The organism is Streptomyces sp. Q2 (assembly GCF_056820935.1).
On the sequence record NZ_JBXEJE010000045.1, the window covers coordinates 21,532 to 77,488 of the forward strand.

At 68.7% G+C, this 55,957-nt stretch carries 53 protein-coding genes and 6 pseudogenes (1 of these 59 cut by a window edge); 23 read left to right on the forward strand and 36 right to left on the reverse strand.

Going from position 1 to position 55,957, the window contains the following annotated elements:
* Positions 1–379: 379 nt before the first annotated feature.
* From ACWBNA_RS38130 to ACWBNA_RS38140, 3 genes are all read right to left on the reverse strand, one after another.
* Positions 380–1,492, reverse strand: a complete 1,113-nt coding sequence (locus ACWBNA_RS38130) for a sensor histidine kinase (protein WP_482709125.1) — start codon at positions 1,490–1,492, stop codon at positions 380–382.
* Positions 1,489–2,184, reverse strand: a complete 696-nt coding sequence (locus ACWBNA_RS38135; RefSeq protein ID WP_030043109.1) for a response regulator — start codon at positions 2,182–2,184, stop codon at positions 1,489–1,491. Before ACWBNA_RS38135 ends, ACWBNA_RS38130 begins: the two co-directional genes overlap by 4 nt.
* A gap of 193 nt (positions 2,185–2,377) precedes the next feature.
* Positions 2,378–2,569 (reverse strand): hypothetical protein, encoded by a 192-nt coding sequence (locus tag ACWBNA_RS38140; protein WP_482709126.1) that lies wholly within the window; start codon positions 2,567–2,569, stop codon positions 2,378–2,380.
* A 33-nt stretch (positions 2,570–2,602) separates the two neighbouring features.
* On the opposite strand from ACWBNA_RS38140, the pseudogene ACWBNA_RS38145 reads away from it, so the two are divergent.
* The 4 genes and pseudogenes from ACWBNA_RS38145 to ACWBNA_RS38160 all read left to right on the forward strand — a co-directional run.
* A pseudogene (locus tag ACWBNA_RS38145) lies at positions 2,603–3,094 on the forward strand (cation:proton antiporter domain-containing protein); the annotation flags it as partial.
* 342 nt (positions 3,095–3,436) lie between these two features.
* Positions 3,437–3,718 carry a hypothetical protein gene (locus ACWBNA_RS38150; RefSeq protein ID WP_482709171.1) on the forward strand — a complete coding sequence of 94 codons (282 nt, stop codon included), beginning with the start codon at positions 3,437–3,439 and terminating at the stop codon, positions 3,716–3,718.
* A gap of 164 nt (positions 3,719–3,882) precedes the next feature.
* On the forward strand, positions 3,883–4,038 hold the full coding sequence (locus tag ACWBNA_RS38155; RefSeq protein WP_482709127.1) for a hypothetical protein: 156 nt from the start codon (positions 3,883–3,885) through the stop codon (positions 4,036–4,038).
* Positions 4,039–4,437: 399 nt separating this feature from the next.
* On the forward strand, positions 4,438–5,358 hold the full coding sequence (locus tag ACWBNA_RS38160) for an LPXTG cell wall anchor domain-containing protein (protein WP_482709128.1): 921 nt from the start codon (positions 4,438–4,440) through the stop codon (positions 5,356–5,358).
* 636 nt (positions 5,359–5,994) lie between these two features.
* Here ACWBNA_RS38160 and ACWBNA_RS38165 read toward each other — a convergent pair.
* The 14 genes from ACWBNA_RS38165 to ACWBNA_RS38230 all read right to left on the reverse strand — a co-directional run bounded on the left by ACWBNA_RS38165 (position 5,995) and on the right by ACWBNA_RS38230 (position 21,180).
* Positions 5,995–7,035, reverse strand: coding sequence for a LacI family DNA-binding transcriptional regulator (locus ACWBNA_RS38165; RefSeq protein WP_482709129.1), 1,041 nt, complete (start codon positions 7,033–7,035; stop codon positions 5,995–5,997).
* Positions 7,036–7,209: 174 nt separating this feature from the next.
* Positions 7,210–8,253 (reverse strand): Gfo/Idh/MocA family oxidoreductase, encoded by a 1,044-nt coding sequence (locus tag ACWBNA_RS38170; protein ID WP_482709130.1) that lies wholly within the window; start codon positions 8,251–8,253, stop codon positions 7,210–7,212.
* Positions 8,254–8,349: 96 nt separating this feature from the next.
* Positions 8,350–9,132 (reverse strand): TIM barrel protein, encoded by a 783-nt coding sequence (locus ACWBNA_RS38175; RefSeq protein WP_482709131.1) that lies wholly within the window; start codon positions 9,130–9,132, stop codon positions 8,350–8,352.
* Positions 9,133–9,358: 226 nt separating this feature from the next.
* Complete coding sequence (locus ACWBNA_RS38180; protein WP_482709132.1) at positions 9,359–10,342, reverse strand: TIM barrel protein; 984 nt, start codon at positions 10,340–10,342, stop codon at positions 9,359–9,361.
* A gap of 30 nt (positions 10,343–10,372) precedes the next feature.
* Entirely contained in the window at positions 10,373–11,875 is a 1,503-nt protein-coding gene (locus ACWBNA_RS38185; RefSeq protein WP_482709133.1) for a CoA-acylating methylmalonate-semialdehyde dehydrogenase, read from the reverse strand.
* A gap of 29 nt (positions 11,876–11,904) precedes the next feature.
* Positions 11,905–13,788, reverse strand: a complete 1,884-nt coding sequence (gene iolD, locus ACWBNA_RS38190) for a 3D-(3,5/4)-trihydroxycyclohexane-1,2-dione acylhydrolase (decyclizing) (RefSeq protein ID WP_482709134.1) — start codon at positions 13,786–13,788, stop codon at positions 11,905–11,907.
* Positions 13,788–14,696, reverse strand: a complete 909-nt coding sequence (iolB, locus tag ACWBNA_RS38195) for a 5-deoxy-glucuronate isomerase (protein WP_482709135.1) — start codon at positions 14,694–14,696, stop codon at positions 13,788–13,790. Before iolB ends, iolD begins: the two co-directional genes overlap by 1 nt.
* Complete coding sequence (locus ACWBNA_RS38200) at positions 14,693–15,565, reverse strand: Cgl0159 family (beta/alpha)8-fold protein (RefSeq protein ID WP_482709136.1); 873 nt, start codon at positions 15,563–15,565, stop codon at positions 14,693–14,695. The genes iolB and ACWBNA_RS38200 overlap by 4 nt, the downstream gene beginning before the upstream one ends.
* Positions 15,566–15,569: 4 nt before the next feature.
* The gene (gene iolC, locus ACWBNA_RS38205; protein WP_482709137.1) at positions 15,570–16,547 is read right to left on the reverse strand and encodes a 5-dehydro-2-deoxygluconokinase; all 978 of its coding nucleotides are present in this window, start codon (positions 16,545–16,547) and stop codon (positions 15,570–15,572) included.
* Between the two features lie 116 nt (positions 16,548–16,663).
* Positions 16,664–17,575 (reverse strand): ATP-binding cassette domain-containing protein, encoded by a 912-nt coding sequence (locus ACWBNA_RS38210; protein WP_482709138.1) that lies wholly within the window; start codon positions 17,573–17,575, stop codon positions 16,664–16,666.
* A 5-nt stretch (positions 17,576–17,580) separates the two neighbouring features.
* On the reverse strand, positions 17,581–18,651 hold the full coding sequence (locus tag ACWBNA_RS38215) for an ABC transporter permease (protein WP_482709172.1): 1,071 nt from the start codon (positions 18,649–18,651) through the stop codon (positions 17,581–17,583).
* A gap of 5 nt (positions 18,652–18,656) precedes the next feature.
* On the reverse strand, positions 18,657–19,661 hold the full coding sequence (locus ACWBNA_RS38220) for a substrate-binding domain-containing protein (protein WP_482709139.1): 1,005 nt from the start codon (positions 19,659–19,661) through the stop codon (positions 18,657–18,659).
* A gap of 688 nt (positions 19,662–20,349) precedes the next feature.
* Positions 20,350–20,589, reverse strand: a complete 240-nt coding sequence (locus ACWBNA_RS38225; protein WP_482709140.1) for a 2-dehydropantoate 2-reductase N-terminal domain-containing protein — start codon at positions 20,587–20,589, stop codon at positions 20,350–20,352.
* Between the two features lie 24 nt (positions 20,590–20,613).
* Positions 20,614–21,180, reverse strand: a complete 567-nt coding sequence (locus ACWBNA_RS38230) for a zinc-binding dehydrogenase (RefSeq protein WP_482709141.1) — start codon at positions 21,178–21,180, stop codon at positions 20,614–20,616.
* A 77-nt stretch (positions 21,181–21,257) separates the two neighbouring features.
* On the opposite strand from ACWBNA_RS38230, the gene ACWBNA_RS38235 reads away from it, so the two are divergent.
* Entirely contained in the window at positions 21,258–21,569 is a 312-nt protein-coding gene (locus ACWBNA_RS38235) for a hypothetical protein (protein WP_482709142.1), read from the forward strand.
* Positions 21,570–21,598: 29 nt separating this feature from the next.
* Here ACWBNA_RS38235 and ACWBNA_RS38240 read toward each other — a convergent pair whose 3' ends face one another.
* From ACWBNA_RS38240 to ACWBNA_RS38250, 3 genes and pseudogenes are all read right to left on the reverse strand, one after another.
* Positions 21,599–22,327: a helicase associated domain-containing protein gene (locus ACWBNA_RS38240; RefSeq protein ID WP_482709143.1), complete on the reverse strand. Its 729-nt coding sequence runs from the start codon at positions 22,325–22,327 to the stop codon at positions 21,599–21,601.
* Positions 22,328–22,352: 25 nt separating this feature from the next.
* Positions 22,353–22,808 (reverse strand): annotated as a pseudogene (locus tag ACWBNA_RS38245) (TniB family NTP-binding protein); the annotation flags it as partial.
* A 696-nt stretch (positions 22,809–23,504) separates the two neighbouring features.
* Complete coding sequence (locus ACWBNA_RS38250; protein ID WP_482709144.1) at positions 23,505–24,344, reverse strand: alpha/beta fold hydrolase; 840 nt, start codon at positions 24,342–24,344, stop codon at positions 23,505–23,507.
* A gap of 68 nt (positions 24,345–24,412) precedes the next feature.
* Between ACWBNA_RS38250 and ACWBNA_RS38255 the strand changes: the two genes are divergently transcribed.
* Positions 24,413–25,084, forward strand: a complete 672-nt coding sequence (locus tag ACWBNA_RS38255; protein ID WP_482709145.1) for a TetR/AcrR family transcriptional regulator — start codon at positions 24,413–24,415, stop codon at positions 25,082–25,084.
* 84 nt (positions 25,085–25,168) lie between these two features.
* Here ACWBNA_RS38255 and ACWBNA_RS38260 read toward each other — a convergent pair.
* Positions 25,169–25,497, reverse strand: a pseudogene (locus ACWBNA_RS38260) (helix-turn-helix domain-containing protein); the annotation flags it as partial.
* 11 nt (positions 25,498–25,508) lie between these two features.
* On the opposite strand from ACWBNA_RS38260, the gene ACWBNA_RS38265 reads away from it, so the two are divergent.
* Positions 25,509–25,673, forward strand: coding sequence for a hypothetical protein (locus tag ACWBNA_RS38265; RefSeq protein WP_482709176.1), 165 nt, complete (start codon positions 25,509–25,511; stop codon positions 25,671–25,673).
* A gap of 215 nt (positions 25,674–25,888) precedes the next feature.
* On the opposite strand, the gene ACWBNA_RS38270 is transcribed toward ACWBNA_RS38265, so the two are convergent.
* A complete protein-coding gene (locus ACWBNA_RS38270; protein ID WP_482709146.1) occupies positions 25,889–26,476 on the reverse strand; it encodes a TetR/AcrR family transcriptional regulator in 588 nt (195 codons plus the stop codon).
* Positions 26,477–26,642: 166 nt separating this feature from the next.
* Between ACWBNA_RS38270 and ACWBNA_RS38275 the strand changes: the two genes are divergently transcribed.
* Positions 26,643–27,356, forward strand: coding sequence for an SDR family oxidoreductase (locus ACWBNA_RS38275; RefSeq protein WP_482709147.1), 714 nt, complete (start codon positions 26,643–26,645; stop codon positions 27,354–27,356).
* A gap of 251 nt (positions 27,357–27,607) precedes the next feature.
* Here ACWBNA_RS38275 and ACWBNA_RS38280 read toward each other — a convergent pair whose 3' ends face one another.
* From ACWBNA_RS38280 to ACWBNA_RS38295, 4 genes are all read right to left on the reverse strand, one after another.
* Entirely contained in the window at positions 27,608–28,441 is an 834-nt protein-coding gene (locus tag ACWBNA_RS38280; RefSeq protein ID WP_482709148.1) for an enoyl-CoA hydratase/isomerase family protein, read from the reverse strand.
* Between the two features lie 123 nt (positions 28,442–28,564).
* A complete protein-coding gene (locus ACWBNA_RS38285) occupies positions 28,565–29,371 on the reverse strand; it encodes a strictosidine synthase (RefSeq protein WP_482709149.1) in 807 nt (268 codons plus the stop codon).
* A gap of 32 nt (positions 29,372–29,403) precedes the next feature.
* Positions 29,404–30,270 carry an alpha/beta fold hydrolase gene (locus ACWBNA_RS38290; RefSeq protein WP_482709150.1) on the reverse strand — a complete coding sequence of 289 codons (867 nt, stop codon included), beginning with the start codon at positions 30,268–30,270 and terminating at the stop codon, positions 29,404–29,406.
* A gap of 66 nt (positions 30,271–30,336) precedes the next feature.
* Positions 30,337–31,332, reverse strand: a complete 996-nt coding sequence (locus ACWBNA_RS38295; protein ID WP_482709151.1) for an NADP-dependent oxidoreductase — start codon at positions 31,330–31,332, stop codon at positions 30,337–30,339.
* A gap of 148 nt (positions 31,333–31,480) precedes the next feature.
* On the opposite strand from ACWBNA_RS38295, the gene ACWBNA_RS38300 reads away from it, so the two are divergent.
* From ACWBNA_RS38300 to ACWBNA_RS38310, 3 genes are all read left to right on the forward strand, one after another.
* Positions 31,481–32,104: a TetR/AcrR family transcriptional regulator gene (locus tag ACWBNA_RS38300; protein WP_482709152.1), complete on the forward strand. Its 624-nt coding sequence runs from the start codon at positions 31,481–31,483 to the stop codon at positions 32,102–32,104.
* Positions 32,105–32,277: 173 nt separating this feature from the next.
* On the forward strand, positions 32,278–32,571 hold the full coding sequence (locus ACWBNA_RS38305) for a recombinase family protein (RefSeq protein WP_482709177.1): 294 nt from the start codon (positions 32,278–32,280) through the stop codon (positions 32,569–32,571).
* A gap of 11 nt (positions 32,572–32,582) precedes the next feature.
* Positions 32,583–32,777 (forward strand): recombinase family protein, encoded by a 195-nt coding sequence (locus ACWBNA_RS38310; protein WP_482709173.1) that lies wholly within the window; start codon positions 32,583–32,585, stop codon positions 32,775–32,777.
* A gap of 198 nt (positions 32,778–32,975) precedes the next feature.
* On the opposite strand, the gene ACWBNA_RS38315 is transcribed toward ACWBNA_RS38310, so the two are convergent.
* Positions 32,976–33,455, reverse strand: coding sequence for a hypothetical protein (locus ACWBNA_RS38315; protein WP_482709153.1), 480 nt, complete (start codon positions 33,453–33,455; stop codon positions 32,976–32,978).
* A 444-nt stretch (positions 33,456–33,899) separates the two neighbouring features.
* Between ACWBNA_RS38315 and ACWBNA_RS38320 the strand changes: the two genes are divergently transcribed.
* Positions 33,900–34,343 carry a hypothetical protein gene (locus ACWBNA_RS38320; protein WP_482709154.1) on the forward strand — a complete coding sequence of 148 codons (444 nt, stop codon included), beginning with the start codon at positions 33,900–33,902 and terminating at the stop codon, positions 34,341–34,343.
* A gap of 313 nt (positions 34,344–34,656) precedes the next feature.
* On the opposite strand, the gene ACWBNA_RS38325 is transcribed toward ACWBNA_RS38320, so the two are convergent.
* A complete protein-coding gene (locus tag ACWBNA_RS38325; RefSeq protein ID WP_482709155.1) occupies positions 34,657–34,872 on the reverse strand; it encodes a hypothetical protein in 216 nt (71 codons plus the stop codon).
* A gap of 400 nt (positions 34,873–35,272) precedes the next feature.
* Between ACWBNA_RS38325 and ACWBNA_RS38330 the strand changes: the two genes are divergently transcribed.
* Complete coding sequence (locus ACWBNA_RS38330) at positions 35,273–36,151, forward strand: GNAT family N-acetyltransferase (RefSeq protein ID WP_482709156.1); 879 nt, start codon at positions 35,273–35,275, stop codon at positions 36,149–36,151.
* Between the two features lie 69 nt (positions 36,152–36,220).
* Here ACWBNA_RS38330 and ACWBNA_RS38335 read toward each other — a convergent pair whose 3' ends face one another.
* The 3 genes and pseudogenes from ACWBNA_RS38335 to ACWBNA_RS38345 all read right to left on the reverse strand — a co-directional run bounded on the left by ACWBNA_RS38335 (position 36,221) and on the right by ACWBNA_RS38345 (position 40,182).
* Positions 36,221–36,763: a transposase gene (locus tag ACWBNA_RS38335; protein WP_482709174.1), complete on the reverse strand. Its 543-nt coding sequence runs from the start codon at positions 36,761–36,763 to the stop codon at positions 36,221–36,223.
* A 408-nt stretch (positions 36,764–37,171) separates the two neighbouring features.
* Positions 37,172–37,255, reverse strand: a pseudogene (locus tag ACWBNA_RS38340) (helix-turn-helix domain-containing protein); the annotation flags it as partial.
* Positions 37,256–37,434: 179 nt separating this feature from the next.
* The gene (locus ACWBNA_RS38345; RefSeq protein ID WP_482709157.1) at positions 37,435–40,182 is read right to left on the reverse strand and encodes an FG-GAP repeat domain-containing protein; all 2,748 of its coding nucleotides are present in this window, start codon (positions 40,180–40,182) and stop codon (positions 37,435–37,437) included.
* A 574-nt stretch (positions 40,183–40,756) separates the two neighbouring features.
* Here ACWBNA_RS38345 and ACWBNA_RS38350 point away from each other — a divergent pair.
* Both ACWBNA_RS38350 and ACWBNA_RS38355 read left to right on the forward strand, forming a co-directional pair.
* The gene (locus ACWBNA_RS38350) at positions 40,757–41,020 is read left to right on the forward strand and encodes a hypothetical protein (RefSeq protein ID WP_482709158.1); all 264 of its coding nucleotides are present in this window, start codon (positions 40,757–40,759) and stop codon (positions 41,018–41,020) included.
* A 51-nt stretch (positions 41,021–41,071) separates the two neighbouring features.
* Positions 41,072–41,797: a hypothetical protein gene (locus ACWBNA_RS38355; RefSeq protein WP_482709159.1), complete on the forward strand. Its 726-nt coding sequence runs from the start codon at positions 41,072–41,074 to the stop codon at positions 41,795–41,797.
* Between the two features lie 59 nt (positions 41,798–41,856).
* Here ACWBNA_RS38355 and ACWBNA_RS38360 read toward each other — a convergent pair.
* Together ACWBNA_RS38360 and ACWBNA_RS38365 are read right to left on the reverse strand one after the other, a co-directional pair.
* Positions 41,857–42,003: pseudogene (locus tag ACWBNA_RS38360) on the reverse strand (IS481 family transposase); the annotation flags it as partial.
* 365 nt (positions 42,004–42,368) lie between these two features.
* Complete coding sequence (locus tag ACWBNA_RS38365; RefSeq protein WP_482709160.1) at positions 42,369–42,818, reverse strand: DUF2690 domain-containing protein; 450 nt, start codon at positions 42,816–42,818, stop codon at positions 42,369–42,371.
* Between the two features lie 264 nt (positions 42,819–43,082).
* On the opposite strand from ACWBNA_RS38365, the gene ACWBNA_RS38370 reads away from it, so the two are divergent.
* The 3 genes from ACWBNA_RS38370 (at position 43,083) to ACWBNA_RS38380 (ending at position 47,803) form a co-directional block, all read left to right on the forward strand.
* Entirely contained in the window at positions 43,083–46,208 is a 3,126-nt protein-coding gene (locus ACWBNA_RS38370) for an AfsR/SARP family transcriptional regulator (protein WP_482709161.1), read from the forward strand.
* Between the two features lie 97 nt (positions 46,209–46,305).
* The gene (locus tag ACWBNA_RS38375) at positions 46,306–46,659 is read left to right on the forward strand and encodes a hypothetical protein (protein WP_482709162.1); all 354 of its coding nucleotides are present in this window, start codon (positions 46,306–46,308) and stop codon (positions 46,657–46,659) included.
* A gap of 544 nt (positions 46,660–47,203) precedes the next feature.
* The gene (locus ACWBNA_RS38380; RefSeq protein WP_482709163.1) at positions 47,204–47,803 is read left to right on the forward strand and encodes a lytic transglycosylase domain-containing protein; all 600 of its coding nucleotides are present in this window, start codon (positions 47,204–47,206) and stop codon (positions 47,801–47,803) included.
* Between the two features lie 287 nt (positions 47,804–48,090).
* On the opposite strand, the gene ACWBNA_RS38385 is transcribed toward ACWBNA_RS38380, so the two are convergent.
* Positions 48,091–48,582, reverse strand: a complete 492-nt coding sequence (locus ACWBNA_RS38385) for a helicase associated domain-containing protein (RefSeq protein WP_482709164.1) — start codon at positions 48,580–48,582, stop codon at positions 48,091–48,093.
* Between the two features lie 53 nt (positions 48,583–48,635).
* Between ACWBNA_RS38385 and ACWBNA_RS38390 the strand changes: the two genes are divergently transcribed.
* From ACWBNA_RS38390 to ACWBNA_RS38410, 5 genes are all read left to right on the forward strand, one after another.
* Positions 48,636–48,944: a hypothetical protein gene (locus ACWBNA_RS38390; RefSeq protein WP_482709165.1), complete on the forward strand. Its 309-nt coding sequence runs from the start codon at positions 48,636–48,638 to the stop codon at positions 48,942–48,944.
* A 182-nt stretch (positions 48,945–49,126) separates the two neighbouring features.
* The gene (locus ACWBNA_RS38395) at positions 49,127–49,471 is read left to right on the forward strand and encodes a hypothetical protein (protein WP_482709166.1); all 345 of its coding nucleotides are present in this window, start codon (positions 49,127–49,129) and stop codon (positions 49,469–49,471) included.
* 513 nt (positions 49,472–49,984) lie between these two features.
* The gene (locus ACWBNA_RS38400; RefSeq protein WP_482709167.1) at positions 49,985–50,704 is read left to right on the forward strand and encodes an IS6 family transposase; all 720 of its coding nucleotides are present in this window, start codon (positions 49,985–49,987) and stop codon (positions 50,702–50,704) included.
* A gap of 188 nt (positions 50,705–50,892) precedes the next feature.
* Complete coding sequence (locus ACWBNA_RS38405) at positions 50,893–51,114, forward strand: hypothetical protein (RefSeq protein WP_482709168.1); 222 nt, start codon at positions 50,893–50,895, stop codon at positions 51,112–51,114.
* A gap of 395 nt (positions 51,115–51,509) precedes the next feature.
* The gene (locus ACWBNA_RS38410) at positions 51,510–53,102 is read left to right on the forward strand and encodes a peptide-N4-asparagine amidase (RefSeq protein ID WP_384309028.1); all 1,593 of its coding nucleotides are present in this window, start codon (positions 51,510–51,512) and stop codon (positions 53,100–53,102) included.
* Between the two features lie 18 nt (positions 53,103–53,120).
* Here the strand turns inward: ACWBNA_RS38410 and ACWBNA_RS38415 are convergent.
* Positions 53,121–53,492: pseudogene (locus ACWBNA_RS38415) on the reverse strand (helix-turn-helix domain-containing protein); the annotation flags it as partial.
* A 1,032-nt stretch (positions 53,493–54,524) separates the two neighbouring features.
* On the reverse strand, positions 54,525–55,957 hold the 3' portion of the coding sequence (locus tag ACWBNA_RS38420) for a cellulase family glycosylhydrolase (protein WP_482709175.1). It continues 43 nt past the right edge of the window; 1,433 of the gene's 1,476 nt are visible here — the last part of the coding sequence; its start codon lies off the right edge, out of view — the gene reads right to left on this strand; the stop codon is at positions 54,525–54,527.

Sequence of the window (55,957 nt, forward strand, 5' to 3'; positions counted from 1 at the left end):
GGGGGGGGCCTTGGCTGATGGCACTCCACAGGCATCGAGTACGTCGCCTTCGGAATCAACACCGTCCTGCTCCTGGGCTGGGGCCTGCTCGCCTCCCGGGCCGCAGGCCGTACGGGGGGACGAGCCGTCAGGATCGGCGGTACTGACGCGCTCTTGGGAGCGGCCGTCGCCTTGGTCAGCACCCTGCTGAAGTGAGGCGGCGATCAGGGCTGTCAGCCTGGTTCCGGCATCCTCACCGGGCTGACGCGGCACCGGACACGGTCAGGACGGGGAGCTGGACAAAAGGCAAGCCGGCGGAGCACGGTCCAGGGGCGTCGGCGTGCGCTGCCGGTCGAGGCTCACGTGTGAGCCGCAAGCCGCAAGCCGACAGAACAGCATGTCAGTCCGCGCTCAGGGGAACCCTCAGCCGCACCCGGTAGCCGCCCTGAGCAGTCGGGCCCGCGTCCAGGGTGCCGTGCAGGATCTCGGCCCGTTCCCGCAGGCCGAGCAAGCCCTGCTGCGAACCGGGCAAGGAGAGGGAGGGGCGCGCGGGAGGGGTGTTGGTGACGGTCACTCCAATACCGTCCCCGTCCTGCCACAGCTCGACGCGAGCGTTGGCGCCGGGGGCGTGCTTGCGGACGTTGGTCAGCGCCTCCTGAACCGTGCGGTAAAGGGCGCGTTGGGCGGGTGTGCCCACGGTGGGCGGCAGCTCACCCGTCAGCTCCGTGTGAGTGCCGCTGGATTCGACCAGTTTGCGCAGGTCGGCCAAGGTGGGCTGCGGCGTCAGCTCGGTGGATTTTCCGCCGGAGGCGCGCAGCAGCGTGACCATGGTGCGCAGCTCGTCGAGGGTGGTGACGCTCAGTGAACGGATCGTGCGGGCGGCCTCCTTGGCGTCCGCGTCCTTGGCGGCGACCTGCAACGCCCCGGCCCGTACGGCGATCAGGCTGACCTGGTGGGAGACCACGTCGTGCATCTCGCGGGCCAGCTGGGCGCGTTCACGGGCGAGCACGGCCTGGGCGTGCAGGGTCCGCTCGTGCTCCCTGGCCTCCTCGACCTCGTCCAGCCGCCGCGCCAGGTCCCGTCGTGCCTGGAGAAGCTGGCCGAACAGGACCGGGGCGACGCCGGTTGCCAGGCCGTACACGAAGAAGACCAGGGTCATGGTCCGGTCCGCCGCGGCCAGGGGCCACGGAGTACTGCTCGCGACGGCGGCCAGGACGACGCACACCGCGAGGAGACGGCGATTGCGGGAGCGTTCGGCCAGCGTGAACAGCGCCGCGAGCACAGCAACGGCGACATCCTGCATCAGCGCGATGGGCAGGGTGAGCAGGAAGACGCCGAGCGGGAACCTGCGCCGGAACGCCAACGCGGCGCAGCCGACCGCGGCCAGCGTGACCTCGAGACGCGTGTGCTCCCACATGTCCACCACCAGCACATCCACGGCCGCCACCGCCACCAGGACGATGTCGACCACCGGCGCGGGAACCCGCTGCCACACGGCACGTGCACGGCTCATCGGCCGGCCTCCGACCGCGGGCGCTCGTCGAGCAGCCCGGCCCGCTGCGCCAGCAGCGCGGCCTGCACCCGGCTCGTCACCCGCAGCTTCGTGAGGATCGCGCTGACGTGGTCCTTCACCGTGCCCGCCCCCAGGTGGATGCGCGCCCCGATGTCGGCGTTCGACAGTCCCTCCGCCACCAGGACGAGGACGTCGCGCTCCCGCGCGGTGAGCAGCCGGACCCGCGCGGCCTCCTCGTCGACGGCCGCCTCGGTGCCGGGGTGGCTGTGCAGCAGCGTCCGCGACGCCTTGGGCGACAGCACCACACCGCCCGCGACCAGGGTCCGCACCAGGTGGGCAAGCTGCTCCGGCTCCGTGTCCTTGAGCAGGAAGCCAGCCGCGCCGGAGTTCAGCGCGGTCAGGATGTACTCGTCGGCGTCGAACGTGGTCAGCATCGCCACCACCGGCGGATCCGGCATCGTCCGCAGCTCGCGCAGGACGGTGAGCCCGTCGACGTCCGGCATCCGGATGTCCAGCAGCACCACATCCGGCCGCTCCCGCCGGACGGCCTCCACCGCGTGGCCGCCGCTCGCGGTCGCGACGACCTCGATGTCCTCGGACGCGCCCAGAATGAGTTCGAAGCCCGAGCGGACCAGTGCCTCGTCGTCGACCACCACTACCCGGATCACGCGCTCCGCCTCACCTTCGTTCATGCCGTCCGGCCCATGTCGACTCGACCCTAAAGCCACGTAGAGCTCATGCGGCCCGGCGAGCGGCAGCTCCAGCCACACGGCGGGGTAGCACCCACCACTCGGCAGGGACACGGCAGCCTTCTGCCGGATAGTCCATGATCGGCCCGGGTCTCCAGCCTGAGGGTCATGACCCATCACCCAGACTCCCCGCCGCTTACGGCCGCACCCCTTCCACCTTCGCCGGGACCGGCTCCAGTCCGAGCGCGGCCGCGAGCTGGCGACAGTCCATCGTCTCCCCGCGCGTTCCGTTCCCGCCGGCCAGGACGTCCATGATCCGCTGGTAGTCCGGCGCGAGAACCGCCGGGGCGAGCCCTTCCTTCCAGTGCGGCACCACTGAGCCGGGCACCGCCTGCCTGACCTGCACCGGCCGTTCGCCGGCCTCGCCGAGGGGTATGGCTTCCTGGCGGTGTTCGTCACCGCGTGCGCCATCCGGGCCGCCGAACGGGCCCACGGCTACCACAACGTCCTGCACGACTTCACGGGGCAGGTGGAGCGCCTGCTGACAGCGGCCGTGCTGTTCTTGCTGGGCGCCTTCGTCGCGCTGGGGGGCCTGTCTGCACTTTCATGGTGGGGCGCGGCAACCGCGTGCGTGGTGCTGCTGGTGATTCGACCGCTTGCGGGGTGGGCCGGACTGCTGCGGAGCTCCCTGGAGAGTCGGGAACGCTGGGTCGTCGCGGCATACGGCGTCCGGGGGATCGGCTCCTTGTACTACCTTGCCTACGCCCTGGGCCAGCACGGCTTCGTCGTCCCGGAGCGGGAGCTATGGGCAGTGGTGACCTTCACCGTGCTGGCCTCGGTCGTGCTGCACGGCATCACGGCGGGCCCGATCATCGCACGGCTCGACCGACTCCGCGAGACCCAACCCATGTAGCAGCCGCGATCTGTGCTGCACCCGCGACAGCGCCCTTGTGAAGACGCTGACCTTGCGAATGACCCGCACTCTGTGCGAGGGACGTCAACCACTTCCTCGCGCTCGTACTCGCCGTCTGACCCGGGCCGGGTTCATCCATGGCGACCTGTCCAAACGGTCCGGCCAGCTCAGACAGTCCACCGGCGGAGGTTCCGAAACCCCCGGCGGACACGGGCCGGGGTGAGTCTGCCCGGTGGGACGGGCTTCTCCAAGAAGCCGCAGGTCGGCTGCGAGCGGCCGGACGACCAGCAGTCGGGTGTAGGTGGCGACGTCGCCGACGGCAGCTTCGCCACAGCAGGCCACCTGACCGCTCAAGCCGGATTTGCTCCGGTTACCCGCCGGTCCGACTCCTCGATCCGCAGCGAGCACCTCTCCCGGCGAAGTAACAAGCAACCCAAGCGAGCTTTCTGCCTCGCTGCCCCAGCCCGACTCGCACGCCTATTGCCACAAGAAGCGGCGCGAAGCGAAGCACCACGTCGCCGCGATCGACCGCCTCGCCCGCACGAACCAAGTTGGGGACCATCATCCGATCAGCCCAATTCATGTCAGCCGGGCGCGCGGCGTCATGCCGATGAAAGCCGATGATTACTCATCCGAAAGGGTGTCACCTGCTTGATTGCATTCCTGCTGATGCGCTATCAGACTGCCCCCCGATGAAGAGAAAATGCGCTTTAAATCGCATCTCGTAGGGAAAGCAGCTGATACGATCATCTCGCCTCGATGCCCTGACACAGGTAAAGCGTCGTTCCGTGCTGAATTTCGAGGCGAGGTTCTGGCTGGTCAAGCAGCCACTGCTGGAGAAAAACCCCGAACCGTATCTACCGCTGCACGTCCTGCCCGTACTGGCACTTCACCGGATCCCCCCACTGGACCAGCCAGAACAAGCGGAGGCGGACTATGGGTGAGGGAAAACCATTTCAAGACAGATCCGCAAGAGAAGGGGAAAGAGCTGATGAGGAACCCTGCAGCCGACGCAGGCGTGTGATGCACCACCCGATGCCCAACTCCTACGGCAGGCGCCCCTACTCGGTCCCCGGCATGCAAGACGTACAGATTCCGCACAGCACTCTGCCGGTCCGGTAGCGATCAACCCACGTCAGTACACCGGCCGACGGGCTGTGGCCCGGTCCGGTCCTGGCCCAGTTCCTTCTACTCCAGGGCTGGCTTTTACCCTATCTACGAGCAGGAAGACGACGAGATTGCGACAGAAACTGAGCAGGGGATTGGTCCTAGCCGTCGCCGCGACGGGCATCATGCCCCTGTATGGCATTCCGGCGTTGGCGGACTCGCCCGCCGAGGCTCCCGTGACCACCAGTCGTACGAGCACGCAGGGATCGCACGATGCTCCCCACGGCTCCGCCTCCGGCGATGACCGCGAGCCCGGCGGTTACGGCGACGACAGTGGTTACGGCGACGACTCGGACACGCCGGGAGGCTACGGGGACACATCGTCGACACAGCCTCCCACCGCGCCGACGGCGGAGCCGAATCCGACGTCGACCCACACCGACGAGGGTGGCGAAGCACAAGAGGACGCCGAAAGCGGAGGCGACGACCGTGGTTACGGCGACGACTCGGAGACGCCGGGAGGCTACGGGGACACACCGTCGACACAGCCTCCCACCGCGCCGTCGGCGGAGCCGAAACCGTCGTCGCCCGTCACCGACGAGGGTGGCTATGGCCACGAGGACGCCGAAAGCGGAGGCGACGACAGTGGTTACGGCGACGACTCGGAGACGCCGGGAGGCTACGGGGACACACCTTTGACACAGCCTCCCACCGCGCCGTCGGCGGAGCCGAGACCGTCGTCGCCCGTCACCGACGAGGGTGGCTATGGCCACGAGGACGCCGAAAGCGGTTACGGCGACGACAGTGGTTACGGCGACGACAGTGGTTACGGCGACGACAGTGGTTACGGCGACGACTCGGACACGCCGGGAGGCTACGGGGACACACCGTCGACACAGCCCCCCACCACGCCGCCGGCCAAACCGAAGCCGCCGACCACACCACCGGCGACGAAGCCGCCCACGTCGGCGCCGCCGACCGCCCCGCACCCCGAGCCCTCGACGACGAAGCCACCCGCCTCACCCCCGACGGAGCCGCCCTCCCTCCCCGACACCGGGGCTGGAGAGCAGGCGCTTGTGGGTTCAGCCGTCGCCGCGCTCCTGCTGACGGGCGGCGCCATCCTGTACCGGCGAGGCCGAGCCGCGTCTCGTCGGTAGTGCTCCGTTCTGGGTGCCGGACGCATCGCGTCTGGCACCCAGGTGCGTATGGGATCCCCATGGGGCGCTCTCTCGGTTGCCGCCGTCGAGCGGACGAAGGGCAGGCGGTGGCCAACTCGACCTGGGAGAGCGACCTCCAGGGGCGCTGGGGTTTGACGCGTCCGTCTTGTCGAAGCACTCCTGGCGCTGCGTATAAACCAGACGTCTCACTCTGGCCCCTGCCGATCGGCCCAACCGGCCAACCCACATGCCTATTAGGCGTACTCCTCCCGTGCCATCCGCAAGCACCTGCGCAAGCGCGGAATTCGTGCGGTCATACGGGTGAGGGCGAAGAGGTAGCCGCGTTCGTCGTCGAGACGCAGGGCGTGGGGGACGGAGGCCAGGACGGCTTCGTAGAGGTGCGGGTGGCGGCCCTGCTCCAGGCGGGTGTAGTCGGTGGTGACACCCGCCAGGGGCGCGACCTCCTCACGGCTTGGGCACCCGGCGCGCCCCGCGCCCGGAGGCAGTCCGGCGGTGTCTGGGGTGAGGAGGGCGCGACGGGAGCGGAGAAAGTCGCCGAGTCGCCGTTGTGCCCCATTCCTCAGGTATTGGAGGCGCGTGGGACTGTGTGCGGTGCGAGGTTGGCCCAGACGACGCTCAGGTGGCCGGTGCGGTAGAGGGCGGGGCCGTCGTCCCCCGGACCACGAGGTGTGGAGCGACCACCTGTTCCCTGGTACCGGTGTCGCGACCGTCCAGGCGCGCGATGGCCCGGTCCACGGCGAGGTGGGCGAGGCGGGGGATGTCCTGCCCGACGGTGGTGAGGTCGATATGGGCCAGGCGGGCCAGATGGCTGTCGTCGAAGCCGACGACGGAGATGGCGCCGGGGACGGGAATGCCGCTGCGGAGGAAGACATCGAGGACACCGGTCGCGCAGCGGTCGTTGAAGGCGAGGACCGCGGTGGGGCGCGGGTGGGAAGCGGCGAGAACCTGGGCGGCCTCGGCGCCCTCTGCCTCGGTGAGGCCCCCGGGCACGACGCGGATGTGCTCGGTGAGACCGTGACGGCTCATGGCGGTGCGGTAGCCGCGTCGCCGGTCGGCTGCGCCGGGTGCCTTGCCGCCGTCGATGTGGGCGATGGCGCGGTGGCCCAGCGCCACGAGGTGGTCGACCGCCTGGCGGGCGCCCTTGGCGTCGGCGGTCCGTACGACCTCCAGGCCGGGGACGGGTGGCCGCAGGTGGCGGGCCACAGAGACGACCGGCAATTGCCCGGCGAGCTCCGTCAGCCGTGAGGCGGGGGCCTGTGGGCCTAGCAGGATCAGCGCCTCGCAGCGGTCGTCGAGCAGGGTTTCGACGGCACGCTGCTCACCCCGTCCGGCGGTCACGGCGCTCAGCGCGATCTGGTATCCGGCTGGTTCGGCGGTGGCGTAGATGCCCTCCACCAGGTCGGCGTGGAAGGGATGCTGGAGGCCGAACTGCACGCCGAGCAGGTGGGAGCGGTGGCTGCGCAGCAGTCTCGCCCGGGCGTCCGGGCGATAGCCGATCTCCCGCGCGGCCTCCAGGACACGCTCGCGGGTGGCGGCGCTGGCCCCCTTCGCCCCGCGCATCACGATGGAGGCCAGCGCGGTGGACACACCTGCCCGCGTCGCCAGGTCGGCGAGCGTCGGCCGCTTCCCGTCCGGGACCGCCGGGGTCGCAGGCATCCTGTCCTCTTCCTGGTCGGTCTCGTCTGCTGGGGACCGATTGTAGAACGTTCCATGTGGGCGTTGCTTCAGGAGGGGGCTCGGCAACGGCACGGTGACGTGAGAGGTAGGACCCTGGCGGCGGCCGCTTGGGCTGAAGACGGCGCCGCCGAGGCGGCGTGCGTGTGCTCGGTGCTACGGCCGCACTGTCACCGGGCTCTCCCTGACGTCACCCACGCTGACCGCACCGCCCGTGGCGATCGAACCGATCGCGGCGAGGGCGATGCCCAGCGCGGCCCGAGCGTCCTCGCCGGTCACCGACGGAGCACGCTTGTCCCGGACGCTGTCAGTGAACTCGGCCAGTTCGGCCACGTAGGCCGCGTGGAAGAGATCCTGGTCGTAGCTGACGCACTCGGCGGCAGCGCCGGCCGCACCGTAGGACGTGAGGTGGCTGCTGCGCAGGTCACCCAGGGTGAGCATGCCGGTCGAACCCTTGACCTCACCGCGGACGTCATAGCCGTACACCGCCTGGAAGTTGGCCTCCGCCGTGGCGATGGCGCCGTTGTCGAAGCGGATCGTCACCACGGCCGTGTCGAGCAGTCCGTGGTTCTTGAAGTCGGGCCGGACCAGGGCGTCGGCCATGGCGAAGACCTCGACGGGCTCTGAGCCGGGGTTGAGGTAGCGCAGGACGTCGAAGTCGTGGATGAGCGTCTCCAGGAAGATCGTCCATGGCGGGATGCGCGACGGGTCGTGCAGTTTGGGGTCCCGGGTGAGGGAACGCAGCAGCTGCGGGGTACCGATGTCACCGGCGGTGATCTTCTCGTGGGCGGCGCGGAAGCCGACGTCGAAGCGGCGGTTGAAGCCCACCTGGAGCGCCACGCCCGCCTCATGTGCGGCGGTGATGGCGCGGTCGGCTTCGTCGAGGGTGATGGCCATCGGCTTCTCGCAGAAGACCGACTTGCCGGCGCGTGCTGCGGCCTCGATGAGTCCGGCGTGGGTGCGGGCGGGCGTGACGATCACGACCGCCTCGATCTCGGGGTCGTCGAGCAGGTCACCGATCTCCGTGTACGTCTTGGGGCAGCCGAGACGATCGGCCAGAGCCTTCGCGGCCCCGGGTGCGGGATCGGCAATGGCGGCCAGCCGTACACCGGGGAGGCGGCGGGCCAGGGTCTCGGCGTGGAAGGAGCCCATGCGTCCGGCGCCGATGAGGCCGACCGCGAGGGACTGGGGGGAGGTCATGGCACATACTCCGTGATCTACGTCGTGGCTTCGGTGGTGGCGGCTGCCGTGGTGCGCGGACGCGAGGGCGGGGCAGATGTCCCGCGGCCGCTCCTGTCAGACGGTGAAGGCGGCCCGGAAGCGTTCCAGAGCGGCCTCGCTGTCGCTGGAGGCCCATGCCTCCATGGCGACGGTGCCGTCGTAGCCGATGTCTGCGAGGGTGCGGGCGATGGCCGGGTAGTTGATCTCTCCCGTGCCGGGTTCGCAGCGGCCCGGCACGTCCGCCACCTGGATCTCACCGATGAGTCCCGCGCCGTGGGCGCGGCGCACCAGCTCGATCAGATTCCCCTCGCCGATCTGGGCGTGGTACAGATCCAGGTTCATGCGCAGACCGGGCCGGTTCACAGCGGCAACCAGCGCCAGGGTGTCGGCAGCCTTCGCGAAGGGCACCCCGGGGTGATCGACGGCGGTGTTGAGATTCTCCAGGGTGAAGGTGACCCCGGCGTTCTCGCCGAGCTCGGCAATCCGTGTGAGTGTGCGGTGCGCGGCCATCCACATCGCGCCGGTGGGCTCCCCGGGTACCGGTACCACGGGCAGCCCCTGGCCGTCCAGACCGGTTCCGTGGAGGTTCAGGCGAGTGCAGCCCAGGTGCTCGGCCGCCTTGAGTGACTCCTCGGCCGTGCGCAACAGTTCGGCGGCGCCGTCGTCATCGGTGAGGCTGCCGCTCACGTACCCCGTCATCGAGACGATCTCGGCGGACGAGCGGGCGAGGGCATCGAGATCGTGCCTCGTCCAGTCCCAGATCTCGACCTGGAAGCCGGCCTCGTGGATACGCCGCGCCCGCTCCTTGATCGGAAGGTCGCGGAAGACCATCTCCGCACAGACCGCCAGTGCGTACATCGTGGTTCTCCTCATCTCCGGACGACCGGAAACTAGAACGTTCTATATGTTCTCACCAGTACGCCAGTCACCATAAGCCGCTGTCAAGTGTCCGGTGGCCCATGAAGCCTGTAACGTTCTAGAAGTCTCGCGCGGAAGCCGTGAGTACCGCATAGAAGCCCGCCACGGCGCGTCAACTGCGCCGGGGGTCTCCATGCGCCGGCCACCGCGCGAGCCGGTGGCTTGGTTACTTGGGGGCTCTGCTCGGCTGCTCGTCGGCAGGGAGCGTCAGCCTCGGGCGTCGGGTGCCGGTCAGGCCGCAGCCGGCCAGGTGCTCGCGCGTGCTGACGGCGATGGGCAGCGGTACCTCGGGTGCGCAGGGGTAGAGGTCTTGTTCGACGATGACGAACAGCTCGGCGTCGAGGGTGGCGAGTGCGGTGACGATGTCGGCGGGGTTGGGGACGCCGGCGGGCGGGGAGACGCAGACGCCGCGTTTGACGGCCTCGCCGAAGGAGAGGTTTTCGGCGGCGACCTGGGCCAGGACGGCGGGGTCCATCTGTTTGATGTGGACGTAGCCGACGCGTTCGCCGAAGCGGCGGATGAGGTCGAGGTTGTCGCCGCCGCCGTAGGCGACGTGGCCGGTGTCCAGGCAGAGGTTGGTGTAGCGGGGGTCGGACTCGTTCAGCAGCCGTTCGATCTCGGGCTGGGTCTGGATGTGGCTGTCGGCGTGCGGATGGATGACGAGGCGTACGTCGTACTCGTCGAGCAGCAGCTTGCCGAGCCGGTCGGCGGCCCTGCCGAAGCCCGCCCACTGTTCGGCGGTCAGCTCGGGCGACTCGGTGAACGCGCCCGTCTTCTCGTCCCGGTACATGGGCGGGATGAAGACGAGGTGGTGGGCGTCGGCGGCGGCGGTCAGGCCGGCGATCTGCCGGACGTGGGCGAGCATGTCGTCCCAGGCGTCGGGGCGGTGCAGCGCACCGAAGACGGTGCCGCCGGAGACCTGCAAGGCGCGGGCGTCGAGTTCGTCCTTGAGGCGCTGCGGGTCGGTGGGGAGGTAGCCGTAGGGGCCGAGCTCCAGCCACTCGTAGCCGGCCTGGGCGAGTTCGTCGAGGAAGCGGGTGTACGGCACCTGGTGCTCGTCCTCGGGGAACCAGACGCCCCACGAGTCGGGGGCCGAGCCCAGGCAGAGGTTGCCCGCAGTGGTGCGGAAGGGAGGTGGCGCCGTTGCCATGGTGTGTCCTTCGGAGAGCGGCACGGAAACTCAGTTGGAGGTGGGGAAGTTGAAGCCCGCGCTGACCTGCTGCTTGGGCTGGGGCCAGCGAGTGGTGACGACCTTGGGGCGGGTGTAGAAGCGGATGCCTTCGGGGCCGTGGATGGGGGAGTCGCCGATGAGGGAGTCCTTCCAACCGCCGAAGGAGTAGTAGGACATCGGCACGGGCACCGGCACGTTGATGCCGATCATGCCTACCTTGATGTGGCGCTGGAAGCGGCGGGCGGCTTCACCGGAGGCGGTGAACAGGGCGGTGCCGTTGCCGTAGGGGTTGGCGTTGATGACGTTGATCGCCTCGTCCAGGGTCTCGACTCGGAGGATCGCCAGCACCGGGCCGAAGAGTTCCTCCTTGTACGCCGCCATCTCGGTGGTGACGTGGTCCAGGAGGGAGGGGCCGGTGAAGAAGCCCTCGGCGTAGGCGGGGTCGTCGAGCTTGAGACCGCGGCCGTCGACGACGACGGTGGCGCCCTGCGTGGCGGCGACGCCGACCGCGCTCTCGACGCGCTCCTGGGCGGCCTTGGTGACCAGCGGCCCCATCTCGGTGCCGGGCTGGTCACCGGGGCCGACCTTCACCTCGCGGGCCTTGCGCTCCAGCACCTGCACGAGTCCGTCGGCGGCTTCGCCGACGGCGACGGCGACGGAGACGGCCATGCAGCGCTCGCCGGCGGAGCCGTAGGCGCCAGCGGTGATGTGGTTGGCGGCGAATTCGAGGTCGGCGTCGGGCAGGACGACGGCGTGGTTCTTGGCGCCGCCGAGGGCCTGGACGCGCTTGCCGTGCGCGGTGGCCTGTTCGTGCACGTACTTGGCGATCGGAGTCGACCCGACGAAGGAGACGGCCTCGATGCCGGGGTGGGTGAGGATCGCGTCGACCGCGTCCTTGCCACCGTGCACCACGTTGAAGACACCGTCGGGCAGTCCGGCCTTCTTGTACAGCTCGGCGACGAAGTTCGCGGCCGACGGGTCGCGCTCACTCGGCTTCAGGATGAAGGTGTTGCCGGTGGAGATGGCCATGGGGTGCATCCACAGCGGCACCATCGCGGGGAAGTTGAACGGGGTGATGCCTGCGACGACGCCGAGGGGCTGGCGGAAGTTGTGCACATCCACGCCACGCGAGACCTGGTCGGAGAAGGAGCCCTTGAGGATGTCGCCGAGGCCGCAGGCGAACTCGACGACCTCGCGGCCCCGGGTGATCTCGCCGCGGGCGTCGTCGACGGTCTTGCCGTGCTCGGCGGAGATGATCCGGCCCAGCTCCTCCTCGTGCTCGAGGAGCAGCTGGCGGAAGGCGAACATCACCTGCGTGCGCTGGGTGAGCGACGATTCCGACCAGGCCTCGAAGGCGGCAGAGGCAGCCTGGACGGCGGCGTCCACGTCGGCCGCGCCGCCGAGGACGACCTGGGCCTGCTCGGCGCCGGTGGCCGGATTGAAGACCGGCTGGGTGGCGGTGGCGGTGCCCTGGACGGGAGCGCCGTTGATCCAGTGCTGGATGGTGGTCACGGTGCGGGTTTCCTTTGCGGGTACGGGAGTTACAGGTAGTGCCGCTGGGCGCGCTTGTTCGCGGAGTACGTCTCGTGTGCGGTGCGGGTGCTCTCCAGGGCGGAGACTTCGCTGACCGGGACGTCCCACCAGCCGTGGCCGGGCGGGTTGGGGCCGTAGAGATCGGTCTCGACGTGCACGACGGTGGTGCGGGTGGCGGCCTTGGCCTTCTCCATCGCCGCCCGGAACTCCTCCACCGACGTGGCGTGCAGGACGTCCGCGCCGAGGGAGGAGGCGTTGGCGGCGAGGTCGACCGGGAGGACGTCGCCGTCGAGGAGGCCCGAATCGCCTTCGCGGAAGCGGTACTTGGTGCCGAAGCGCTGGCTGCCGAGTGACTCCGACAGCGAACCGATCGACGCGAAGCCGTGGTTCTGGACAAGCACGATGATGACCTTCAGTCCCTCGGAGACCATGGTGACGATCTCCTGGGCCATCATCAGATACGAGCCGTCGCCGACCAGCACGACGACCTCGCGGGTCGGGTCGGCCATCTTGGCACCGGCACCGGCGGCGACCTCATATCCCATGCAGGAATAGGCGTATTCGACGTGGTAAGCCTTCGGGTCTCTGGCGCGCCACAGCTGCTGCAGGTCGCCGGGCATGGAGCCGGCCGCGTTGATGACCACGTCACGGTCGCCGAGGACCTCGTTCAGGGCGCCGAGGATCTGCGTCTGGGCGGGCAGATCACCGGTGTTCCGCTCGGGAGCAAAGCACTCGTCCTCGATCTGCCGCGTCCGGGCGATCAGCTGGCGGATGTGACGGCGGTAGGTCTCCTCGACCTCCCAGCCGTCCAGCGCTCCGGCGAGGGCCTGGATGCCGAGCCGGGCGTCGGCGACCAACGGCTCCGCCGAGTGTTTGACGGCGTCCAGGCGGGCCACGTTGAGGTTGACGAAGGTGACGTCCGGATTGCCGAAGACGGTGTGGCTGGCGGTGGTGAAGTCGGAGTAGCGGGTGCCGATGCCGAGCACCACGTCTGCCTCGCGGGCGAGTTCGTTGGCGGCATACGAGCCGGTGGAGCCGATGCCGCCGGCGGCGTAGGGGTGGTCCCAGGGGACGGCGCCCTTGCCGGCGTGGGTGTCGGCGACCGGGATCCCGGTGGCTTCGGCGAACGCGCGCAGCACGGTCTCGGCGCCGGAGTACACGGCCCCGCCGCCCGCCACGATCAGCGGCTTGCGGGCATTGCGCAGCAGACGGGCGGCCCGCTCGACGGCGGCCGCCTCCGGCACCGGGCGGCCCACGTGCCACACCCGCCGCCGGAAGAACGACACCGGCCAGTCGTACGCCTCGGCCTGCACGTCCTGCGGCAACGCGAGGGTGACGGCACCTGTCTCGACCGGGTCGGTCAGCACCCGCATGGCCGCAAGGGCGGCCGGGATGAGCTGCTCGGGCCGCGAGATACGGTCGAAGTACTTGGATACGGCGCGGAAGGCGTCGTTGACGGTGACGTCCCCGCCGCGGGTGTCCTCCAGCTGTTGCAGCACCGGGTCGGCGGCGCGGGTGGCGAACATGTCAGAGGGCAGCAGCAGGACCGGCAGCCGGTTCGTGGTGGCCAGCGCCGCGCCGGTGATCATGTTGGTGGAGCCGGGGCCGGTGGAGGCGGTGCAGGCGAAGGTGGCCAGCCGGTCGCGCATCTTGGCGTAGGCCACTGAGGCGTGGACCATGCCCTGCTCGTTGCGGGCGAGGTAGTAGGGCAGGTCGGCCTCGCCGGTCGTGGCCGCTTGCAGCAGCGCCTGGCCGATGCCGGCCACGTTGCCGTGCCCGAAGATGCCCCACACCCCGGGGATGAGGCGCTGCTCCTGGCCGTCGCGCTCGCTGTACTGGTTCGCCAGGAAACGCACCAAGGCCTGAGCGGTGGTCAGTCTGATCGTGTTCATCAGTGGTTCTCCTCGGCCGCGAACGGCAGCCGGTCATCGATGTCCTGGGCGTCCCAGGTCGAACGCATCCAGCCATGGGCGGGGTCGTCGCAGATCAGCCAGGCACGGTCTGGGCCGGGGCCGGCCATGACGTTGAGGTGGTACAGGTCGTAGCCGGGCGCGGCGATGGACGGCCCGTGCCAGCCGTGCGGGATCAGCACCGTGTCCCCGGAACGCACCTTGGCCAGCACGTCGATCGGCCGCTCGGCGGTCCCGTGCACCTTCCCCCACGCTCGGCTTCGCTCGCGCGGGGGCACCCCCAGGTAGCCGAAGCCGTTCTCGCCGCCGGAGACCTCGGAGTAATAGATCTCCTCCAGCTCCGACTCCTGGCCGGGCCGGGCCTGATCGTGCTTGTGCGGCGGATACGACGACCAGTTGCCGCCGGGTGTGAGGACCTCGCAGACCAGCAGCTGCTCGGCCTCGAAGGTGCCCGGCAGGCAGTAGTTGTTCACCTGCCTTGAGCAGGCCCCGGCACCGCGCAGCTCCACGGGCACGTTCTCCTTGGACCCGTACCGGGCGGAGAGTGAGCTCCGCCCGGTACGGGCGCTGGGCAGTGCGAACCGGCCGCCGGCCGCACTGCTGATCAGGGCCTCCGACTCGCGGGGGAGGTAGGCGAAGTCGGTGACCGAGGCGAACACGCCTGTCCGACCGTTGAGTTCGAAGACGCTGCCGTCCGTGGTGACGGTGCAGGAGCCCGTCAGCGGCAGGACCAGGAACTCGGAGTCGCCGGTGGACACGGCGTGTGCCTCGCCCGGCGTGAGGGTCAGGATCCTCAGGCCGGAGTATCCCCAGCCCGCCGACTCCGGCGTGACCAGGAGGTCATAGGGGCCATCGGAAGAAGTCCCCGTCGGCAGGTGGTACTTACTCACAGCAGGCTCACCGCCTTGTCCACCGCACCGGCGACGTCACCGTTCGAGGGGTAGAGCAGAGACCGGCCCACGACGAGCCCCTGCGCGGTCGGCTGCTGCAACGCCTTGCCCCATGAGGCGAAGGCCGCGTCCGCGTCCTTGACCTCGCCGCCCAGCAGCAGCGCCGGGAGGGTGGAAGAGGACAGCACCCGTCCCATGTCCTCCACCACCGGAAGCTTGAGCCAGGTGTAGGCGGTACGCCGGCCGAGCCCCGAGGCGATGGTGACGGACTTGACGACGGCATCGGTGGACAGATCGTTGCGGATCTTCCCGTCCTGCCAGGCGGACAGGAACGGCTCGACCATCGCGATGAGCTGACGGTCATTCAGCTCATCGATCGCTCGGGCACTGTTCTCCAGGACGGCCGGTGTGGCGGGGTCGCCCAGCGCGATGCGGGTGAGCATCTTGCCGCCGTCGAAGCCCATCGCGGCGATCGTGGCGGCGTCGTAGCCGGTGAACCGGTCATCGATCTCGAACACCGACCCGGCCAGGCCCGCCCGGTTCATGGAGCCGAAGACGCTCTTACCGTCCAGCACGCCGAGCAGCAGCAGGTCCTCGAGGATGTCCGCGGTTCCCAGGACACCGGTCACGCCGGGCCGTTCCAGCGCGATGCACAGGCGCTCCAGCAGTTCGAACCGGTCCGCCATCGCATTCGGGTCCCCGCCGACGCCGTTGGCGCCGCGGGCAGGGTGGTCGGCGGCGATGATCATGGCCTTGCCGTGCTCGCCGAGCAGGGAGGGAGCCTTCACCCGGCGCGCAGCGGCGGCCGCGACGGCGCCGGGGTCGCCCACCCGGGCGTTCACGATCCGGCTCACATTCTCGGACAGCACGTCGTCACACCTCTTGCTGGGAGTCGTTGGTGGATGTTCCGGCCGCCTCGCCGAGCTTGGCGTCGACCTCGGCCTCGGTCGGCATCGCGTCGGAGCAGGAAAGTCGGCTCGCGACAATGGCGCCGGCGGCGTTGGCGAAGATCACGGTGCGGCGGGTGTCCCAGCCCGACAGCAGGCCGTGGCACAGCGCGCCGCCGAAGGCGTCTCCGGCGCCGAGCCCGTTGACGACCTCCACCGGAACCGGCGGGATCTCGGCGGTAGAACCGTCCCGGTCCATGGCCAGGACTCCCTTGGGGCCCTGCTTGACTATGGCCAGCTCCACTCCGGCGGCCAGTAGCGCCTTCGCCGCCGCATACGGCTCACGCTCGCCGGTGGCCACCTCGCACTCGTCAAGGTTGCCCACAGCAACCGTCGTGTGCCGCAGGGCCTCCGCGTAGAACCCACGCGCCTGGTTCGGGTCGGCCCAGAACATCGGCCGCCAGTCCAGGTCGAAGACCGTCGTCCCCGCCTTGGCCCGGTGAGCGAGGGCGGCCAGCGTGGCCGAGCGGCTCGGCTCCTCGCTGAGCCCGGTACCTGTCACCCAGAGGACCGCCGCGTCCCGTACTGCCCCCAGGTCCAGCTCGCCAGCGGTGATGTCCAGGTCGGGGGCCTTTGGGAGCCGGTAGAAGTACAGCGGGAAGTCATCCGGTGGGAAGATCTCGCAGAAGGTCACCGGCGTCGGTGCGATGTCCGACGTACCGACGAACCGGCTGTCGACGCCGTAGCTCTCCAGTGCCTGCCGGACGAAGTCCCCGAACGGGTCCCTGCCCGTCTTTGTGATCACAGCCGAGGAGTGCCCGTACCGGGTCGCGGCCACCGCCACATTGGTCGGGCTACCCCCGAGATACTTGCCGAACGAGGTGACCTCCGCCAGCCCCACGCCGGTCTGAAGTGGATAAACATCCACTCCCACGCGGCCAATGGTCAGCACTTCGAACGGCATGACACTGATTTCCCTTCGCTCCGGAGACTCCGGGGGTGGAGAGGTGGACTTGGCGTCTCAGTTGGTTGCGCCCGTCGGTGGCGGAGACGTGTGGGCGGGGCCGGCCGCCACGGTTATCAGGAGGCGGCTTCCTTGGTGACTGCTACGGGTGCGGTGAGGTCGGCCTCTTCGGGGAGTTCCTCGACGTCGAGGCCGCGGACCTGGGCCAACTCGTGCTTGAGTGCGGCGAGTTCGGTGCCGCCGGCCATGTGGTTGGTCAGCTCCTCGAGCGTGATCTGGCTGCGCTCGGCGGAGAGTTCCATGGTGCCCAGGCGCAGGACGCTGAAGTGGTCGCCGACCATGTAGGCGTGGTGCGGGTTGTGGGTGATGAAGATGACGCCCAGGCCGCGGTCGCGGGCGGCGGCGATGTACTTCAGCACGACGCCGGACTGCTTGACTCCGAGGGCGGCGGTGGGCTCGTCCAGGATCAGCACGCGGGCGCCGAAGTAGACGGCGCGGGCGATCGCCACGCACTGGCGCTGGCCGCCCGACAGGGTGCCGATGGGCTGCTCCAGGTTGTCCAGGATGATGCCCATGTTGCGCAGCTCTTCGTCCGCGGTCTTCTTCATCTGCTCGATGTCGAGACGGCGCAGGGGCCAGGGCCCCTTGGTCATCTCGGAGCCGAGGAAGAAGTTGCGCCACACCGGCATCAGCGGAACGGTCGCCAGGTCCTGGTAGACGGTGGCGATGCCCTTGTCGAGCGCGTCACGCGGGGTGGAGAAGCGCACCGGTTCGCCGTCGACGAGGAACTCGCCCTCGGTGTGCTGGTGCAGCCCCGAAATGATCTTGATGAGGGTGGACTTGCCGGCGCCGTTGTCGCCGAGCACGCAGGTGACCTGGCCGGGATGCACCGTCAGGCTCACGCCGTGCAGGGCACGGATGTTGCCGTATGCCTTGCCCGCGTTGCGCAGTTCGACGACCGGGGAGTCCTTCTCGGGGGCCCTGTCCGCGAGGACAGCGCCGTGGGTGCCGGTTTCGTTGGTTGTCATTCGGGTCACCTCCGGGTCGCTGTGCGCTGGACCCACAGATTGATCAGGACGGCGCCAAGGAGCATCACGCCGAGGAAGGCCTTGAACCAGTCGGGGTTCCAGCCGGCGTAGACGATGCCCTGCTGCACCATGCCGAACATGAACGCGCCGAAGACCGGGCCGATCGCCGAGCCGTAGCCGCCGGTCAGCAGACAGCCGCCGATCACCGCGCCGGAGATGTAGATCAGCTCGATGCCCACGCCCTCGCCGGACTGGACGGTGTTGAACGAGAACAGCTGGTGCATCCCGACGAACCAGGCACCGAAACCGACCAGCATGAACAGCGAGATCTTCGTGAAGGCGACCGGGACGCCGACCGCGCGGGCCGACTCCTTGTTGCCGCCGACCGCGAAGATCCAGTTGCCGTACCTGGTACGCAGCAGCACCCAGGTGGCGATCGCCGCGAACAGCAGCCACCAGAAGACCGTGATCTTCACCTGGACGCCGCCGATGTCGAAGGACGAGGCGAAGACCTTCCTGGCCTGGTCGAATCCGGCCATGTCGCTGATGTCGTCGGTGGCCACGTTGGTGGTCACCAGCTTGGTCACCGCGAGGTTGACCCCTTGCAGGATCAGAAAGCTGCCCAGGGTGACCAGGAAGCTCGGCAGTCCGGTCTTGACGACCATCCAGCCGTTGAAGAAGCCGATCGCCAGCGACACGATCAGGGCGGCGATGACGCCGACCCAGACGTTCATGCTCAGCTGGTAGGCGGTCATGCTCGCGGTCAGCGCCGAGGTGATCACCCCGACGCCGGCCGACAGGTCGAACTCGCCGCCGATCATCAGCAGTGCCACTGGGACGGTCACGATGCCCAGGGTTGAGGACTGGTAGAGGATGTTCGCCATCGAGCTGGCGTCGCGCACCGGCGGCGCCGCGATCAGGAAGAACACGTAGACGGCCACGGCACCGAGGAAGACGCCCACGTCGGGGCGGGCCAACAGCCTTACGATCATGGACCGTTCGGCGGTGCGCCCGTCGGTGTCCTTGGGGCCGGGGGCCGGCGGTGTGGTCACCGCCGGCTCGGCGTGCTGGGTCATGCTCGTCACCGGGTTCCCTTTGCGGCGAAGGCGGCGACCTTGTCGACGTTGGACTTGTCGACGAAGGCCGGGCCGGTCAGCACGGGCTGCTCACCGCCGCCGCTGTAGTTGCCGTTGTTCTTGTAGAGCCACAGCGCGTCGACGGCCAGGTAGCCCTGGAGGTAGGGCTGCTGGTCGACGGCGAACTGGATGGAGTTCTTCTGGATGGCCTTGATGAGCTCCTTGTTGAGGTCGAAGGTGGCGACCTTCGCCTTGCTGCCGGCGTCCGAGACCGACTGCGTGGCGGTCAGCGCGATCGGCGCGGCAAGCGTGACCACCTCGTCGATGGACTTGTCTGCCGAGAGCTTGGCGGTGATCGTCGACTTCACCGACGGCATGTCGGTTCCGTTGACGTAGAGGACGTCGGTCTTGCCGGAGAAGGTCTTCTTCACGCCGTCGCAGCGCTGGGTCAGGGCGACGTTGCCCTGTTCCTGGACGACGCAGACGGCGTGCTTGGCGCCGATGTCATTGAGCTTCTTGCCGAACGCCTCGCCCGCCACGGTCTCGTCCTGGCCGAAGTACTCCAGGAGGCCCAGACTCTTCCACTGGCTCAGGCCGGCGTTGAGGCCGGTCACGGGTATGCCGGCCTGCTCCGCCTTGGCCAGGACGGACTTCATGGCGTCCGGCTTGGCCAGCGTGACGGCAATGCCGTCGACCTTCTGGTCGATCGCGTTCTGCACCAGGTTGGCCTGGTTGCCCGCGTTGGGGTCGGCGGAGTAGACGAGCTTGATGTTGTCCTTGGCCGCGGCGGCCTCGGCGCCCTTGCGGACGGTGTCCCAGAAGGTGTCGCCGGGGGCCTGGTGGGTGACCAGCGCGACGGTCATGCGGGGCGTGGTGGCCTTGCCCGCCGACGCGCCGTTCGCGGTCTCCTCGGACTTCTTGCCCCCTGAGCTGCTGGAGCAGCCGGTGGCGAGAAGAGCACCGGTGAGAACGGTGGCGGCCAGTGCGGCGGCTCTGTGGTGTCTGTGCATGTCCCTTGCACCTCGCTGTGCTGATCAGGGTGGGAATGGGGTTCCGGCCTCGGGAGGCCCGCGCCCGGCCGAGTGGCGCGGGCGAGCGGTTGATGAGAACGCCGTGTGCGGCGGAAGGTGTCGTCTGCGGCAGCCAATGGGTGTGTGCGGCTCGGCAGCCTCTAGAACGTGCTACTAGTACGTTCTAGATGCCCGTACTATTGAATGCCCTGCTGGCGATGTCAAGAGGTTTGTCAGGACGTATCGACAACATGGACTGCCTGGCCGCCGACGTGATCTCGAGGATGTCGGGCGTTCGCTCCTCTTCTTGCCGCTCGATCCGGCGTCCGTAAAGGACCGCGCTGACGGACGAAGCATCCGTGGTGAACCTGATCAGCCATCTCATCGAGCGCAGAAGCTGTCCCCCACTCTGACCCGGGATGTCGTGGTCCAGCGGGAACACGGGTGCCGATGCCCAACGGGGTCGACCTGCCGGCCGATCTCTCGGCACCACGATGCCTCCGATGACAACGGTGGCGGAGCTTCCACAGACGGCGTCGCCAAGGTGGTTCAGCAGTGTGGTGCCCTCAACGGAGTACGAGGAGGCGCCGTCGAGGGTGACGATGCCCTACTCATAGGTCTGGTCGGCGACTTCCGAGACATCCGAAATCACCCGGTAGCCAGCGGAGTGATTCACGGTCGCGCCGTCCTAGGAGTAGAGCGTCTGGGGTCGCGACAGCTTCTCCACGCGTGCCGGCCGGACCAGGAACGTCACTTCGGCGCAGGCTAACTGCAGCTGGTATCCGGTTATGACGCCCATTGCTCCAGCTCCGACAAGCAGGACGTGGGGGACAGCGGAAAGCGACGCGTCGCAGGGCACAGGTGTTCCTCTTTGTGGGTGAGGGGAAGAAGCCCGGAGGCCAGCTCCGCGTGCGGCGCTGGCCTCCATGGCGGTTGGATTGACTTCAGAGGGTCATACGACGACGGTGCGGATCTGCTCACCCGCCTCCAACGCTCGAATGGCGTCGTTCACCTCGTGCAGTGGTACGCGGCGCGTGACCATCGACGCGAGATCGAGGCGCCCTGTCTCCGCCAACTCCAGCGGAATGTCCCGCCGGGCCTGCGTACCGCCGTAGAGGCTGCCGCACAGCCGTTTGTCGTCCGAGGCCAGGGAAAACGCGGGCATGGTGATCATTGCGTCGGCGGCCGGCATTCCGACGAGGGCGACCGTCCCGCCGCGGCGGGCGGTGTCCCACGCCTGGGTGATGGTCGTGGGGTTGCCCACCACTTCGAAGGTGTAGTCGGCGCCGCGTCCGCCGGTGAGACGCCGGACTTCGTCGACCAGGTCGGCGCTCGTGGGGTCGATCGTGTCCGTCGCGCCGGAACCGAGCGCGGCCGACCGCTTGTTCTCCAGGGGATCGACAGCGATGATCCGGGCGGCACCGGCGATCCGCGCGCCTTGGATCACCGCCTGACCGACACCGCCGGAGCCGATGACCACGACGCTCGAACACGGCTTCACCTGAGCCGTGTTGAACACCGCCCCCAGGCCGGTGGTGATGGCGCATAGAGAAGACCGCCGCTGTTGCTGAGGAGACCCTGGCCCACCAGCGAACGGTGGACGCTGCTCAGCGCGCGGCAGAGGAAGAGGCCAATCGGCCTCGTGTTGTGCTGGCCTTCGAGCATGCCAGCAAGGCGAAGTGGCAGTTGGTCAACTACGGAACGGCGATCGCGACCAACGTGCGGATCACGGAAGCGGTTGCCGCCATGCACGGGGCTTGGCCCGAGAACCTGACGCTGGCCCCGGGCGAGGTGCACGACTTCCTGATGGCGGGGTCGATGGAGGCGCGGATTCCCTCCCTGATCCGTGTTGTATGGGACGGGCAAGAAGAGCCGGTGCCTCTTCGTGTGCCGCCGCGTATCGGCTGACGATGGAACGCGCGCCGTCTCTCCGGACGTTACGTCCAGCGCATGCCGATGGCGGACAGTTGCTCGCGCCGGTCCTCCGAGAGCGTCGCCGCGCGCGAGCGCTGGTTACTGACCCATGCACCCAGACGAAAGGGCAGTGCCGCTCCCTTGTCTGAGAGCACGCTCTCCACGTGCTTGCGAGGGACGTTCAGATGGCCCTCGCGTTCGTAGAACTGGCGGGCTGCTGCCAGGTTCATGGCCCATTTGTCGGCCTGGCTGGTCCGTGGTTTGGGTTTCTCGTCGTCGGTGGCGGGTTGGATGCCGAGGATGTGCCCCCACATCCATTGCTGCACGGTGCTCAGCTTGTCGAAGCCGAGCCGCTGCGCCTTGACCCGTCGTCCGAGGTCTTCGCCTTGCCGTACGAGCTCACCCGGCTCCATCGGCACCGTCCCGCCGGCTTCTGGGTGCAGCCGGGTGAGGTGGAAAGCCCGCTGCCATTCCACGGGCCAGGTGGGGCACCAGGACGGGTCGATGTCCTCGAGCTGTTCGCGCCGGTCCTGCGACAGGCCGCCGGCGGCCGACTGGGCCGGCAGGCCCTGGGCACGTCGCTGTGACGGAGCAGTGATCTTCAGGGGGTTGGGTTGATCTGTTCTGGTGTCCTGTTTTTTGGTTGGGAGTTGGATTTGGGGGAGCGGTCGGGTCCGGGGGTGCTTGGCGCGGCCTGCTGACGTGTTCGGTTTGGTTGTTCGGGTGGTTGGCTTGCGGTCCTGCAGTTGCATGGGAATGATCTTTGTTTTCCTGCGGGTGTAGTGATGCGTCCACGATCTGTGCCCGGGACATGCCGGCGGCGACGGGGGTGCCGAGGTAGCAGGCGAACTCGGCGACCAGGGTCTTCGCGCTGGCGGCAGGCGGGACCAGGACGTTGGCGACCGGTACTTGCCCGGCTACCGCTGTAGCGCCGTGGCGGCGGGTGTGGGCGAGGTGGCAGGCACGCCCGGCCTGGAGCAGTGCGGTGGTCTTCCCGGCACCGGCGGGGCCGGTGACGATCAAGGACGGCCGTGCGGTAATCGTCTGGTGGTGGCCGAGAATCATCAGGGTGCGCACGTTCTCGGCCAGGGCGTCGATGGCCGGGGTGCGCACGGTGACGAACCGCGAGTGGTAGGCCAGGCGTTCCTCGAGGCTGCGTGGCGGTGCCCCGCGCGAGGGAGGAACTGCCACGGGCGTGGCGGTGAAGGCTTGGAAACCGTCCCAGGTGGTCACCGACTGCTGCCGCGCCCCAGGGGCATCGCCGCCGGTGCTTGCCGCGGCAGCGGGAGGCCGGTTGGCCGCTGACGGGGAACTGCTGGCCGGTGCATCGCTCGTGCTGGGTGGGGTGTTCACCATTGTTCGGCCTCCGCTTCGGCGTCCCACAGCCCATATCCGCCTGCCTCGGCCGGCAGCACGCCCGTGCCCCCGGCTCATCAGTGCCCGACTCGGCGGCCGGATCGGTGCCGATGAGGTCGTCCAAGCTCTCGCTCCAGTCCGGGGCTGGTGCGGTCTCTGCATCGGGTGAGCGCCGCTGGCCTGGCAGGTCAGGCAGGTGTGTTGCCGTGCTGCCGGCGCGGGGGGCTTTGCGGCGGCGGGTGTTGTGTTCTGTCCCAGCGGGGGAGCGGGTGCGGCGCAGGAGCTGGTCGAGGGCATCGGCGAGGTCGGCTTCGTGCTGGTCACGCAGGATGCGCCTACCTCAGCCAGCCGCTCCGGCAGGCCGGGGTCCGGTCTGCCGGATTCTCGCGCAGCTGGTCAAGCCGGCGAAATCGGCGGCGATTTGTTGGCCGGACTGTCTTCCGCTTCGACCACGGGGGCGCAGAGGACTCCGTGGCCTGGGAAGGTGTGCGTGTCGCGTTCCGGGGATCCGGTGAGCCTGCGGCCCGTCATCACGGACCAGGCGTCAACGACTGCACCGAAGCCCCGCGGGTGTTACTCGTCGAGGAACTGAATGGCGTGCTTCAGGAATCGCTCGGGATACTGGAACTGCGCTCCATGCCCGGCATCGGGGTAGATCAGCAGTTGCGCGTTGGGGATGTTCTGGGCGAGGTGCCAGGAGTTGATCGAGGCGATCATCACGTCGTTCTCGCCGTTGAGGACCAGCGTCGGCTGGGTGATCGCGTTCAGGTGGGCGTAGGGGTTCTCGCCCGGCAGCGGTTCCCCGTAGGCCATAGTCGCTTCGAACTGCGCCTGTGCGACCGCGGGCGAGCTCGGCGGGTCCTGGTCTGCCCGCTGGTGACGTCGCTCCCAGAAGGCCTTGCCCGCTTGCTTCGCGGCTTCCGAGCGGCCGAAGAACAGGAAGAGGAAGTCCTCCAGGGTGGGGACCGGGTTCAGGGCGTACTGAGGCACCTGGGGGTCACTTGTCGGGTCCCCGCCGCGGAGGCCAGTGCCGAGCAGGAGGAGCTTGCGTACCAGCTGGGGGTGGCGCAGCGTGACCTCCTGCACCTGGTAACCGCCGAGCGAGAAGCCGAGCAGGTCGACCTGCTCCAGCCCCAGTGCCCGGATGACCGCGGCGATGTCGTCGGCCATGTCCTCTATGCGGTTGCGCGGCGTGCCCGATGACGAGGCGATGCCGCGGCCGTTGAACAGGATGACCTCACGGCCTTCGGCCAGGCCGTCGGTGAGCAGCGGGTCCCAGTTGTCCATTCCCCCGCGGAAGTGCTGGACCAGGAAGATCGGGACTCCGGAGGGCTTGCCCCAGCGGCGGTAGGCGAATCGGTCGCCGTCGACCTCGATGTACTGAGTCGGTGCGGTCACATGTGTGTCACTCATGGCCTGGGCCTTTCTGGAGGGGGTGAGCAATACGATGACGATCGTCATCTAAAAAGTCAAGCTCTTTGATGTCGATCGACATCTATGTATCCTGGACCGTCGAGCGTCGACCGAGGAAGGGACGGCTGGACATGCGGGTCACCAAGGCACAGGCAGAGCAGAACCGTGCCCACATCGTCGCGACAGCCTCCAGGCTGTTCCGTGAGCGTGGCTATGACGGTGTCGGCGTGGCAGAACTGATGGCAGCCGCCGGGTTCACCCATGGCGGGTTCTACAAGCACTTCCGCTCCAAGGCCGACCTGATGGCCGAGGCGGCCGCGAGCGGGCTCTCGCAGACCGTGGCACGGACAGAAGGTCTGGACCCCGCCGAGTTCGTCGAGCGCTACGTCTCGCGGGAGCATCGCGACGGGCGCGGCGACGGCTGCACCATCGCGGCCCTCGGCGGCGACGCCGCACGCCAGCCGGCGGACATCAAAACAGAGTTCGCAGCCGGGATCGAGAACCTGCTGACGGCCCTTCAGTCCCAAAGCGATACGCCGGGGGATGCGGACCAGCGCGCGGCCCGCACGATGGCGATCGACATGCTCGCCCATTCGGTCGGCGCGATCATGTTGTCGCGGGCATGCCCGGACGGTTCTCCGCTGGCGGACGAAATCCTCGATGTCTGCCGCAAGGAAATTCTCGCGTCACTGGCACACGACACCAGCGACCAGCCGGCGGCACGGAGCCAAGAAGCCTGACCGCAGCCGACCGACGCAAGCCCAGCTCAGTACCATGAGCAACACGAGGCCGGCTCCCAGTCGCCTCAGTACGAACACCGGCGGGACCACCCCGCCGCCCTTTCGGGCGATCTTCTTCAACGCGCGGTCCAGGCGCGGGGCGCGGGCGGCCAGCAGGCCCACGACCTCGCGCACCCACCGGCTCACGGTGGTGCGGTGCACCCCGTTCCCGCCGGCCAGATCACCGGGCCGCTGGTCACAGCGCAGCACCGCCAGCGCGATGCCGGCGATCTTCCCGGCGGGCAGCGCCCGCCACCGCGAGGCGATCTTCTTCAGCGGCCCCGTATCAGGCCGGCGAGATAGTTCAAGGTCGCGCTCGACAGCGGCAGGCGGGCGGTGCAGACAAGGCCGTCAGGGCCCTCGGTGAGACCGATTCGCCGCGTGCATGTCCACCGACGCCGACGACGGCCTTCCCGTGGTGGCCACCCTGGTCGGCGCGATCCTGCTCGCCCGCGCCACGGCGGGTACAGAACTGCCGGAGAAGATCTTGGAATCGACCAACAAAGCCCTGCCCGCACCACACGGGCCTCGCCCCGGAATCCTGGGGTAAGGGGCTGTACGACGGGACTCGACGCCACGTAGGTGGGCAATCTCCGGAATCCCAGCAGCACGCGGTGGCGGTAGCCCTCCGGCCGGCCGCCCCACCCGTCCAGTCATGCCGGTATGGGCAGCAACGGCCGGATAACCTGCCATTTGGGGATGCGGGCCATGCCGCAGCCGAGGACTACCCGGATGGTCGCCCGGGCCTGAGGCTGGGGCCGCGCTTCAGCGAGGCAGCAGGAGGTCGACCTGCCTGCGGATGTCCTGCACGATCTCCTCGACGCTCAAGGCGATGTTCACGCTCGCCGCCATGCTGAGGAACATCACGGCGGACACGATGTGTGCCAGCGTCGCGGCGTCGCCCTCTGCGACCCGTTCGTCTCGGCGCAGCACGGCGGCGACGGCCTCCTCGGTCTGCGCGACGATGGCCAGTGCCGCGCTGTGCCGGGGCTCCTCGGGGTCGCCGAAGACCATCTCTCGCAGGTAGGTGCGTCCGTTGTCGATCTGGATGCGGTTGCACTCGACGATCGGCCGGACGATCGCCATCACCGCGTCCAGCACGCCCGGGACGGTCTCGGCGTCCGCCCGGCCCTGCTCAAGTGCTTCGGCGTACTTGGCGTTCTGCACGAGCAGGAGGAGTTCGCCCTTGGTCTTGGCATAAAGGAACAAGGTCCCGGTGCCGATGTCGGCCTTGTCCGCGATCTGCTGGGTCGTGACCTCATCGACGCCGTGCTCGGCGAACAGCTCACTGGCGGCAGCGACAATGCGGTCGAGTTTCTCCTGCTTTTTCCGCTCGCGCCGTCCGACAGGCATGACGGTGTCCTCCAGGTAGATTCTGACTGTAATCAGTTATGATTGTACTCAATACCGTGTGAGCTCGAATGTGGCTCCGCTCATTCTCCCATCGCGGGGCGAGGAGTCATCGCTCCATCCGTGCGCAGCCACGCACTTCACATCCCCTCGTAAAGAAGGAACACCAATGCCCTCTCTCGACGGATCTGTCGTCCTCGTCACCGGCGCCAATGGCGGTATCGGCACCCACTTCGTCCACGACGCCCTGGCACGCGGCGCCGCCAAGGTCTACGCCACCGCCCGTTCCCCCCGCGCCTGGGAGGATGAACGCATCGTTCCCCTGACCCTTGACGTCACCGACCGCGCGTCGATCGACGCGGCCGTCGCCGACGCGGCGGACGTCACCGTGCTCGTCAACAACGCCGGCGCCATCCCGCCGAGCGCGAGCCTGCTGGACGTCACCGAGGCGGACATCCGGGCGAACATGGAGACGAACTTCTTCGGGCCGGTCTTCCTCGCCCGCGCCTTCGCACCGGTCCTCGCCGCCAAGAAGGGGTCAATCCTCATCGACGTGCACTCCGTTGCCAGCTGGTATGCCTTCGGCGGCGCCTACAGCGCGTCCAAGGCCGCACTGTGGTCGGCCACCAACTCGCTGCGCATCGAGTTCGCACCCATGGGCGTCCACGTGACGGGTGTGCACATGGGCTACGTCGACACCGGCATGGCCGCGCACGCTGACGGACCCAAGATGCTGCCGACGCAGCTGGTGAAGGCGGTCTACGATGCCGTCGAGGCCGGAGAATACGAGGTCCTGGCCGACGAGTTGACCAAGGGGGTCAAGGCGGCTCTGAGCGGCCCGGTCGAGGCGCTTTACCTGGACCTGCACAGCACGGACGCCTGAGCTTGTTCTTCGGTCCCGACGTGATCTCTTCACGTCGGGACCCGTGATCCATGGCGTTCGGACAGTTGGCCGGCCGGTGTCGAGAAGGGCTGCACCGTCGCGGCCGTCGAGCGGTGGATGACATCGGCGGTCGATCCGGCAGCAGCCCGATCCGACCACGGTGCCGAAGACGTCGGAAATCAGGTGGGCCCCGCGGCAAAAAGAGGACGGACGCGGCATCGGCTGCGTCCGTGCTCGTTTTCTGATGGGTGTCAGCGTTGCTGGTTGGCGATGCCGATGTAGTGCCCGAGACGGTACTCGAAGTCGATGCCGGCCTGTTCGACGACGGCCTGCGTGCCTGCGGCCCGGGTGAGGAACCCAGGGAGGGTGAGGGAGTGGGTGAACTCGCCGTACGCGGCGACCAGGTCCGCGTCCGGGGGCAGGGATGCCCGGTTGATCTGGGCTTTGGCCGAGGCGAGTGAGGTGCGGTCGAAGGAGGCGAGCCGGGCGGCGACGGTGCCGACGAAGGCGTCGAGTTCACTGTCGGGGAGGGCGCGGGTGACCCAGCCCCAACGCTCGGCGGTGTCGGCGTCGTAGTCGTCGCTGGTGAGGATGGCTTCCAGGGCACGGTCGCGTCCGATGGCCCGGGGCAGGCGTTCGCTGCCGCCACCGCCGGGCAGCAGTCCGCTGCCGACCTCGGGCTGTCCGAAGATCGCTTTCTCCCGGCTGGCGTAGCGCAGGTCGAGGGCGAGGGCGAGCTCGTTCCCGCCGCCGCGGGTGCGTCCACGGATGGCCGCGATGGTGATGTAGGGCGCTCTGGAGAGTTCCAGGACCAGATTCGTCCATGCCGGCACCGCGTCCGGGTCTTCGGGGGCGGGGAAGTCGGCGGCGGCGGCCAGGTCGAAGTGGTTGTAGAAGAAGTCGGGGGTGGCGCTGTCGAACAGCACGACCTGGATGTCCGGGTCGGTGGCCAGTTCGGTGACGATCTCGATGAGGCGCAGGACTGTCTCGCCGGTGATGAGGTTGACGGGCGGGTTGGCGAAGGTGATCTTCGCGATCTGCGGTGAGGTGCGCTCGTACTGGATGGTGCTCTGCTGCTCGCTCATGGCTGGCTCCAGATGGGTGGTGGGTAACAGATGGCGACGGGGGCGCGAGGAGGGCCAGGAAGCCGGGGCGGATGGATTGCTGAGCAGATCCGGTGGTCCCGCTTCCGGTCTGCGCGCCGCCGCTCACTCCTGGTAGCGCGGGAGGATGTCGCCGTTCTTGACGTAGGTGAGGGCGGCGGTGACGTCGTAGGCGTGGATCGCGGAGACTTGCGGTACCAGCCGGTTGGACAGGTCCTCGATCACGTGGCCGGTGAAGAAGGCGTCCCGTGCCGCGGTGTCGGTGAACCCGAGGCTGACCGAGGCGTGGAAGTGCTGGTCGTGGGGGTTGTCGTGGGCGACGTCCGGGGTGTCCCAGAGCTTTTGGATCCAGGGCAGGAACGTCTGCGTGCGCAGTTCCTTCAGCACTCCGGTGCCGGCGAGCGCGGGGGCGAGCTGCTCGTTGACGAACTTCCGGAAGGCGCCGGCGCCGACCCCGTCTCTGCGGCGAAGGTAGATCAGCGCGCGGGCACCGACCGTCTGTCCGGGGCCTGCGACGTCGTACCAGCGGGATGAGTTCGGCGGGCCGGCGTAGAGCAGGGTGCGGCGGAACACGTTGATCTCGTCGGCGTAGGCCAGCTTCGTCTGCTCGCGCCCTTTCAGGGGTGCAAGCACCGATTGGAAGGTGACTTCCGCGACGCCGTCGATCTTCCGGTCGGCGGGGATCGCGGTCTGGACCCCGTCGATGGCCGGCCACAGGCCCGTGTTGTGCTCGGCGAGGTGGATCTGCCGGTACTCCTCCAGGCCCGGGGTGGCGGAGATGATCCCTGAGTGCGGGCCCTTCCAGTGGTCCATGCCGGTCTGGCGGGGCTGGTCGGTGCGCACCCACAGCAGGATCGAGGAGGTGAGAGGCTTCTTCACTTCCAGTGGCGCGGCGGCCGGTGACGTGCTCATGGTGTTGCCCTTTTTTCCTGGTCAGGTGGTGGTCATCGGGCCAGGAAATCGACCGCTACGGGGGCGAATTCCTGGTGGTACTGGAAGATGCCGCCGTGCCCGGAGTCGGGGTAGATGATCAGCTCGCTGCCCTTGATACGCCGGTGCAGGTCCTCCGACAGGACCGACGGCACCATGCGGTCGTTGTCGCCGTTGGCGATCAGGGTGGGCTGCGTGATCGACGACAGGTCGTCGGGGGCGGAGCGCCCCCACTTCTTGATCGCCTTCAGCTGCGTTTGGAACGCCTTGGTCTTGATCTCCGCGTCGCGGTCGACAGTGCGCTCCTTGAGCCGGTTGACGAACGCGCGCCCGGCGGCCTTGCCGGTGGCGTTGCGGTTGAAGAACAGGAACTCCTTGGGGTCCGAACGGGTCAAGGTGGCGCGCAGGATATCCCAGTAGGTGATTCTGGCGACCTTGTCCATGTCCTTGCCGCCCTTGGGCCCGGTGCCGGTGAGGACCAGCTTGCGGACGAGCTCGGGGTGCTTCACCACCAGGGCCTGAGCGACCATGCCGCCGAGGGAGAAGGAGAAGACGTCGATCTTGTCGTACCCGAGCGCCTTGATGAAGGTGTAGGCGTCGTCGGCCATGGCTTCGACGCTGTCCGGCACCTGGCCGGTGGAGGCTCCGACACCGCGGTTGTCGAAGGCGATGACGTGACGGCCCCTGGCGACGGGGTCGATGATGCGGGGGTCCCAGTTGTCCAGGGTCGCGGCGAGGTGGACGAAGAAGACGACGGGGATGCCGCCCTTCGGTCCCAGCTCGCGGTAGGCGTAGGTGACGCCGCCGGCGGTGACGGTGCGGGCCGGGGCCTTCGCATAGGAGGTGATGACGGCTTCGTTCGGGGTGTCGGTGTTGCTCATGACGGATTCTCCTCGTGCGTTTTGTGTCGCTGTGCGTTCTGTGTCGCCCGTCGCGGTTGCGGCGGGTCAGCTGCTGCCGATGACGGCCTTGCCGCGGATGCCGCCCTGGGACAGGGACTGCAGCGCCTGCGGGGTCTGGTCGAAGCCGACCACCTTTCCCACGACCGGGCGCACCACGCCCTGGTCGATGAGAGTGGTGATCTGGCGGAGCTGGTCGCCGCTGGCGCGCATGAACAGGAACTCATACGTCACGCCGAGCTTCTTGGCCTGCTTGCGGATCTTGCCGCTCAGGGCTGCGACCGCCAGGCGCAGCAGCGGGTTGAGGCCGGCCTCGCGGGCGAACGCGGGGTCCGGGGGACCGGCGATCCCGATGGCCTTGCCGCCGGGCTTGAGCACCCGCAGGGACTTCTCGAGAGTCTCCCCACCGAGGCTGTCCAGCACCAGGTCGTAGCCGGTCAGGAGCTGCTCGAAGTCCTGGGTGCGGTAATCGATCACCGTGTCCGCGCCGAGCGCGCGCACGAAGTCCGCGTTGGAAGCGCTGGCGGTCGTGGCGACGTGCGCACCGAGGTGCGCGGCGAGCTGGATCGCGACCGAACCGACCCCGCCGGCCCCGGCGTGGATGAGAACCTTCTGCCCGGGCCGCACCTTCCCGCGCTCCACCAGCGCCTGCCACGCCGTGAGCGCCGCCAGCGGCAGCGAGCCCGCCTCTTCCATGCTGATGGAAGCGGGCTTGAGCGCCAGGTCGCCTTCCGCTATGGCGATGCGTTCGGCGAAGGTGCCGATGCGGTCCTGGTCGGGCCGGGCGTAGACCTCGTCTCCGGGCTTGAAGCCGCGAACTGCCGTCCCGACGCTGATGACGGTGCCCGCGACGTCGTTGCCCAGGATCAGCGGCAGCTTGTAGGGCAGGATCTGCTTGAACTCACCGGCGCGGATCTTCTCATCCAGCGGGTTCAGCCCGGCGGCCTCCACCCGCACAAGCACGTCGTGCTCCCCCACGGTGGGCTCGGGGACGTCCGCCTCCTGCAGCGGCTCCTTGTACTTGGTGACGACGAACGCTCGCATGGGGCGCCACTCCTTGTCTTCATCCTATTTATCCAGGCATGAGGCCAGATCAGCCAATTCGGCGTGACATCTGGGGCCTCGCCTCACTCCATCAACCCGAGTACACTCAACTATGAGTCTACTCAGAATTATTGTCAAGGGAGGTCCCATGGGACGCGGCCACATGCCGATCGGGCGCCGCGAGCGGGCCAAACAGGCCAAGCGCGAGCGCATCATGACCGCAGCCCGCGAACTGTTCGCCGAACACGGCGTCAGCGGGGTCACGACACAGCAGATCGCCCACCGGGCCGACGTCGCGAACGGCACTCTTTACCTGTACGCGTCCACGAAGGCCGAGTTGCTGATCATGGTGCAGAACGAGAAGTTCGCCGCCGCCATCGACGTCGGCCTCGCCGCCGCGAACGCCACCGTCGGACAGGGCGCACTGGAGCCGGTCATCGCTCTCATCCGTCCCGTGGTGGAGTGCCTGAGGGAACACGCCGAGAACGGCCGCACATATCTGCACGAACTCGTCTTCGGCGACCCGGCCGAGCCCTACCGGCAAGCGGGTCTAGCCCTTGCCGGCCGCCTCGAGGACGGCATCACCGGCCTGCTCACCCGCGACGCGCACATCGATGCCGCCGACGCGGCAACGCTGGCGCGAGTGATCACCGCGATCATCCACATCAGCACCACCGCCACCCTGTACCTGCACCGCAGCGACGAAGCCCTCCTCGCCGACATCCGCGACCAGATCCACGCCACCCTGACGCCCCACCACCGCGCGGCATGACCACTCGCTCCACGAGCCAACCATCGAACACCTTGGAAAGGGGCACGTCATGAGCGCGCACTACGACGTCATCGTCCTCGGTGCCGGCTCGAGTGGGTACGTCGCCGCGATCCGCGCCGCGCAACTCGGCAAGAACTTCCAGTCCGGCAGTCCGGCAGAAGGCTTAGGGCATCGTGGCGCCGAACTTGGACCGGCTGGCCCGCGAGCTGGTGGTACAGGAGGCGGCCCTGGCACAGTGCTGGAAGCACCGCGGCCGCGCGTTCATGGCCGACCAGGGCGAGATCCTGCCCGATGGCCCCGAGGGTCCGATGCGCACCGCCATACGTCAGATCATGGGTGTCTTTGCCCAGCTGGACCGAGGCATGACCGTGGCCAAGCTCCGGCGCTGCCGCCGCATCAAGGGAGAAAAGGGCAATACGCGTACGGGGCGCCGCCGTACGGATGGCAGGCACACAAGAAGGAGCTGACCGAGGAGGAGATGGAGCAGGCCGGCCGAGCCCGCGCCCGCCAACTTCGGGACGAGGGCGAGCTGTCCTACCGCGAGATCGCGGCGGCGCTGGACGCCGAAGGCTTCCGACCGAAACGCGGGGGGCGCTGGCATCCCGAGAACGTCCGGCGGATGCTCGCCAACCCAACCGACCAGCCACCGACCTTGCGCAAGCGGGTCAACTAGACGGACGGTCTGCCTGCTCGCCGTGGCGGAGCGCAACGTCGAGCACATCGGCAACCACTCGGTGGATCACTCCGTCCATCGTCGCCACCAGCGCTTCAAGAGAGCGAGGTGACAGGCACGGGCCCCGGGCCGGTTGCGGCGGTCCGGGGTTCGTGTGCCACACAGGCAGGCTTGTCGGTGTCCTTGGTCCGCGTGGGGTCAGTGGCGTTTGTCGACGGCTCGGAAGCTGCCGACAAGTGCGAACGGCACCACGGCCCCGTCGAAGACCGTCGTGCCGGGAATTGCGCTGCTGGAGTTTCGGGGCCCGATAGTGGCGATGGGAGCGCCGGTGTCGCAGGTAATTCCGCTGAAGAATTCGACGGTCCTGTCACTGTCGTTTCGGACGTTGAAGCTGGTGGCGGGACTGCTGATCACAGCGGTGCACACACCCGACTCGGCCGAATAGGTTCGCTCGTTGACGTGGATCCGACCATCGTTGTCGTTCCGGTAGCTGTAGTTCGTCTGGCCGTCGCCTCCGAGGGGAGCAGCGGCATCTTGCACCGGCGGGGCGGACTTCGGGACTGAACTGGAAGCTGAGGCGTAGTTCACGCTGGTCACAGCCAGGGCCGCGATGCCCAGCGATGCTGCGATCGCGACAACGGTACGCCTACGCGTTCCACTTCTCTTTTTCTCCGCCATTCCGTTTCTCCGTCTCTCAGAGGTGTCAGCTGAGCGGCCAACCGTGAATGAACATACTGATGCCTATTTCTGTCGGCACCTCAGAAACGTTTCCAGGGGTGATGGAACAGGGCCGATCGAGTGTTCGTAGAGGGTCAATTTTTTGTATGATGATCCATCAAATAGGCGTCAGCGAAGACCACTTGCATAGGAAGCTGAGCGGCCCGGGACGGGGCTGACGTTCTTTCACACTGCTGTCGGCGTGTCGTGCTTTGATAATGCTCGGCACAGCGGCTAGCCACTCGGCGAACTTCTGGATTTGTCCTGGTCAACGGCCCGGTGGCGGGAAGTGTGGGAGTGCCGCGATGCGCGCGCCGGAACAATGCCGCGGGCACGGCGCGAGGCGCGCATGAGCGCTATATCCGGAGTCCAGAAGGGGCTCATCTCCGGCGAACGGGATGGGTCATGACAGAAAATCAGGTAACAGTCGTACCGGTCGTCACCACGGCGCCGCCGGCCCGGCCCGAGGACTACGACGCCGCGACCCGGGCCGCGCTCGACCACATCGACGGCCAGGCGGTGCGCGCCGTCGCCGACAGCCGCCCGGAGCGCACCCGCAAGGGCTACGCCCAGGACTGGACGAGCTGGGGCAAGTTCTGCGCCGACAGTCGCCCCGATACGGGGCAGGGCGGTGCCCTGGAGCTGGAGACGTATGGCGGCCAGCAGGTGGCACTGTATTGGTTCGACGGGTCACTGTGGGACGCGCTCTTCGACTTCTCGCGGGTAAGCGAGGATGCCCTGCGTGACCACGTCCGCTACGGTGCCCGCGGGCATCCGGAGGAGCCGGGCACACCGCTGGCTTCCCACCTGGTCATTCGTCGCTGCAAACGCTGTGGGCTGCCGCCGTAGTGGCTTTCGTGTTCGGCATCACGGTGGCTTGGCGCTAACGGAACTTGCGACGACACCCGCTTTAAGGAGTTCGATCCGGTCCTGCTCCGGCTGCCACTGCTCACTGACACGACGGCCGGACAGGGACGCTGAGGTACGCCTCCGTCCGGCGCCGTTGATGTCAGCTGTGGATGTCAGAGGCCTTCTGATCCGTAGCTCAAAGTGGATCGGCCAGAGACGGCCATTGTGGTTGCTTGGCAGTCCTGCACGGTGGCTACTGGATGGTGGTGGTTGCTGTCGTTGCTGTACTTCCGTGCTGTACGAGGTACGCCAGCTACCCCGCTCGCTCAAGGGCCAATGCGCTGCGAGTGGGCTCGGCTCGCCACATTGCTGCCAGCTGAGGGTAGGACTCGATGAACCGGCGTATCTCTCCCAGCGCGGCGATCCTGGGCGCGCCGATCTCGTCGTAGTCGAACCCGGTGTCTTGGTGCCCGAGGCTGTCGATATCTGCCCACGCCGGGTCCTCGCCGAAGATGAGCTGCAGCTCCACCTTCCAGTACTCCGGTTGCCAGTCGGGGTCATCACGGTCACTGGCGTCGTTGACCGCAAGCAGTCGCCCGAAGGACAGAGAAGGCTGGTCGTCGTTCCAGCCCCACCTGCCCCACTCGAGGACGTCACCGGGCCGTGGCCACGAGATACGACAAGCTCGCCGTTCGCTATGAGGCAACCGTGCTGGTCGCGGCCATCAACGAGTGTCTGTGACCGGCATGGTCGCACCGGTCTTCAGTTAACCCTTTGCCGAGGAGGCGATGGGACAGCTAAGTTCACCCAGCCGTCCGTGTCGTTCCGGACCGGCACTGTCGACGAGGAGGTGTGGAGCACATGCGCAGGAGTGCCCAGCAGTTGAGCCCGCGTACTGACCCTTGCCGCCTCCTCACGACGGAGACACCTTGTCGCTCCGCATCACCCCACTGACCGACCCCGCTCACGGGGCGCACAGCCGACGCCTTGCATGGCTGGCGTCCGACGCCGATTCCATCCCCGTCGGGACGGCCTTTCTGCGCCTGTTCGATGGCGGACAAGAGCACCTGGCCGAACTGACCTTCCACGTCCACCCCGTGGAGCGGCGCAAGCGCGTCGGCTCCCGGCTCCTCGACGCTGCCGTGGCCGCCGCCCGGGACAACGCCCGACGCTGCGTTGTCGCGCAGGCCGAGGCCGGGTCACCCGGCGATCACTTCCTGTCGGGCCGCGGCTTCCGCAAGGTGCTTACCCTGAGGTTCGCCCGCCTGCCACTGGCCGGCGTGGACGCCATCGCCCTCGCCGAGATCATCGAGCGTCCGCATCCCGGCTACCGGCTGGCGTCATGGCAGGGAACCGTCCCTGACGACCTCGCCCAGACGTTTGCCGCCTCACGCCGGGCCATGGACGACATGCCCATGGACGACACCGACTACGGCATTGTGGTCTGGGACGTGGACCGGGTCCGGGCCGCGGCGAAGGCCGTTGAAGATCGCGGCGACCAGCTGCACACGGTCGTCGCCATCGACACCTCCAACGACTCGATCGCCGGGTTCACAGAACTCGTCGTCCCCGGCAACGGCACGAGTGATGCCCAGCACTACGGCACCGGCGTGCTGCCCGAACACCGCGGACACGGCCTCGGCCGATGGATGAAGGCCGAGTCGATCCGACAGGCCCACGGGCGCTATCCAGACCTCGGCGGCCTCCTGACCGACACCGCCGACAGCAACACGCACATGAGACACATCAGCGACAGCCTCGGCTACGTGCCCACACACACGACACTCCAGTACCAGCTCGACCTATAGGGGCGAGAGCACGGGCCGGACCTGGGCATCACTTGGTCCGGCCCGCCGGCACTCTCACAACCGGCCCTACTAGTGCTGGATTCCCCATTGGATGTACACATGTCGACGTCGTAGGAGGCGAGTTGGTGGTGCGGGTCTTCCCCATACCCAGGGCCGGGCTGGGGTGTTGAGCTGGGATGTTGCCAGGCGGGTGGCGTGTTCGATCTCAGGTGGTCCGGCGAAGGATTGGCCGGCGAGCGCGACCTTGCGGAAGATGCGCCACCAGCCTTCCTGAAGGTTGAGCCAGCAGGCGCCGACGGGGATGAAGACGTGCCGGATTCTGGGGTGGTCCTCCAGCCAAGTCCGGGTGGACATGCTGTTGTGCGAGGACAGGTTGTCGGTGACAACGTAGATGTCCCCAGTGGGGTTGGCCGCCTCAACCTTCTGAAGAAACTGCTGGTAGAAGGCACTGTTGCGGGAGGATGCGGTCATGGTGACCTCGTGTCCGTCCCGCACGCGTAAGGCGCCGTAGCCCCAGGTCTTCTCCGGTCCGCGACCATAGTCGACTTCGGACTTGATGCGGTGTCCGTCCGGCGACCAGCCCGGCGCCGGCGGGAACGTGCGGGGGATCACCGGTCCGAGCTCGTCGACGCAGACGACCGTCGCGCCCTCGGGCGGGCAGGTGTAGAGCTCGATGATCCTGGTCCTTTTCCCTCGAAGTCCGGATCCTTCGAGCGGGTCCAGGACCGGGTACGGCGCCAGCGCGCACCCTCGGCCAGCAGGATCCGGCGGACCTGGCTGCGACCGACCTCGATGCCCAGCCTCCTGGCCTCGGCGGCCAGCGCGTCGAGGGTCCACTCCGGCGGCCCGGACTCGTCCGCCGCGGCCAGTTCGCCGTCCGCCTGCACCGTCAGCCGGCCCGGCGCCGGCTGCTTGACCAGGCCGATAACCCTGGAGCGTTCCGACTCGGTGATCCGTCGTTCGGCCCTGACCGCCCAGGTCCTCCAGCCCGTCCAGGCCCAAGCGGTTGAAGCGGTGCACCCAGTGGCGGACCGTCTTGGGACTACACCTCAACTCATCCGCGATGGCCAGCACCCGCTGCCCGGCCCAGCTCAACTCGACCATCCGCGCCCGCAGCACCAAATCGCGCGGCGCTTTGCGCGCTCGCGACAATCGACGCACAACCCGTTGCTCGTTCTCGTCACGGCTCGGCCGCGCCTGTAACACCACCGTCCAGCACCCGCCCCGAGTACCCGACCTGCCCCGCCACCAGGACTTATACCCAGGGAATGAGGAATCCAGCACTAGAAGAGGCCCTTGTAGCCCTGCCAGCCGGTGGCGATTTTCACCCGCGCTCCGAAGGATCCCTTGCCGTCGCCGTTGTTGCGCCAGACGTTCCCCGCGCTGTCGCGCGAGACCAGGTCGGCCCTGCCGTCCCCGGTGATGTCACCGACGCCGACGATCACGTTGTACGAGCCGCCCCAGTTCGCGAACAGCTGGGTGCGGGCGCCGAACGTGCCGTTGCCGGTGCCGTAGTACCGGTACAGGTTGTTCGACGTGTCCTGGGCGAGCAGGTCGCCGATGCCGTCGCCGTTCAGATCCCCGGCGCCGACGATCTTCTTGTACGTCTTCCAGTTGTCGTAGAGCTTCACCCGGGCCGACAACTTGCCGGTGCTGGTGCCCTTGTAGAGGTAGACGGTCCCGGTCGAGGAGTTCCGCGCGATCAGGTCGGGGCGGCCGTCCTTGTTCACGTCACCGGGCGCGGTCAGCACGTCGTACTGGTTCCAGCCGGACGTGCCCAGCGAGGTGTACGACGTCGACGTCTTCAGCGCGGCACCGCACCCCGGTTTGTAGGCGCGCAGGGCGCCGCTGCTGAGCCGCACGAGGACGTCGTTGCACCGGTCCCCGCTGAGGTCGCCGAACGGTACCGCCTTGACCGAGGTGGGCCAGCCGCCGCCGCTCACCTTCTGCGAGAAGGTGCCCTTGCCCGTGCCCTGCTGGAAGGCGAGCGTGCCGGAGGAGTCGAGGGTGAGCAGGTCGGCGAGGCCGTCCCGGCCCGCGTGATCCCGCCGCACGGGAGCGGCGAGAGCCCCGGCGTTCATCAGATGGATGCGTTCGCCGGCATCCACGAAAGCCACGCGGCCACTGTCAGGATCCAGGGTCCAGCGGACGCGTCGGTCCGAGGTGCTGCCCTCGGGCATGAGGTTTGTCGTCGCCGGCAGATCGGCCAGGTCGGAGGTGACCGCCTGCCCGGAGCGGACGTCGGTGCGCACCAGCTTGCCGCGCTCGTTGTCATGGCGGACCAGGAACCCGCCGGCCAGCAGCGCGTCCCCCACGGGCACGGCCACCGACCGTCCGCGGGAGCGGTCGAACACGCCGGCCTTTTTCTGCGCGGCGCACGCCCAGTACACGAAACGGCCGTCGGCCTGCAACTCGCTGGGTACACACGCCGAGCCGACGTTCACGTCGACCGCCGCGGCCGTCGAGCCGAGACGGCTCATCGACAGGTGCCCGGCGGTGGACGTCGTGGTCCACAGCTGTCCGTCCCACAGGGTGGCGGCCACGGCCGTGCGTGTCGAGACGACCTTGGACTGCGTCCAGTCGACAAGGAAATGCTTGCGATTCGGGCCGCCCGAGAGCAGCGCGTACCGTCCTTCCGCGGCGCTCACCTCACCGTAGAAGCCGTCAACGGTCAGCGTCTGTACCTCACCGGCGGGTGTACGGCGGTGTATCAGCTGGGAGTTGTCCACGTCGTTGTAGACGACGGATCCGTCGCCCGCGCCGAACAGCCGCACACAGCTGTTCACGAAGATGCACGGCTTGACCCCTCCGCCGGCCTGCCGGACCGGCCCCACCTGGGGGACCGCGTCGGCCGACACTGTGCGCATGTTGAACATGACGTCGTAGGACGGAGGCGCGGTCTGGTCAGTCCAGGCAAGGGTGTCGCCCACCAACGAGAGCCCGTCGACGGGCGCGGGAACCGGCGGCAGGTCCATCAGCTCATCGGCGACGATCTGCCCGTCCGGCGCCTCGAAGATGCGGTGCATGCCCCAGTGCTCCTTGTCGGGACCGCCCACCACGACAGCCGATCCGTCCGCCGACGCGTGGACCCAGCCGTCCATCTGCGGGAGCAGCGTCCGCCATTCGCCCGCGTCGGTCAGGGGCCGGGTGAGCACGGCACGGGTCTCGTCGCCGTAGGTGGCCACCACGACGTCGTCACCGACGACCGTGAAATCGGTCTTCCCCACTGTGCCCTGGGCCGGAACGGTGATCACCGGTCCGTCCAGTGCGTCGCGGCGCAGGAGCCGAGCGCCGGCTCCCGGATACCACCAGCCGACGTAGTCCTCGTTCAGGACGGGCAGCCGGGCCGAGTTCGTGTTGTAGGGGGCGAACAGCTTGGTCCAGGTCCCGTCGCGGACGTCGACGAGGACGAGTTGGTAGAGGAAGACCTGGGGGTCCTCGGTCGGCACGCGGTAACGCAGCAGCAGCGAGCGGTCGTCCTTCCCGCTCAGCGCGAGGAGCTTCGCGTCGGCGGGCCAGCCGGTCACCTTCGTGTCCTCAGTGCCACCCCCGGCCGCCCGCTTCAGCAAGTGCAGTTCGCGTACGTTGGTCGAGCCGCCCAGGTAGGCGACCACGGCTCCCTCGCCAGCCGTCCCCGCATAGGTCAGACCGGCCGGGACCGTCACCGAGCCCTTGTCCTCGCCGGAGCCCATCGCGCGGAACCGCACGACGCGCCGGCCCTCGGTGTCCGTCGACAGGGTGTAGGTGGTGTCCGACTGGGCGAGCGCATTGGGCTGCTGAGTGCCGGCGAACTCGGTCACCTCCCGGGTTTGGCGCGTCGCATAATCAGTCCAGAGCCAGCCGCTGGATCCCTCGGGATTCGACAGCACACCTGTGTCGCCGAAGCCGATGAACACCGGGTTGCGCGTAGCGCGCCGGTCCGCGGCGGGGAGCACGACCTCGCCCGACGCGGCGACCTGGTCCGCCCCGACGGCCACCGCCATCCCCGTCGGCACGGCGCCCGGAGCACCCGCGGCGAGGGCCACGCTCACGGCCAGGGCCGCACCCCTTCTGCCGAACAGACAGCGTCGCACAACCTTGCTGACCCCCACGGACCCCCCGGCCCCTCGCCCTGCCAGCTGCGACCCCGACAGGTCTGACAGCTGTGAATGAAATGTGCATGCCCTGAGCAGGCGACGGGAGCCTATCAGTGCACACCAGTGGGGCCGCCGGGATTACCGGGGCGACGGAAAGGTCCCACACGACTCGGCCGTACGGGCCCTCGTCGCAGCTCATTGGGGCGACGTTCTCGGGCGGCATGGTCGACTTCGGCGGGCGACGTTCTCGGGCGGCACGGTCGACTTCAGTGAAGCAACCGGCACGGCTCCCCGTGGCCTGAATCCGCTAGCCAGATCTCCGCTCCCGGGCGGACTCATCCTGCCCACAACCTGGCAACCGCCAGGTCCCTGAATGGGTCAGGGCCGCGCCCGCCATCAGGCAGCACACGTTCTGTTTGGCTGAACCGAAGTCGGATCACGGCGTGAGGCAATTGGTTCGTGAGCTACTTCATGTACGGCGTCATGGGCGGGACGGGTCGACAAGCCTGATCCGGAGACGATGGGGCGAGTGCTCGACGGCCTGTCGGAGGCCGGTGACGAGCATCCCGACGTGTCGCTGACCCATGAGAGCGGGTGGTGCCTCGGCGCGTTCCGCGGCGGCCTGTTGGTCTGGGAGAACCTGGACGACGATTCGCTGGCCCCGGAGGAGATGCGCGAGGTCGCCCGCGAGGAGATTCTCCGGCTCTTCGGGCTGTGGGCAGCAGGTGACATTGCATCGGTTGAGGTGCTTCCCTGGCAGAACCGGGCATGTCTGCGCAGCTTGGGTGGGTGAGTTTCGGTTGTTGCTCGGCGCGCAGGGGTGGGCCGCCGCTACGGTGAGCCGGTGGCCACCGTTGCTCCCGCGATCGCCCAGTTGGTCGCCGACCCGTCGCAGATCAGTCTGGTCTACCACCACGAACACCCCCTCCAGGTGTACGAGTTCGAGGACACGCTGGAAGTGTGGACGGTGACGGCCCGGATCGACGCGGACGTCCTGGCCGAGGAACTGTCCGTGCACAGTGACCTGGATCAGGCTGCGTTGGACGCGGTGCAGGACGTCGCGGTGGGCCGGATGTCGTTCGTGCGGGTGCGGATGTTCGGCCCGGATCACCCCTTCGAGGCGATGGACTCCTACACCGGGGACGTGGCCGGCATCGGTGAAGTGGTCCTGGACGTCGCCGCCGGAGACTGGGCCCCTGGCCTCCAGGCCACGCTTGCGCACCCGGTCGGCGACCTGTTGGTCATGGACCGGGTCATCCTGGAGCCTGGATGGCGCGGGGTGGGGCTGGGACCTGTTCTGGCGGGCTCCGCGATCCGCCGACTCTCGCAGGGCTGCGCCGCGGTTGCGTGCGAGCCGGGTTCCGCCGACGGACGTGAACTGACCGAGGATCAGCACCGGGAAGCAGCCGTGAAGCTGGGTCGGGTCTGGCAGCGGATCGGCTTCGAGCCGTTCCAGGACGGCGTGCACCTGCTGGACTGCCACCTGCAGCGGACCGAGGACCTGCTCGCCGAACAGCAGGGGGAGTTCCTTGCGCTGTGCCAGGCCTGGCGGAGCCATCACCGGCCGTAGGCGCAGGATTGAGAGGCGGTGTCACATCCTTTCTGTGCAGTCAAAGCGCCCTTTCAAGTTCAGTAGCTGTTGCTGGCCATGACGTTGATGACGTCGGCGCGGAGACGTGAGGCTGGGACGGTTTCCGGCGGCGGTGTGAGGCCGGTAGTAGTTGTAGTGGACGTTCCAGATGCTGTCGCCCGAGCTCGTTCTGCTTCAGAGGTCCACTACCGGGCGTAGAGGGCCCTACCTCAGGGCGGCTGATGTCGGCCGTGCTGAGGGGCGGTGCCCTCGCGGGATACACCGCGAGGGCTCATCTGACGACCCCTCCCCGACCTGATCAACCCGAAGATCAGCCCACCGGTCAACCAACGTGACAGTGCCCGTGCAGGTGCTCAGCCATCGGGGGCTGCCTGGCGAAGGAGGTGGCGCTCGTCTTCGGGCCCGCCGACGCGCTGCTTCACGCCGCCACCGTGGAACTGCCGGAAGAACAGCGAGACTTGCCTGCCCTCGCCTCGTGACGGTCAGCCGGAACGACGGGGGCAGGGTCCGCCGCGTGCGTCGCGGCGGGCCCTGCCGGGGTCGGTACGTGTCAGTAGCTCGACGTGCGACCGTTGTAGGTCTGCGCGCCGCTGTCCCACTCGCCCTTGGCGTACGAGGTCACGTTGATGTCGTTGACCATTCGGGTGTAGCAGCTCGTGGCGCCGCGCTGCACGGCGCAGGTGTACTCGCGCCCGTCGGAGTTGCGGTGGACGGTCGCGAACGGGGTGAACTGGCCGTTTCCGTAGCTCGCGCTCGAGATGCGCGCCCACGCCGCCCGGCAGCTCGGGCTGTAGCGCAGCTCCAAGTACGCCTGGCCGAGCCGCACCCCGCCTACGGGGGACGTCGCGTCGTCTGCGCAGTAGGTGTTGGGGTCCTTGCCCTCGCAGGATGAGCCGTAGCAGCCCGCGGTCGGGGCCGCACTCGCGGGGGCGGCGACGGCGGTGCCCGCCCCGGCCATCAGCAGGACGGACGCGGCCGCGGCCCAGCGCCGAAGGTTCATGTTCTGTCTCCTCTTGGGGTGTTTCTGTGTCCAGGTCGACCCGGGCCCCTGCCGAACCCCGTACGACAGGGGACCCGGCGGCGCCGATGTGGCGCGCCGTCAGGGTGCTGTCCCGTGAGGCTGGTTCGCGGCGGAACGCCTGACGACCTGCGCCGTGAGGATCTACGGTGGACCTTGCGAAAACCTTGTGACGTCCGGCGCAGTGCCGACTGGTCACGGAGGTGGCGGATCGATCGGAGTACCTGTGGAAGCGCGGCGTCAACGGTGAGACTGCACTTGCTCGGCCCGCTGGAGCTGTGGGTCGGGGGGCGGCTGCGCGAGGTGGGGCAGCCGCGCCGGCGGGCGGTCCTCGCGGCGCTGGCGACGGACGCCGGGCGTCCCGTCCCCCTGGACACCCTGATCGACCGCGTGTGGGACGCCGATCCGCCCGAGGGGGCCAGGTCGGTCCTGTACGCGCACATCAGCCGGCTGCGACGGCTCCTGGAGGACGCCGCGTCGACCGAATCAGAAGGCGACCCGCGGGGCGGGGAGGGCGCGGCGCTCCGTATCGTCAGGACCTCCGGCGGCTACGTCCTGGAAGCGGAAGAGAACGCCGTCGACCTGCTGCTTTTCCGCGCGCTCGTCGCCCGGGGCCGGGCGTGCCCCGCCGGGGCCGAGCGGCCCCGTGTGCTGGAGGAGGCGCTGCGGCTGTGGCGGGGTGCGCCGCTGCCGGAGCAGGCTGGGGCGTGGGCCGAGCGCGTGCGGACCGTGTGGACCGGCGAGCGGATCGAGGCGGCGCTCGACTGGGCCGGGGCCCTCCTGCACGAGGGAAGGCCGCAGGAGGTGCCCGCCCTGCTCCGCCCCCTGGCGGCCGAGCACCCCCTGTCCGAACCTCTGGCCATGATGCTCATCCGCGCCCTGGGCGAGGCCGGGCGGAAGGCGGAGGCGGTGCACGCCTACACCGGGATCCGGCAGCAGCTGGCCGACGAACTCGGTGTGCCTCCGGGGCGTGAACTCCGGGCCACGTACGAGGAGGTGCTGAGCGAGAGCGATGATGGGCAGCCGTCCGCCGAACCGCGCCCCGCGCCCGCCCCTGCCGCCGCCCCCGCGCCAATCCCAGCCCAACTTCCCATGGACGTCTGTCCCTTCACCGGCCGTGATGAGGAACTCGCCGAACTGACAGGGCATCTGCTCGCCGGGAAGGACGTCCGCCGGACGGCGGCGGTGATCGTCTCCGCCGTCTCCGGCACCGCGGGCGTCGGCAAGACCGCGCTGGCCGTCCACTGGGCGCACCGGATGCGTGACGCCTTTCCCGACGGGCAGCTCTACGTCGATCTGCGGGGCTACGACCCGGAGGAGCCGGTGTCCGCGGCCCAGGCCCTCGCCGGGTTCCTCACTGCGCTCGGCGTCCCCGGGCCGGAGATCCCGCGGCGGCTCGACGACAGGGCGGCGCGCTACCGGACGGCCGTCGACGGACGGCGGCTGGTCGTCCTCCTCGACAACGCGGCCTCCGCCGCCCAGGTCAGACCGCTGCTGCCGGGCGGCCCGGACTGCCGGGTACTGATCACGAGCCGGGACGCGCTGGCGTCGCTGGTGTCGGTGCACGGAGCGCACCGGGTGATCCTCGACGCGCTGTCCCCCGACGACGCGACGGCGCTGCTGCGTGCGCTGATCGGGCCACGCGTGGACGCCGAGCAGGCCGCGGCCGCGGCCTTGGCGGAGCAGTGCGGGCGGCTGCCGCTGGCCCTGCGGGTGGCGGCGGAGCTGGTGCTGTCGCGTCCTGCCGAGTCGCTGGCCGGCCTGGTCGCCGAACTGCGGGACCGCCGACGGCGGCTCGACCTGCTGGACGGCGACGGAGATCCGCGGGCCGCGGTGCGCGCCGTGTTCTCCTGGTCCTACGACCGTCTCCCTGAGCTGCCCGCCCGGCTGTTCCGGCTGCTGGGCCTGCATCCCGGTCCCGAGGTCGACGTCCACTCCGCCGCCGCCCTGGCCGGCGAGTCCGCCGACCGCACCCGGCGTGTGCTCGACGTGCTGGCCGGCGCGCACCTGGTGCAGCGGACCGGTCCCGGCCGGCACGGCATGCACGACCTGCTGCGGGCCTACGCCGGGGAGCTGGCCGCCCGGCACGACCCGGCGCAGGACCGGTACGCCGCCATGGCCCGGCTGCTAGACCACTGCCTGGCGGCGTCCGCGGCGGCCATGGACCTGCTCTACCCGGCCGAACGGCATCTGCGCCCCACCGTCGAGCTGCCGGCCACCGGACTGCCGCCGCTGCGGACGGCCGAGGAGTGCCGCGCCTGGCTGGCCGCTGCCCAGCCCACCCTGGTGGCGCTGTGCTCGCGGACCGAGGAGCCCGGCCCGTCCGGGCACACCGTGCGCCTCGCCACCACCCTCCACCGGCACTACGAGCGGTCCGGGCACTACGCCGACGCCCTGGCCGTCCACACTCACGCGCTGCGGGCGGCCCGCTCGGCCGGCGACGCCCGCGGCGAGGCCGACGTGCTGGTCTGTCTGGGGGCGGTGCACCGGCGGCTCGGCGACTACGACAGCGCGCAACGGCACCACGACACCGCACTCGCGCTGTGCCGGCGCGTCGGGTACCAGACCGGCGAGGCACGGCACCTGACCAACCTCGGCGTGCTGCACGAACTGCGCGGGCAGTACCGGGAGGCCGCCGAGCACCACGAGCGGGCGGTCGGGCTGTTCCGCGCGGAGGGCGACGCGCACGGCGAGGCGGACGTGCTGAACAACCTGGGCATCGTGCACGAGTTGCTGGAGGACTACCAGGCGTCGATCAAGAAGTACCGCCGAGCACTGGAGCTCTACCGCTCGACGGGCCACTCGCTGGGCGAGGCCAGCGCGCTCGGCAACCTGGGCATCGTCGTGGCCCGGCTAGGCGACCACCCGGCCGCGGCCGGGTACTTCGAGCGCGCGCTGACCCTGTTCCGACGGCTCGGTAACACCGGCGGGGAGGGGCACGCGCTGTCCAACCTGGGCAACGCGCTGCACGGTCTCGGCCGGTACGACGAGGCGGCCGCGCACCAGCGCCGGGCCCTGGACCTCTTCCGCCGGACCGGGGAGCGCTACGGCGAGGCCGGCGCCCTCAACGGCCTGGGCGAGGCGTTGCACGGAACCGGACGGCACAGCGAGGCCCTCGACGCGCACGCCTCAGCGCTGGACGTGGCGTCGGTGATCGAGGAACGGGAAGAACAGGCGCGCGCCCACCTCGGCATGGCCCTGGTCCGGCAGGCGCTGCGGGACCAGGAGCGGGCCGCGCACCACCTCCGGGCGGCGCTGGCGCTGTACACGGCGCTCGACTCGCCCCGCGTCGACGAGGTGCGCAAGGCGCTCCTGCTGCTGGACACACCGGCCCAGACGGCCGAGGGGACCGGGGCGGAGGAGGAGAGCTAACGGAGCGGTGCGTCATGAGTGGCACGTTCGGTATACGCCTTGTTGATTTCGGGATCGTAAGGTCGGGGGCACATCAACGCCGGTCTTCCCGTGGGCCGTGCACAGGCGGCAGCCGAATACCATCGGCCCGGCGACCGCGCCGCCGATCCGCCACGCCGCCGCCGGCACCCCGTTCCTTTTGGTCGACAGCTGGGAGCCCTCCTGTCCCGAGGACGGCAACGCCCGCGTCAGGACGTCTTCCTCGACGCCGCACAGGCCTGCCAGGAACTGCCGTCCGGCTGCGTTCAGCAGCACCGATCCCCACCTCCACTATCTCGACGGACGCGAGCTGCTCGGCCCGGACGAGGCAGATGACCTGGCCGACGGCCTTCACCCCACCGCCGCCGCATACCGCCAAATGGGCAAGCGCTTTGCAGCCCACGCCTTCACGACCGCCGGTCCCCTCCGCTGAGTGAGCTGGGCTCCACACCCTGCACCTTGCCCGAAGCCCGGCTGCTGGTCCTCGATCCCCGCCACCTGCTCAGACGGACTTTCGGGGGGCTGCCGATCTGGGACATCGAGTGCCAGCCGCTGGGGCGCACCAAGCCACCACAAGATGGCCGCCCGGGCCAAACAGACCCCGCACCACTGCAGCGAGGTCTACGTCAGCGACGTTCGGGTGCGCAGTCAGCTGGTTGGGTGATCAGGTCGTGTCATCTGAGCTGTGCAGGGTTCAGGTTTGGTGATCGTTGTGTGCGACGACGCTTGGACGAGCTGCCTGTGTCTGGGGCCAGGGCATGGCGGTGGGCGGCTGGCGCGCCTGTGTTCGAGTGCCGTTGGCGGATGGGTTCGCCTGCGGGTCAAGCTGCGGCGTGGGGCAGCGACTTCGGGCTGGGGATGCGGATCGGCGGTCCGGCGCGCTGGATTGAGGCCGGTCTGCACGGGCACGCGCACCACGGGATGGCAGACGTCCTGCTGTTCAGGCGGGGCAGGCGACAGGGGAGAGGTGAGTGGGGATGGCCGAGCGGTCGACGGCGGCGTCGAAGCAACGGTCGCAACCGGTGGACCGCGGTGGCGTTCGGACGCCACCGTTGCGGCCCGGTGGCTACGATCCGGCCGACTACGCCGCGTATGTGGTGCGCAGCGCGGAGGAGGCCGCAGTGTCGCCCCTACTGGTGATGACCGTGCTCCACAATGAGGCGTACAAGCCGCACCATCCGCTGCTGGAGCGGCTGTGGCAGTGGTGGAAGCCCGGGGCGGCCTTCGGAGTGGCCAACATGCACCGTGCGGCGTTCGAGCGGGTTCGGCGAACGCACGGCCTGCCGGAGCGGTGGCAAGACCTTCGCGACGATCCCGCTTTCGCCATCCACGCGGCGGCCTTGCACCTGAAGGACCTCGACCGGAGCCTTCCAAAGCGGCACGTGCGCCGCTACACCCGCGACGAACTCCTCGCCTTGGGATACAACGCGGGCGAACGCAACATGCGAGCCTTCGCCAGGGGGGTCCCGCCGGGCCCTCTGGCACGGTCGTACCTGCGCCGTTTCCGTGCGTACCGGAGCCGGGCCGCCGAGGCTCTGGCGGACTGCGGCAGGCCGGGCGATACCGTGGCTGGTTGAGCTGTCGCGGTCGTGGATGGTTTCGATCTTGCCGAGCCAGTGCTTCGCCCGGCCGTCCACGATGTCGTCGCATGCTCCAAGAGCAGTTGTCCGATTCACCGGGTGACGGGAGGCGCCGCTCCTGCGCGAGCATCAGGGCCCGCTCTGACCGCTGTTCGGCACACCAGCCGGCTACCTATCGGCCAGGGCCGGCCGCATGATCCGCACAGCGCATGGATGCGTGGCTGCGGTGGACCATCGGCGCTGCGCCGGCTCATCCTGTCCCGGCCCCGCTTCCCATCTGTACATCATGTCCAGCGCATGCCGATGGCTGCCAGTTGCTCCACCCGCTCCGGCGAGAGCGTCGCGGCTCTGGTGCGCTGGTTCCCGACCCATGCCCCGAGCCGGATCTGTCGCACTTCCTGGCCCTCGCCGTCCTCATGGTCACCCGCCTCCCCGTGCCCGCTGCCGACGGTGATCGTTTCGACATGCTTACGCGGCACCTTCAGGTGTCCTTCGCGCTGGTAGTACTGCTGGGCGGCCGTGTAGTTCATGGCCCATTTGTCGGCCGGGCTGGTCCGTGGTTTGGGTTTCTCGTCGTCGGTGGCGGGTTGGATGCCGAGGATGTGCTCGCACATCCACTGCTGGACACCGGTGAGCTTGTCCCAGCACAGCCGCTGCGCCCGTACCCATCGTCCGAGGTCTTCGCCCTGGTGGATGACGTCGCCCGGTTCGGTAGGCAGTTCACCGCCCTGTTCCAGGTGCTGTCGGGTGAGGTGGAAGGCCCTCTGCCCTTCCACGGGCCAGACGCCTCCTGCGCCAGCGCCAACAGGCGGCCCGCGGGCTGACACTGGTGCTCAAGTTCGCCGGCGGCACCTCCTGGGAGAAAACCCGCCGCCTGCCCGAACCGTCCGGGCACGAGGACGACCTGCGCACGCTGGCCTACCAGTTGATGGACGCCGCAGGGTTGCAGCGAGGCCGCCTGACCGCGATCACGCTCAAGGGCGAGGACCTCCTCGACGCCGACCAGGCCGCAGAGCAGATCAGCCTCGACGACGCCCGCGTAGCCCGCCTGGTCGCCGAGGCGGCCGCAGACCGCGTCCGTGACAAATTCGGCCCCGCCATCATCGGCCCGGCCGCCGTCTTCCGCTGCGCCTCATGACTCGGCCTGCCCGTACTCGTGGAGGTGAGGCGTGTGCTGCTTGACCCGCCGATCTGGATGGGCTGGCCCGACAAGCTGCCCCACTGGCCCTACGTGCAGGCCGTCGACGAGGCACTGGTGGAACGCGGTATCGCCCCGGGGACCGTCCGCCCAACCGCACCACCCGCCAGTACGGCGAGACGATGTACATCAACCTGGTCTGGGACGTCAGCCGCACCGCAGGCCGCGGCGGCATACGCCTCACCTGGCACGAGGAAACCGGCTGGGCCTACGGCACGCTCGGACTCAGCTGGATGGAAGCCGACTGGGCACCCGACAAACTCGGACTCTGCCCCCGGGACTCTTACCTCAAAGGTCCCGTCACCGCGCTGCACCGCACCTTCGCGGACCCGCACGACGTGGCCGAGGCCGCCGAGCAGTTGGTGCGTCACCGGCGCCCGCCCACCGACGAGTTCCACGACGAATGGCCGCAGGCACCGTCGATCCGCGACGCGATCGACGCCTTCCGCCAGCGCACCGTCGACTAGCTCCCACGGACAAAGGCGACGTGGTGGTCCTTCCGGGAGGCGAGTCGATGCCCGCGAGCAGCAGGCCGTAGCAGTACTTGGTGTCGTCGTCCCAGGCGCGGCCGCAGACCTCTTGGCCGTCGGGCCGGGTGTACGTCCCGGCGAGCCAGCCGTGCAGGATCGCGTACGGGTCCGGGGCCCGGGGCAGATCGCTCATGGCGTCACTTTAGGAACGTGTGGGCCCGGGGTTGCGCCATGGTCCCCCTCGGTCGCGTGGTGAGGGGACGTTAGCGCACCTCGGATCGGCTCAGTTCAGGCTCATGTCGACTTTCCGGAAGAACCGCCCACCGGGATCGCACTGTCGGTGGGCCCTGCCAGGATTGCAGGCATGACGATCAAGGAAGTGACCCGTCACGCGGTCGCAGAACAGCGGATTGAGCAGGCCATGGGGGACATGCGGGGTCGGGGGTGCTGTCACGTTGGCTGAGCGGGTGGGATGATCTCCGGGTTGATCATGGTGGAGGGGGATCGTCTGTGAGGAGCGCGTCGCCGTCGTACAAGGGGCACCGGTACCCGGTCGAGGTGATCTCCCACTGCGTATGGCTGTACTTCCGGTTCCCGCTCAGCTTTCGTGAGGTGGAGGAGCTGATGCTTGAGCGGGGCGTGATCGTCTCCTACGAGACCATCCGCCGCTGGTGCATGAAGTTCGGGCAGCAGTACGCCAATTCGCTGCGCCGCCGCCAGCCCCGCACTGGTGACAAGTGGCACCTGGACGAGGTCTTCATCAAGATCAACGGCGCGCAGAAGTACCTCTGGCGGGCTGTCGACCAGGACGGCATGGTGCTGGACATCCTGGTGCAGAACCGGCGGGACAAGACCGCGGCCAGGCGATTCTTCCGTCGTCTGGTGAAGAGGACCCGTACGGTGCCGCGGGTGATCGTCACGGACAAGCTCCGCTCCTACGGCGCCGCTCACCGCGAGGTCATGCCCTCGGTCGAGCACCGCTCGCACAAGGGGCTGAACAACCGGGCGGAGAACAGCCACCAGCCGACGAGGCAGCGTGAACGTGCGATGAAGGGCTTCCGCTCCGCTGGAGGGACACAGCGGTTCCTGTCCGCGTTCAGCGGTATCTCACCGCACTTCCGGCCCCGCCGCCATCTGATGACCGCCCCCGACTACCGAGCCGAAATGACCATCCGCTTCGCCATCTGGGAGCAGGTCGCAGGCACCACTGGTCTGTCCACCATGGACTGAGCACAGGCCCCACCATGCCCCGACACGCCATCAGACACCCACACACTCAACAACGTGACAGCGCCTCCTGGCCGCCCCGTTCACCATGCCTCCCGCAGCTACCGGGGCGACGGCAAGACCACTGCGGCAGCCGCCCCAGCACGTCCAACCTCAACTACCGCGCCGGGCAGACCGTTTCCAACCTGGTCGTGACCAAGGTGTGCACCGGCGGCCAGATCAAGCTCTACAACAGCGGCGGACACGTCCACCTGATCGCCGACCTCAAGGGCCTGTATACCAGCTCCGTCGTCGACGGCACCTCCCCCTGGGGCAGCCCCTTCGTGCTGGCCAACCCCACCCGCTTCCTCGACACCCGCAACGGCACGGGTGCCCCGTCGGGCGGCTCGGCGCGAACAGCACCCCCACCGTGAAGGTCGCCGGAGTCCACGGCGTACCGGCCGGCCGACGCGATCGCCGTCCTGGTCAACAGTCCACCGGTCAGGGCGACAGCCATGGCCGTGGCGAGAGCCGGGCGAAGGTCGGTGCGCGTGAACACGACGCTCCTGCGGAGCGCGTGGCCTGTGGCAGCCCGCGATGATCTGAGTGCGGCGGGAGGGGGACTCACCACGCAGCGCAATGGTTGCACGTCCAGTGCACCATGGGGTGGCCTCGCGATCCGGGCTTCCCCGGCGGCTGGATTACGGGCGCATTCCCGCTCGGTCGGTGAACGGTCTGGAATTGGTCAATACCTTCCACCTGCCCTTGGCCGGGGCCGGGACGCGCTTGTTCACTGCGCCCTATGACACTCACGAGACCTTCGGCACCCATGAGATCCCTGATCCGTCCGGGAAGGACGGCCACCGTGCTGGCCGGCGCGCTTGCCGCCCTCAGTCTGTCCCTGGGCACAGCTTCCGCCGACACGGTGCAGGCGGAGTTCGGGACCGACTACCACGACCCGGTGACCGCCGCCCCGGCCATCTCGACGCCGCACACCAAGTCGTGTTCGGTCACGATCGCCCAGGCGCAGTTCAAGGACTTCACCCCCTACACCGGCACCTACACGCCGCCCACAGGCTGCGGCACCCCCGGCCGCTGGTCCAAGGTCGTCCTGCGGATGGACGGGAGTGTGAAGGGACGGCAATACGACCGGCTCGGTTATCTGGACATCGGAGGTGTACAGGTCTTCCGTACATCGACGCCCGAGCCCTCGCAGGACGGGATCAACTGGTCCGTCGAGAAGGACGTGACCGAGTACGAGAAGACGCTGAGTAGCGCACAGTCGGTCGACATGCTCATAGGCAACGTTGTAAACGACACCTACACCGGCGTGCTCGACGTCAAGGTGACCCTCACCTTCTACGCCCCCGAGCCCGGCCGTACACCCTCCGCCCCCGACCGGGTCATCCCCCTCAGCGACGGTGACAGCGTGACGACCGGCGCCTCGCTGACCACTCCACGCAACTCCACGCGGATTCTCGCCGAGGTGTACGCCACCGGCTCGGGCGGCGGCTGTGAGGAGTTCTGGTACTCGGTGGTCACGCCGTCCGCGTCGTACTCCTGCCAGGGCGGGGACGACGGTCCGTACCGCGAGGTGCAGGTGAGCATCGACGGGAAGGTCGCCGGAATCGCCTCGCCGTATCCGAACGTGTGGACTGGGGGCTGGTCGCCCTACCTGTGGTCGGTGATCCCCGCCCCACACGCCTTCGACGTACGGCCGCTGGAGTTCGACCTGACTCCGTTCGCGGGGCTGCTCAACGACGGCAGAGCGCACAAGGTCGACGTGTCGGTGGTCGGGGTGCCGAGCGGCCAGACGGGGTGGAGCGCGCCGACGAACATCCTGGTGTGGCAGGACGCACACAAGTCGGTGGTGACGGGGGCCGTGACGTCGTACAAGAGGGCGGATCCGGCGGTGAGCAACACCTACACCGACGGTTCGCTGCGCCACCTGGTGACCGACGGCGAGGACCGGTTGAAGGTCACCGGCTACCTGGACACCTCCCACGGCCGGGTCACGACGACGGTCGAGCGGACCGTCACGACCGCGATCGACCACCAGTGGACGCCGGACGAGAACACCGACGACCAGACCGGTACGTGGAGCGACCACCAGGCCGTGACCACCAACGGCCAGGTGTCCCGCACGAACCGCACCTACACGCTCGACGGCCGCTCCACCATCGACAGCGCCAACCGCCTCCGCGTGATCATGTCCGTCGGCGACCACGCGCTCCTCGACGCCACCCGCATCGACGACATCTACCAGGGAGACGCCACCTTCACCCTCGGCGTCCCTCGCGAGGACCGGCACGCGGTGGCCACAACCAGCGAGCGCTACCGGCTCCGGGCTCCCGGCGCGTGCTACGACCATACACTCGCGACGGAGCAAGGGGTGCTGACGAAGGACATGCGCGGCTGCTGACCCCGGACCCAGCCCTTGGCGCGCAGTCGCCGACAGCGTCATGCTTTTGTGGAACCGGCGCCCGATCAGCGTCTTGATCCTTGCCAGCCTCCAGATCTGGTCCGGCCATCCGTGCGCGAGCGGCCCCTTGGCGAGTTCCTGCTCGAGCACGGTGAACAGGGCCTCACTCAGCTTGGGCCGTGACACCGGCCCGGCAGACCGCAGCCCCTCGGTGCTGGCGTCGTGCCAGGATCGGCGCCAGCGCTGCACCGAGCGCACACTCACCCGTAAGTCCTTGGCGACCTCGGCGTTGGAGGCACCCGCAGCGAATCGCTCCGCTGCCTCCAGCCGGATCCGCTCGCGAAACGCCTGCCGTTCAGGCGTCAGCCCACCACCCTGCGGATATCTCACACAACCGGCATACCGCGACGATCACGCATCGTCAGCCCCCAACGACATCACGCCGCAAAGGTCAGTAACTACCCGGCCTTGGGACACAGTCATGCCGGACCCGGAGGCCAGCGGCCCTCTTGCAGGACCGCAGAAGACATAACTGGGGCTTCGCCAGAGTTTTGTGAAGTGTCAGGCAGACTGCTGAGGGCGGGCTTTTCTGGCATGACGCGGTGGGTGACCATAGGGGGGCGTTCCCCCGAAGGGCAGGCCGCTTGCGGAGTCGTAGCTGACGAGTGTGCCCCAGAGCGAAGATGTTGCCCTCGGGGCAACGGGTACCTGTGCGGCAGTGTCCGCGGCTGTCCAGCGGGTTGGATCCTGGCCACGGTGTCGGCACGTCTCACGGAGCGTTCGGCGGCAGACCTATGACCGCGAGTGGGGACCAGTTGGGGCCCCCGCACGGACCAGATCCATCGGCTGGTGTCGAAGTCTCCGACGCGGCAGCCTGAGACCTCGCCTATCCGGGCGGTGCAGGCGGCGAAGGGGACGACATCTCGCCAGCCGCGGTAGTGGTCGCCAGCCGGGCGCCCGGGAGGGGGTGACCTTGACGATGCCGTCACGGCCGGCCTGGAGCCGGTCGCCAAGCGCTCCTGACCTGCACTGTCAAGCAGACCCTCCGCCTGCACGCACGAGGAATCCTGTCGGACAAGGACGAATGGGCATCCGGCTGGTGCGGGACGTTCCGATGCCGGCCGCCGACCGGGTTCACACCTGGAGTCCGGGAGCCGGCGACTCCCCTGTGGGCTGCGGTTCGAGCACCTCGCCACACTCACACTCGTGGTGGTCGAAAGCCGCCCGGGCCGAGTTGTGCTGTTGGGGCATCCGGCCGGGGCGGCGTCGTACGCGGCTGGGCAGCCGCTGGGTGCGCGGTTACGGGGTCGTGTAGGGGTCCTNACACTCGTGGTGGTCGAAAGCCGCCCGGGCCGAGTTGTGCTGTTGGGGCATCCGGCCGGGGCGGCGTCGTACGCGGCTGGGCAGCCGCTGGGTGCGCGGTTACGGGGTCGTGTAGGGGTCCTGGCTGATCAGGTGGGCCTTCAGACCCTCGCCGACGCCAGGTTCCGGGGTGCCCGCCCAGTCCTTGATGAGCACGGCACCAGTGCTGCAGCCCCACGGGTTCCACGTCCACGCGAGATAGCCCATGCTGTGCGCGTCGGCCCAGTCCACCAACCGCTGCATGTAGTCGAAGCCGCAGTTGTCCTGGCCGAACTCACCGATGACGACCGGTACCTGTTGTGCGAGCGGCGCGACCTGACTGTCCCAGCAGGATTCGGTCGCACAGGCGTTGAAGCTGTAGGAGTGCCAGGACGCGGCGATGTTGTTCAACGGGTCGGTCGGCTTGTACGTCAGCCACTCGCGCATGTCGTTGGCCCACTCCAGGCCACCCAGCATGAGGACGTTGGTCGCGCCGGTGGCCCGGACCGCGTCGACCAAATCCTGCATGCCGGCCGTCTCATAGGGAAGGCCCGTGCAGGTACCGCCGTCTCGCCAGCACCGCCAGCCGACGGTCTTGTCCCAGTCGGCGGCGATCTCCGGGTACGGCTCGTTGAACAGATCGAAGACGACGGCATCATTGCCCTTAAAGGCGTTGGCGACACCGGTCCAGAACTGGGTGGCGTACTGCGCGTCCGGCATCGGTTTCTGGCAGGTCGCGGTGGCGTCCTTGCAGTGCCAATCCGGCCCGTTGGTGTAGGCACCCCGGGTCCAGTGCAGATCGAGGATCGGGGTGATGCCATTGGCCACCAGCAGGTTGACGTAGTCCTTGACGCCCTGCTGGTAGGTGGCTCCACTGGGCGAGCCGTTGATGCCGAGCCAGCATTCCTCGTTCAACGGCACGCGTACCGCGTGGATGTTCCAGGTCTTCATCGCGTCGACGGAAGCCTGGTCGACCGGGCCGCTGTCCCAAAGCCCCTTGCCCTGCACACAAGCGTATTCACCGCTGGAGCGGTCCACACCCAGCAGCCGGTACTGCTTGCCGCTCGCGGTGACGATCTTGTTGCCGGAAACCTTCAGTTCCGGGGCCGGACCACTGGGACCGCTGGTCGGAGTGGTGGTGGGGCTGGGGGTCGGGGATGTCACCGAGCCGGTACAGGTCACGCCGTTGAGCGCAACCGATGCGGGTTCCGGATTGACGCCCTTCCACGCACCGGTGAACCCGATGGAAGCCGACCTGCCCGTATCCAGCGCTCCGTTCCAGTCGAGGCTGGTGGCGGACACGTGGGTTCCGGACTGTGTCCACGTGGCACTCCAGCCGTTGGTGACCTTCTGGTCGGAGTTCGGGAAGTCGAACGTCGCGGTCCACCCTCGCACGGGGGAGCCGAGATTTGTGATGGCCAGGTTCGCGGTGAACCCTCCCGGCCATTGGCTCTGCACCTTGTACGCGACCGAGCAGCCGGTGGCGGCTGCCGATGCGGGCAGGGTGGCGATTG

What these genes read in the sequence shown, in the direction of transcription:
- ACWBNA_RS38225 (WP_482709140.1), bottom strand. Translation starts at nt 20,589, where the DNA reads ATGGAGGCCAGCGCCGCACGCGGAGCTGGCCTCCGGGCTTCTTCCCCT.
- ACWBNA_RS38270 (WP_482709146.1), bottom strand. Translation starts at nt 26,476, where the DNA reads ATGCCTGTCGGACGGCGCGAGCGGAAAAAGCAGGAGAAACTCGACCGC.
- ACWBNA_RS38320 (WP_482709154.1), top strand. Translation starts at nt 33,900, where the DNA reads ATGACAGAAAATCAGGTAACAGTCGTACCGGTCGTCACCACGGCGCCG.
- ACWBNA_RS38310 (WP_482709173.1), top strand. Translation starts at nt 32,583, where the DNA reads ATGGAGCAGGCCGGCCGAGCCCGCGCCCGCCAACTTCGGGACGAGGGC.
- iolD (WP_482709134.1), bottom strand. Translation starts at nt 13,788, where the DNA reads ATGAACACGATCAGACTGACCACCGCTCAGGCCTTGGTGCGTTTCCTG.
- ACWBNA_RS38265 (WP_482709176.1), top strand. Translation starts at nt 25,509, where the DNA reads ATGTCCACCGACGCCGACGACGGCCTTCCCGTGGTGGCCACCCTGGTC.
- ACWBNA_RS38175 (WP_482709131.1), bottom strand. Translation starts at nt 9,132, where the DNA reads ATGTACGCACTGGCGGTCTGTGCGGAGATGGTCTTCCGCGACCTTCCG.
- ACWBNA_RS38365 (WP_482709160.1), bottom strand. Translation starts at nt 42,818, where the DNA reads ATGAACCTTCGGCGCTGGGCCGCGGCCGCGTCCGTCCTGCTGATGGCC.
- ACWBNA_RS38380 (WP_482709163.1), top strand. Translation starts at nt 47,204, where the DNA reads ATGGCCGAGCGGTCGACGGCGGCGTCGAAGCAACGGTCGCAACCGGTG.
- ACWBNA_RS38315 (WP_482709153.1), bottom strand. Translation starts at nt 33,455, where the DNA reads ATGGCGGAGAAAAAGAGAAGTGGAACGCGTAGGCGTACCGTTGTCGCG.
- ACWBNA_RS38410 (WP_384309028.1), top strand. Translation starts at nt 51,510, where the DNA reads ATGAGATCCCTGATCCGTCCGGGAAGGACGGCCACCGTGCTGGCCGGC.
- ACWBNA_RS38255 (WP_482709145.1), top strand. Translation starts at nt 24,413, where the DNA reads ATGTCGATCGACATCTATGTATCCTGGACCGTCGAGCGTCGACCGAGG.
- ACWBNA_RS38295 (WP_482709151.1), bottom strand. Translation starts at nt 31,332, where the DNA reads ATGCGAGCGTTCGTCGTCACCAAGTACAAGGAGCCGCTGCAGGAGGCG.
- ACWBNA_RS38285 (WP_482709149.1), bottom strand. Translation starts at nt 29,371, where the DNA reads ATGAGCACGTCACCGGCCGCCGCGCCACTGGAAGTGAAGAAGCCTCTC.
- ACWBNA_RS38290 (WP_482709150.1), bottom strand. Translation starts at nt 30,270, where the DNA reads ATGAGCAACACCGACACCCCGAACGAAGCCGTCATCACCTCCTATGCG.
- ACWBNA_RS38135 (WP_030043109.1), bottom strand. Translation starts at nt 2,184, where the DNA reads ATGAACGAAGGTGAGGCGGAGCGCGTGATCCGGGTAGTGGTGGTCGAC.
- ACWBNA_RS38165 (WP_482709129.1), bottom strand. Translation starts at nt 7,035, where the DNA reads ATGCCTGCGACCCCGGCGGTCCCGGACGGGAAGCGGCCGACGCTCGCC.
- ACWBNA_RS38275 (WP_482709147.1), top strand. Translation starts at nt 26,643, where the DNA reads ATGCCCTCTCTCGACGGATCTGTCGTCCTCGTCACCGGCGCCAATGGC.
- ACWBNA_RS38170 (WP_482709130.1), bottom strand. Translation starts at nt 8,253, where the DNA reads ATGACCTCCCCCCAGTCCCTCGCGGTCGGCCTCATCGGCGCCGGACGC.
- iolC (WP_482709137.1), bottom strand. Translation starts at nt 16,547, where the DNA reads ATGCCGTTCGAAGTGCTGACCATTGGCCGCGTGGGAGTGGATGTTTAT.
- ACWBNA_RS38130 (WP_482709125.1), bottom strand. Translation starts at nt 1,492, where the DNA reads ATGAGCCGTGCACGTGCCGTGTGGCAGCGGGTTCCCGCGCCGGTGGTC.
- ACWBNA_RS38395 (WP_482709166.1), top strand. Translation starts at nt 49,127, where the DNA reads ATGTACATCAACCTGGTCTGGGACGTCAGCCGCACCGCAGGCCGCGGC.
- ACWBNA_RS38215 (WP_482709172.1), bottom strand. Translation starts at nt 18,651, where the DNA reads ATGACCCAGCACGCCGAGCCGGCGGTGACCACACCGCCGGCCCCCGGC.
- ACWBNA_RS38210 (WP_482709138.1), bottom strand. Translation starts at nt 17,575, where the DNA reads ATGACAACCAACGAAACCGGCACCCACGGCGCTGTCCTCGCGGACAGG.
- ACWBNA_RS38280 (WP_482709148.1), bottom strand. Translation starts at nt 28,441, where the DNA reads ATGAGCGAGCAGCAGAGCACCATCCAGTACGAGCGCACCTCACCGCAG.
- ACWBNA_RS38220 (WP_482709139.1), bottom strand. Translation starts at nt 19,661, where the DNA reads ATGCACAGACACCACAGAGCCGCCGCACTGGCCGCCACCGTTCTCACC.
- ACWBNA_RS38250 (WP_482709144.1), bottom strand. Translation starts at nt 24,344, where the DNA reads ATGAGTGACACACATGTGACCGCACCGACTCAGTACATCGAGGTCGAC.
- ACWBNA_RS38300 (WP_482709152.1), top strand. Translation starts at nt 31,481, where the DNA reads ATGGGACGCGGCCACATGCCGATCGGGCGCCGCGAGCGGGCCAAACAG.
- ACWBNA_RS38240 (WP_482709143.1), bottom strand. Translation starts at nt 22,327, where the DNA reads ATGCAACTGCAGGACCGCAAGCCAACCACCCGAACAACCAAACCGAAC.
- ACWBNA_RS38180 (WP_482709132.1), bottom strand. Translation starts at nt 10,342, where the DNA reads ATGGCAACGGCGCCACCTCCCTTCCGCACCACTGCGGGCAACCTCTGC.